The 53,552-nt window shown below is 59.5% G+C and carries 46 protein-coding genes (1 of these 46 only partly in view); 17 read left to right on the forward strand and 29 right to left on the reverse strand.

Annotation, left to right across the window (positions count from 1 at the left end; genetic code table 11):
* From MSNKSG1_RS02110 to MSNKSG1_RS02155, 12 genes are all read right to left on the reverse strand, one after another.
* Positions 1-392, reverse strand: partial view of a hypothetical protein gene (locus tag MSNKSG1_RS02110; RefSeq protein WP_008937585.1) — the 5' portion only. 82 nt of this gene lie to the left of the window's left edge; the window shows 392 of its 474 coding nt (coding positions 1-392); the start codon lies at positions 390-392; its stop codon lies off the left edge, out of view.
* A 38-nt stretch (positions 393-430) separates the two neighbouring features.
* The gene (locus MSNKSG1_RS18820; protein ID WP_083870923.1) at positions 431-730 is read right to left on the reverse strand and encodes a hypothetical protein; all 300 of its coding nucleotides are present in this window, start codon (positions 728-730) and stop codon (positions 431-433) included.
* Positions 723-1,172, reverse strand: coding sequence for a hypothetical protein (locus MSNKSG1_RS02115; protein WP_008937586.1), 450 nt, complete (start codon positions 1,170-1,172; stop codon positions 723-725). The genes MSNKSG1_RS18820 and MSNKSG1_RS02115 overlap by 8 nt, the downstream gene beginning before the upstream one ends.
* The gene (locus tag MSNKSG1_RS18825) at positions 1,118-1,564 is read right to left on the reverse strand and encodes an SEC-C domain-containing protein (RefSeq protein WP_160164262.1); all 447 of its coding nucleotides are present in this window, start codon (positions 1,562-1,564) and stop codon (positions 1,118-1,120) included. Before MSNKSG1_RS18825 ends, MSNKSG1_RS02115 begins: the two co-directional genes overlap by 55 nt.
* A gap of 408 nt (positions 1,565-1,972) precedes the next feature.
* The gene (locus MSNKSG1_RS02120; protein ID WP_008937587.1) at positions 1,973-2,998 is read right to left on the reverse strand and encodes a DUF2235 domain-containing protein; all 1,026 of its coding nucleotides are present in this window, start codon (positions 2,996-2,998) and stop codon (positions 1,973-1,975) included.
* Between the two features lie 31 nt (positions 2,999-3,029).
* Positions 3,030-3,746: an SGNH/GDSL hydrolase family protein gene (locus tag MSNKSG1_RS02125; RefSeq protein ID WP_008937588.1), complete on the reverse strand. Its 717-nt coding sequence runs from the start codon at positions 3,744-3,746 to the stop codon at positions 3,030-3,032.
* A gap of 15 nt (positions 3,747-3,761) precedes the next feature.
* A complete protein-coding gene (locus MSNKSG1_RS02130) occupies positions 3,762-5,054 on the reverse strand; it encodes a hypothetical protein (RefSeq protein WP_008937589.1) in 1,293 nt (430 codons plus the stop codon).
* Between the two features lie 162 nt (positions 5,055-5,216).
* On the reverse strand, positions 5,217-6,842 hold the full coding sequence (locus MSNKSG1_RS02135; RefSeq protein WP_008937590.1) for a phytoene desaturase family protein: 1,626 nt from the start codon (positions 6,840-6,842) through the stop codon (positions 5,217-5,219).
* Positions 6,839-7,459: a TetR/AcrR family transcriptional regulator gene (locus tag MSNKSG1_RS02140; protein ID WP_008937591.1), complete on the reverse strand. Its 621-nt coding sequence runs from the start codon at positions 7,457-7,459 to the stop codon at positions 6,839-6,841. Before MSNKSG1_RS02140 ends, MSNKSG1_RS02135 begins: the two co-directional genes overlap by 4 nt.
* A 135-nt stretch (positions 7,460-7,594) precedes the next feature.
* A complete protein-coding gene (locus MSNKSG1_RS02145) occupies positions 7,595-8,596 on the reverse strand; it encodes an aldo/keto reductase (protein ID WP_008937592.1) in 1,002 nt (333 codons plus the stop codon).
* A 121-nt stretch (positions 8,597-8,717) separates the two neighbouring features.
* A complete protein-coding gene (locus MSNKSG1_RS02150) occupies positions 8,718-9,995 on the reverse strand; it encodes an MFS transporter (RefSeq protein WP_008937593.1) in 1,278 nt (425 codons plus the stop codon).
* A gap of 186 nt (positions 9,996-10,181) precedes the next feature.
* Positions 10,182-10,949, reverse strand: a complete 768-nt coding sequence (locus MSNKSG1_RS02155) for a PEP-CTERM sorting domain-containing protein (protein ID WP_008937594.1) — start codon at positions 10,947-10,949, stop codon at positions 10,182-10,184.
* A 284-nt stretch (positions 10,950-11,233) separates the two neighbouring features.
* On the opposite strand from MSNKSG1_RS02155, the gene MSNKSG1_RS02160 reads away from it, so the two are divergent.
* The gene (locus MSNKSG1_RS02160) at positions 11,234-12,436 is read left to right on the forward strand and encodes an ADP-ribosylglycohydrolase family protein (RefSeq protein ID WP_008937595.1); all 1,203 of its coding nucleotides are present in this window, start codon (positions 11,234-11,236) and stop codon (positions 12,434-12,436) included.
* Between the two features lie 77 nt (positions 12,437-12,513).
* Positions 12,514-12,759 carry a YdcH family protein gene (locus MSNKSG1_RS02165; protein WP_008937596.1) on the forward strand — a complete coding sequence of 82 codons (246 nt, stop codon included), beginning with the start codon at positions 12,514-12,516 and terminating at the stop codon, positions 12,757-12,759.
* A 64-nt stretch (positions 12,760-12,823) separates the two neighbouring features.
* Here the strand turns inward: MSNKSG1_RS02165 and MSNKSG1_RS18630 are convergent, their stop codons facing one another.
* The 10 genes from MSNKSG1_RS18630 to MSNKSG1_RS02215 all read right to left on the reverse strand — a co-directional run bounded on the left by MSNKSG1_RS18630 (position 12,824) and on the right by MSNKSG1_RS02215 (position 25,956).
* Positions 12,824-14,395 (reverse strand): sensor domain-containing diguanylate cyclase, encoded by a 1,572-nt coding sequence (locus tag MSNKSG1_RS18630; RefSeq protein ID WP_152638690.1) that lies wholly within the window; start codon positions 14,393-14,395, stop codon positions 12,824-12,826.
* 239 nt (positions 14,396-14,634) lie between these two features.
* The gene (locus MSNKSG1_RS02175; RefSeq protein WP_008937598.1) at positions 14,635-16,320 is read right to left on the reverse strand and encodes an AMP-binding protein; all 1,686 of its coding nucleotides are present in this window, start codon (positions 16,318-16,320) and stop codon (positions 14,635-14,637) included.
* A 52-nt stretch (positions 16,321-16,372) separates the two neighbouring features.
* Positions 16,373-16,951 carry a peroxidase-related enzyme gene (locus tag MSNKSG1_RS02180; protein WP_008937599.1) on the reverse strand — a complete coding sequence of 193 codons (579 nt, stop codon included), beginning with the start codon at positions 16,949-16,951 and terminating at the stop codon, positions 16,373-16,375.
* Positions 16,948-17,856, reverse strand: a complete 909-nt coding sequence (locus MSNKSG1_RS02185) for a hydroxymethylglutaryl-CoA lyase (protein WP_008937600.1) — start codon at positions 17,854-17,856, stop codon at positions 16,948-16,950. Before MSNKSG1_RS02185 ends, MSNKSG1_RS02180 begins: the two co-directional genes overlap by 4 nt.
* Positions 17,856-19,844 (reverse strand): acetyl/propionyl/methylcrotonyl-CoA carboxylase subunit alpha, encoded by a 1,989-nt coding sequence (locus MSNKSG1_RS02190; protein ID WP_008937601.1) that lies wholly within the window; start codon positions 19,842-19,844, stop codon positions 17,856-17,858. The genes MSNKSG1_RS02185 and MSNKSG1_RS02190 overlap by 1 nt, the downstream gene beginning before the upstream one ends.
* Positions 19,844-20,650, reverse strand: a complete 807-nt coding sequence (locus MSNKSG1_RS02195) for an enoyl-CoA hydratase-related protein (RefSeq protein WP_008937602.1) — start codon at positions 20,648-20,650, stop codon at positions 19,844-19,846. Before MSNKSG1_RS02195 ends, MSNKSG1_RS02190 begins: the two co-directional genes overlap by 1 nt.
* A 15-nt stretch (positions 20,651-20,665) precedes the next feature.
* The gene (locus MSNKSG1_RS02200) at positions 20,666-22,273 is read right to left on the reverse strand and encodes a carboxyl transferase domain-containing protein (protein ID WP_008937603.1); all 1,608 of its coding nucleotides are present in this window, start codon (positions 22,271-22,273) and stop codon (positions 20,666-20,668) included.
* Between the two features lie 190 nt (positions 22,274-22,463).
* On the reverse strand, positions 22,464-23,630 hold the full coding sequence (locus MSNKSG1_RS02205) for an isovaleryl-CoA dehydrogenase (RefSeq protein WP_008937604.1): 1,167 nt from the start codon (positions 23,628-23,630) through the stop codon (positions 22,464-22,466).
* 44 nt (positions 23,631-23,674) lie between these two features.
* Positions 23,675-24,121: a MerR family transcriptional regulator gene (locus MSNKSG1_RS02210; RefSeq protein WP_008937605.1), complete on the reverse strand. Its 447-nt coding sequence runs from the start codon at positions 24,119-24,121 to the stop codon at positions 23,675-23,677.
* A 257-nt stretch (positions 24,122-24,378) separates the two neighbouring features.
* Positions 24,379-25,956: a fatty acyl-CoA synthetase gene (locus tag MSNKSG1_RS02215; protein WP_008937606.1), complete on the reverse strand. Its 1,578-nt coding sequence runs from the start codon at positions 25,954-25,956 to the stop codon at positions 24,379-24,381.
* A gap of 197 nt (positions 25,957-26,153) precedes the next feature.
* Here MSNKSG1_RS02215 and MSNKSG1_RS02220 point away from each other — a divergent pair, with 197 nt between their 5' ends.
* The 3 genes from MSNKSG1_RS02220 to MSNKSG1_RS02230 are packed head-to-tail and all read left to right on the forward strand — an operon-like array spanning position 26,154 to position 29,293.
* A complete protein-coding gene (locus tag MSNKSG1_RS02220) occupies positions 26,154-26,915 on the forward strand; it encodes an SDR family NAD(P)-dependent oxidoreductase (protein WP_008937607.1) in 762 nt (253 codons plus the stop codon).
* Positions 26,916-26,939: 24 nt separating this feature from the next.
* Positions 26,940-28,091: an acyl-CoA dehydrogenase family protein gene (locus MSNKSG1_RS02225; protein ID WP_008937608.1), complete on the forward strand. Its 1,152-nt coding sequence runs from the start codon at positions 26,940-26,942 to the stop codon at positions 28,089-28,091.
* Positions 28,092-28,111: 20 nt separating this feature from the next.
* On the forward strand, positions 28,112-29,293 hold the full coding sequence (locus tag MSNKSG1_RS02230) for a thiolase family protein (protein WP_008937609.1): 1,182 nt from the start codon (positions 28,112-28,114) through the stop codon (positions 29,291-29,293).
* Between the two features lie 341 nt (positions 29,294-29,634).
* On the opposite strand, the gene MSNKSG1_RS02240 is transcribed toward MSNKSG1_RS02230, so the two are convergent.
* Together MSNKSG1_RS02240 and ilvG are read right to left on the reverse strand one after the other, a co-directional pair.
* Complete coding sequence (locus MSNKSG1_RS02240) at positions 29,635-29,910, reverse strand: ACT domain-containing protein (protein ID WP_008937611.1); 276 nt, start codon at positions 29,908-29,910, stop codon at positions 29,635-29,637.
* The gene (ilvG, locus tag MSNKSG1_RS02245) at positions 29,907-31,604 is read right to left on the reverse strand and encodes an acetolactate synthase 2 catalytic subunit (protein ID WP_008937612.1); all 1,698 of its coding nucleotides are present in this window, start codon (positions 31,602-31,604) and stop codon (positions 29,907-29,909) included. Before ilvG ends, MSNKSG1_RS02240 begins: the two co-directional genes overlap by 4 nt.
* 297 nt (positions 31,605-31,901) lie before the next feature.
* Here ilvG and MSNKSG1_RS02255 point away from each other — a divergent pair, with 297 nt between their 5' ends.
* Genes MSNKSG1_RS02255 through MSNKSG1_RS02265 form a run of 3 tightly spaced genes read left to right on the forward strand, consistent with a single transcriptional unit; the run spans position 31,902 to position 36,858 of the window.
* Positions 31,902-32,984 carry an efflux RND transporter periplasmic adaptor subunit gene (locus MSNKSG1_RS02255; protein WP_008937614.1) on the forward strand — a complete coding sequence of 361 codons (1,083 nt, stop codon included), beginning with the start codon at positions 31,902-31,904 and terminating at the stop codon, positions 32,982-32,984.
* A gap of 5 nt (positions 32,985-32,989) precedes the next feature.
* A complete protein-coding gene (locus MSNKSG1_RS02260) occupies positions 32,990-36,085 on the forward strand; it encodes an efflux RND transporter permease subunit (RefSeq protein WP_008937615.1) in 3,096 nt (1,031 codons plus the stop codon).
* Positions 36,086-36,087: 2 nt separating this feature from the next.
* On the forward strand, positions 36,088-36,858 hold the full coding sequence (locus MSNKSG1_RS02265; RefSeq protein WP_051067755.1) for a pseudouridine synthase: 771 nt from the start codon (positions 36,088-36,090) through the stop codon (positions 36,856-36,858).
* On the opposite strand, the gene MSNKSG1_RS02270 is transcribed toward MSNKSG1_RS02265, so the two are convergent.
* Positions 36,818-38,677, reverse strand: a complete 1,860-nt coding sequence (locus MSNKSG1_RS02270) for a putative bifunctional diguanylate cyclase/phosphodiesterase (RefSeq protein WP_008937617.1) — start codon at positions 38,675-38,677, stop codon at positions 36,818-36,820. The genes MSNKSG1_RS02265 and MSNKSG1_RS02270 overlap by 41 nt on opposite strands.
* Positions 38,678-38,696: 19 nt before the next feature.
* On the opposite strand from MSNKSG1_RS02270, the gene MSNKSG1_RS19075 reads away from it, so the two are divergent.
* From MSNKSG1_RS19075 to MSNKSG1_RS02280, 4 genes are all read left to right on the forward strand, one after another.
* The gene (locus tag MSNKSG1_RS19075; protein WP_152638691.1) at positions 38,697-38,903 is read left to right on the forward strand and encodes a hypothetical protein; all 207 of its coding nucleotides are present in this window, start codon (positions 38,697-38,699) and stop codon (positions 38,901-38,903) included.
* Positions 38,904-39,038: 135 nt separating this feature from the next.
* Positions 39,039-40,514 carry a sensor domain-containing diguanylate cyclase gene (locus tag MSNKSG1_RS02275; RefSeq protein WP_264622949.1) on the forward strand — a complete coding sequence of 492 codons (1,476 nt, stop codon included), beginning with the start codon at positions 39,039-39,041 and terminating at the stop codon, positions 40,512-40,514.
* Complete coding sequence (locus MSNKSG1_RS19565) at positions 40,504-40,818, forward strand: GGDEF domain-containing protein (protein WP_264622950.1); 315 nt, start codon at positions 40,504-40,506, stop codon at positions 40,816-40,818. The genes MSNKSG1_RS02275 and MSNKSG1_RS19565 overlap by 11 nt, the downstream gene beginning before the upstream one ends.
* Positions 40,819-40,906: 88 nt before the next feature.
* Entirely contained in the window at positions 40,907-41,515 is a 609-nt protein-coding gene (locus MSNKSG1_RS02280) for a methyltransferase family protein (RefSeq protein WP_008937619.1), read from the forward strand.
* Between the two features lie 2 nt (positions 41,516-41,517).
* Here MSNKSG1_RS02280 and djlA read toward each other — a convergent pair whose 3' ends face one another.
* Both djlA and MSNKSG1_RS02290 read right to left on the reverse strand, forming a co-directional pair.
* Positions 41,518-42,297: a co-chaperone DjlA gene (gene djlA, locus MSNKSG1_RS02285; RefSeq protein ID WP_008937620.1), complete on the reverse strand. Its 780-nt coding sequence runs from the start codon at positions 42,295-42,297 to the stop codon at positions 41,518-41,520.
* 50 nt (positions 42,298-42,347) lie between these two features.
* Complete coding sequence (locus MSNKSG1_RS02290; protein ID WP_008937621.1) at positions 42,348-45,176, reverse strand: HD domain-containing phosphohydrolase; 2,829 nt, start codon at positions 45,174-45,176, stop codon at positions 42,348-42,350.
* Positions 45,177-45,257: 81 nt separating this feature from the next.
* Here MSNKSG1_RS02290 and alkB point away from each other — a divergent pair, with 81 nt between their 5' ends.
* Positions 45,258-45,908, forward strand: coding sequence for a DNA oxidative demethylase AlkB (alkB, locus tag MSNKSG1_RS02295; protein WP_008937622.1), 651 nt, complete (start codon positions 45,258-45,260; stop codon positions 45,906-45,908).
* 3 nt (positions 45,909-45,911) lie between these two features.
* Here the strand turns inward: alkB and MSNKSG1_RS02300 are convergent, their stop codons facing one another.
* Complete coding sequence (locus MSNKSG1_RS02300; protein ID WP_008937623.1) at positions 45,912-47,192, reverse strand: MgtC/SapB family protein; 1,281 nt, start codon at positions 47,190-47,192, stop codon at positions 45,912-45,914.
* 272 nt (positions 47,193-47,464) lie between these two features.
* On the opposite strand from MSNKSG1_RS02300, the gene MSNKSG1_RS02305 reads away from it, so the two are divergent.
* From MSNKSG1_RS02305 to MSNKSG1_RS02320, 4 genes are all read left to right on the forward strand, one after another.
* Positions 47,465-48,952, forward strand: a complete 1,488-nt coding sequence (locus MSNKSG1_RS02305; RefSeq protein ID WP_008937624.1) for a SulP family inorganic anion transporter — start codon at positions 47,465-47,467, stop codon at positions 48,950-48,952.
* A gap of 65 nt (positions 48,953-49,017) precedes the next feature.
* Positions 49,018-49,869: a universal stress protein gene (locus MSNKSG1_RS02310; RefSeq protein ID WP_227497932.1), complete on the forward strand. Its 852-nt coding sequence runs from the start codon at positions 49,018-49,020 to the stop codon at positions 49,867-49,869.
* Between the two features lie 203 nt (positions 49,870-50,072).
* Entirely contained in the window at positions 50,073-51,185 is a 1,113-nt protein-coding gene (gene cfa / locus MSNKSG1_RS02315; protein WP_051067756.1) for a cyclopropane fatty acyl phospholipid synthase, read from the forward strand.
* Positions 51,186-51,545: 360 nt separating this feature from the next.
* Positions 51,546-51,779 (forward strand): hypothetical protein, encoded by a 234-nt coding sequence (locus tag MSNKSG1_RS02320; protein WP_152638692.1) that lies wholly within the window; start codon positions 51,546-51,548, stop codon positions 51,777-51,779.
* A 78-nt stretch (positions 51,780-51,857) separates the two neighbouring features.
* On the opposite strand, the gene MSNKSG1_RS02325 is transcribed toward MSNKSG1_RS02320, so the two are convergent.
* Entirely contained in the window at positions 51,858-53,123 is a 1,266-nt protein-coding gene (locus MSNKSG1_RS02325; RefSeq protein WP_008937628.1) for a hypothetical protein, read from the reverse strand.
* Positions 53,124-53,552: the final 429 nt, after the last annotated feature.

Genomic DNA, 53,552 nt, shown 5'->3' on the forward strand with positions numbered 1-53,552 from the left:
TCTTGATCCAGGTTTTGGAACTTCTCTGAGTCTTCTGCAGGGAAAGCGATTTTTGCCAATGTGATTACTTCGCCTGCCGCCATAACACTTTTCTGCCCCAAATTGGTGATAGAGGAACTATAGCGGATTTCATTCTTGTTAAGGATTTCCTTTAAATATTCCCCAAGAGGCTTGTCTTCGATTGGTTGTAAGTTCAAAAAATATTGAACTTTCTCAAAATAAGCCGGACCGTTTCCCTTGTTTGTTATCGAATAAGAGTACTCAGTTGGACTTTCATTCTCATGGCCAACGATCGTGGGAGACTGCCCAAGTCTGTTATTGCGGCGAGTCTCATAAATGCTATAAGCTGAAGTCACCAAAGCCAGTGCTGAAATAATTAAACTCGTTTCCATAATCACCTATATTTAAATCTGGCAGAAGCGGCGGGGTGTCATAATCGATCCTTGCCTGAATTCGTTGTATTTTTCCCCCTGATGTTGTCGAAGGTTGCCTCTACAATTTGACGCCCACCTTCACCCATACCGCTGTACATGCCATGCAGAAAGTTCAATGTATTTTTCGCAGCTCCAGTAAATATCCACTGCACATTGTTAAAGCTACATTCATTCAACTCTACTGGCCCAGTACCACCAAACTCGAGAGCACAGTTATCAAAGGTGCATGCCGTAAAGCTATTGTTGTCGAGCTGAACCGTGCCGCCACGGTAGCTGTTAGCAATATTCTTAATCACTTTTCACCTCAAAGGAAATGCCGGTTGATTGTGGCTGTTCACCGAGATTCGACGCCATCATAAAATTTGCTTCATCGGCATAGTCACTTGGTGCATACAGCACCTTATGATTGAAATTGAGCGTCAGAAAAAACATGACTATGAGAACAGAGGGGAAGGACACGAGAAATACGATTATCCAAATTTCGTGCCCCTCTGAAACTGCAGCCAACGCGAACGTGCACATAATCTCAGTTATGCCCGCAAATATCGCAATTATGGTTAAAGGGTTTGTGACCTTTCTAAATTTTTCTAGCATCAGCCCTCCAATTAGTCTCATAAAGCTAGGGGCTTGGGTAAACCGCTGGGACGGAACCCAGCGTATTGCCAGTTTGGGCCATCCACTGCCTAAATGCCGCGTCCACAACAACGCTTGTACCGTTCGCCACTTCCACACGGACATGGTGCATTCCTTGTCAGAGTATCTGGCGCTGGGCGATACGGATAGTAGTTCTTGGGATTCATCGACTGCTCGACTGATTGATTCAAAATCAAGTTGACGTCTGGCGCTTCTTTTTCATCCATCTGCATCAAGGTTTGAATGGCTAAAAGTACAAAAGTCAGCCAGGCTACCAACTCGGTTGAGTTCTTGGGGATAAAGCGAGCTATTGCACCTAAACTAGGCGCTTTTGATTGAATTTCTGAGGCTATCTCATCAGCCTCTTTCTCACTTGCAACGGCTGATTGGAGTATTTCAGACAGAACCTTAAGCTGTTCTGTAGTTCTCGAGGGAGCCGACAGGACCTCTATCACACTACCAGTAATGTTAAATACACCATCTAAAACACTTCCCATTCCTCCGCATCGAGGGCATGGTCCCGATTTGTTTCCGTGTAGATGGATGTTGCGACAATTTTCAAAAGAAAATCCAGAGGGGAATGCGGCACCACATGTGTCACAAAAGGCTGGGATATTTACCATGACTTTTCTCGATACATTCAGCAGCAGTTAGTAGCCTGCTGCATAATTACAGATATTTTGTCGTGTCGTTCTCGTGCTTAATGATTCCACCGTCCAGCACGACAAAATGTAGCGTTAACTCGACTATTCAATAACAATGGTTTCTCACTGCCACTGCTTCGTTATTCCACTGCCTGTCATCAAAAAGCACCCACAACGCCTACACATTATTAGCAAGGTATACACTGAATCCCGATTCGTCCAATCCCTGCCTGCAAAATACTGCTTTGGTTCTCACTGTTTTTACCCCTCCCAGATCGGTGGCCACTCCCCATGCGCCTTCCGAAAATTCTCAATCGGCGCACTCGTGTACCCGGTTTCATAACGCTCTTTCACGCTGGTATGCACCCAGGTCTTCTGGGTAGCCGTCGCCGGAATCTCCCGGATCCGCTTGCCCAGCAGCTTGTACTTGCCCTTGTACTCGTTGTGCTGTTTGGCATCCGGGCTGGTGGCTTTCTGGATGAACGGGGCAAACACCAGGCTGTGTTTCTGCGCTTCGTCGGCAAGCCAGAGCAGAGGGATGTCGGCGAGGGTGCAGCCGTTTTTGTCGGGCGGGTAGCCGCCGCCGACGTCGGAGTGGACGCCGGCGAACCAGACCTGCTCCAGGTCCACCTCCGGGCGCTGTTCCCAGAGGGTGGGTTCGAAGTCTTCCCGCTGTTCGTCCAGGGAGAGGGCGTGGCGGGCGACGCCGATGTTGCTGCCGATCTTGCGGTCGTAGAACAGGTCCTGGTCCTTGATCAGGCCGAAGAAGGTGAAGGGCAGGCCGAGGGCGCCGACGGTGTCCCACACGCCCACGAATTTGATGGCGGTGCGTTCGGCCACGGCGTACCGGCGTTTCCAGTCCATGGAGTGGTCGCCGTTGGGTTTGTACTTTTTGGTCTTATAGAGGCGAAAGCCTTCTTCGATGCGGTTGGCGTGTTGTTTTTGCAGGATGCTGCAGTTGTTGATCATGCCGCACAGGCTGCGGGCGGTGTAGGCGCCGCGGCTGAAGCCGAACAGGTAGATTTCGTCGCCGGGGTCGTAGTTGTGGACGAGGAAGCGGTAGCCGTCCATCACGTTCTTTTCCAGGCCGTAGCCGGTGGCGCCGCCGCGGATTTTGTCGTGGTAGGAGCCGATGCCCCAGTCGTAGAACACCACCTGTTCGGTGCCCTGGCCGTCGGTGGGGCGGATGGCCCTGGCAAATTGCAGGACGTTGGTGGGGTAGTCTTCGCCGAGGTTCTGTTCCGGGCGGTTCCAGGTGCCGTCAAAGCAGATGGCGATGCGTTTCATGGGGGTGACCTCCTGTCATGTTCTTTCCCTGTTACTCCGTCAACAGGTCTCCTTTGGCCAGCGCCGCGGCGATGGCACGGTAGCCCTTTTCCCCCGGGTGGTAGCCGTCACTGGCCAGCAGGGTCGGGTCCGTGGGGGCGGGGTAGCTTCGATAAGTAAAGTCTTTCGGCGCCTGTTTCGCCAGTTGGCGGTACACGGCGTCCAGTTGCCGGGCGCGCCAGCCCATTAGTTGTCGCAACGGCGAGGGCAGAGCGGTGAACAGGTGCATGGGTGGCACGCTGAGCAGTTGCAGCGGGGCCGGATAGCGGGGGGCGAGGGCCTGTCGCAGTGCCAGCAGTTGCCGGCGGAATTTGTATCGTGGCGTAAAGCCAGTGGTGTCGTTCACGCCCATGCTCAGCAACACCAGGTCCGCCTCCGGCAGGGGCGTGTCGGCGAGCTTGCGGTTGAGCTGCCCGAGCCGGATGCCGTTCACGCCGAAGGTGTGCCAGGCGATGGTACGGTCGGTCTTCTCATGGAGTTGCAGGGCCAGCTGGCTTGCCAGCCCCTGGTCGTGGGTGGCCACGCCCACCCCGGCGGCGGTGGATTCGCCGATCACCAGCAGCCGGAATGCCGGCGTGCCTTCGCCGTACTGGCCGGAGGGATCGCCGGAGGCTTCCGGGAGGCGGGGCGTGTCCCGTCTGGCCCGTTTGCCCTGGAACATCAGTACCGGGAACAGCAGGGCGGTGGTGAGCCAGAACGGGAGGTGCATGGGCATCGTCTCTGTTTAATGGAGCAACACTTGCTGGATGTCGCCCAGGTTAACCGGGACAACCATGGTGCCGCCGTGCAGGTAGCGTTTCAGTTTCATCGACTGGCCCTGCACGGTCATGATGCGTCCGTCCATCTTGCGGCCGTTGCGCAGGGTGATGCGCACGTCGTCCTGGATGTGCTGGCCCAGGGTGGCTACGGAGACCTGGCGGTACGCCTTGCGGGTTGGGGCCGGCGTGGAACTGGGCGCCGGGAACGGATCGGCAGCTTCCTGTTCGGGGGATGCCGGCGGCTCGTTCCGGGCGGTTTTCGGCGCATCGCTCAGGCTCACCGGGCGTAGGCCGGTGTTTTCGGTGCCCAGTTTCGGGTTCAGGCGCCCGCTCAGGTACACCGGGTCGGGGCTGAGGTAGTTATTGCCCAGCTCCAGCGCCGGGAAAGGCTCCATGGTGAAGGTCAGCGTGCTGCCCGGATGGGTGACGAAATCCTTGTAGACGGCCACCAGGCTGTCGCTGGGCTTTAGCCCCTGGTACTGCCATTCGTCCTGCCAGGCGTTCAGGTGCTGCTCGCGGAAGTCCGCGGTGGTCAGGCCGGTCTCGCCGGTGCAGAAATCCACGATCCGTTCGTTGTTGCCCAGGTCTTCCATCCGGACGGTGGCGCTGGAGAGGGTGGCCCCCTGTGCCAGTGCCGCGGACGGACCGCCGTCGTTCATGGGGCGGGGCAGGTTGATGATCATTTCGGCATCCACGCCCATCTGGCCCCGGGAAACGGTCTTGAGGTTGACGGCCATTTCCTGGCCGCCGGTCATCAGGCGGTAGCCGATGGTCATATCCACGGTGAGCTGGTCGTAGCCCATGGCGGCGAGGTCGGCCTGGTTGAAATAGGTGCGATCGCCGCAGCCGGCGGTGTCGAACCGGGTGAAGACGGTCTCACCCAGGGTGTTCTGGTCCAGCCCGGCCATGAAGCTGGCATCCACGCCCAGCCCTTCGATCACGAAACTCAGCTGTTCCGGAATCTCGTGGTTGCTGATGGTGTCTTCCAGGCTCAGCAGCGCCCAGGGGCTGCCGGTGACCAGGGCCAGTTTGTCCGCGTGGATCGGCTGGTTGTCCATGCGGGGGGTAAAGGCGACATCGGTGATTTCGATGTTGCCATCGAGGGTGGTCGAGACGTCGCCGTAGGTCATGGTGGCGTAGGGCGCCATGCCCCGTTTGGCGGCTTCGAGGCCGTCGGTGACGCCGCTGGTGATCCGGTACTGGGCGGTGATGGCGCCGGCAATGGCGATGGCGGCGATAACAAGCAGGAGGCGTTTCATAAAATCCCTTTCTTACAACAGTTCCAGGGGTTCCAGCGGTGGGCTGAAACGGGCGTGGGTGCCAGAGGCAACGCTGAAATACTACCTTAACAGCCGGTAATGTTTAACCCGGCCGCCCCATACGCTGCCCGCCGTGTGACACCTTTCCCGTTCGTCGTCCCGCTAGCCCACGAACATCCGCTTCGCCAGCGGCAGGCCCTTCAGGCCACTGACCGCCACGGTGGTCAGAAGCCCGCCGATCATCGCGCCCACCACGCCGCAGGTCATCACGTCCTGGCCGGTCAAGTACAGGCCGGGGATGCGGGTTTTCGGTTTCAGCCAGTCCTGTTCGAACCGCTCCGGGGTGTGGTCCAGGCCGTAGATTTCGCCGTGCTCGTAGCGGCAGAAGTAGTCGGTCGAGAGCGGGGTGGAGAGCTCGTAGTAGTCCACCTTGCCACGAAGCTGGGGCAGTTTTTCATAGAGCTTCTCCAGCAGTCGCTGGGCGTAGGCCTCTTTCTTCGCCTCGTAGTCCTCGCCCCGCTTGCCCCAGGGTTTGTCGGCCCAGGTTTCGTACCATTCGTAGGGGCCGGGGGCGACGATCTCGATGGTGGCCCGGCCGGGGTAGCGCTCGGTAAAGCTCGGGTCCTTGGCGCTGGGGAAGGAGATGTAGGTCAGTGGAATGTCGCTGTGTTCCGGATCGTCCAGGAACCGTTGCACCTGGCCTTCGTAATCCGGCCCCGGGTAGATCCAGAGGTTGGTCCTGGGCAGGTCCAGGTTCTCGGCGGTGTCCTGGATGCCAACGTACAGGCACACACTGGCCATGGAGCGCTTCACGTGGTGCAGCTTCTCCCGGTAATAGTCCAGGTCCGGTGCGTTCTCCGGCAGCAGTTTGCCGAAGGTGTTGAACACGCCGGCGTTGCTGATCACCAGCGGCGCCTTTACTTCCTCGCCGTCCTTCATGCGAACGCCCACGGCCTGGCCGTCTTCGATCAGGATCTCGGTAACGTCTGCGTAGGTGAAGACTTCGCCGCCGCCCTGCTGGACCACCGGGATGATGGTTTTGGCCATTTCCGAGGCGCCGCCGATGGGATAGTAGCCGCCGTAAAGGTAGTGGCGGGCGATCAGGGCGTGAATGATGAAGCTGGATTCTGCCGGAGGCAGGCCGTTGTCGCCCCACTGCCCGGCGAGCACGGCAATCAGCTCCTGGTTGTCGGTCAGGCTTTCCAGAACCTCCCGGGTGGTGCGGTTCAGGTAGGCCGGCGCACGGCGTTTGGCCAGTGCCCGGAACGGACCGGAGACGAGGTTGGGCAGGACTTTCCCGAGGACGATGCCGGGCATGGCGCCGGCCACCTGCTTCAGGTATTTCAGGTAGGTGTCGATGGCCTGTTCCTCGCCGGGGAACGCCGCCTTGAGTTCGGCGGCGAAGGCGTCCGGGCCGGCCACCAGGTCGATGTGCCTGTCGCCCAGGAATATGCGGTCGTAATGGGCGTCCATCGGGGCCCACTTGAGTTGGCCGTCGGTGATGTAGTCAAACAGGCGCTTACCCAGGGTGTGGTCGGCGCCCATATCGCCGATGTAGTGCACGCCCACGTCCCATTCGTAGCCGTTGCGGTCGTAGCTGTGGGTGAAGCCGCCGGCGGTGTAGTGCTGTTCGAACACCGCCACCTTCTTGCCCATTTTGCTCAGGCAGGCCGCCGTGGTCAGGCCGCCGATGCCGGAGCCGATCACAATGGCGTCGTAGTGGCCGTCCAGGCGATTGGCGCGGTAACGGCGGCCGACACGGATGGTGCTGGGTTTGGGGCTGCTCATGGCGTGGTTTCCTCTGTGTGGGATTCGGGCTCGTTCCGGGAGCCGTCAAGGAGAAGCGTGAGAACGCTCTCCGCCAGTCGGGGTTCGGCGTCGGCACCGGGCAGGTGGCCGTCGATGATGAGTTCGGACAGGCCGTGCACGAGCGACCAGGCGGTGGCGGTCATCAGCGGCAGGGGCAGGGGTTTGAGATAGCCCTCCTGTTGCCCCCGGGCCACGGTGTCTTCCAGTACCCGGAAGGCCTCCAGCCCGGCTTCGTCCAGCCTCGGATGGGCGCCCTTGGGGAGGATCCGCCCGCCGAACATCAGCCGGTACAGGTGCGGTTCGTCTTGGGCGAAGGATACGTAGGCCAGGCCGATGTGGAGCAGTGCCTTGCGGGGATCATCCTGTTCCACCTGAAGCAGACTGTCCCGCAACCACTGGAAGCCGGTGATGGCCAGCTCGGCCAGCAGGGTTTCCCGGTCGGCAAAGTGGCGATACAGGGCCGGGGCACTGACACCGATCTGCTTGGCAATGGCCCGCAGGCTGATGGCGGTATCGCTCTCGGCCCGCAGGATGTCGAGCGCCTGCTGATGGGCCTGTTGGGGGAGGTCGCCGTGGTGGTAGGCCGGTCTGGACATGATGATGCCGGGTCCTTTCTAATGTTATCGGTGTTAACAAAGTTAACAGAGATAACATCACGGAACCGGTTTCGGTGTCAATCAAAAAAGAAACCCCGGGAGTAGCCCGGGGTTTCTGTCAGGTGCGGTCAGCGGTCAGGCCGCTTTATCTCGAGTGGGCGGCGCCATGAATTCCGGCCCTACCGGATCCTTGATGTGCTCGGTCAGGATGTCATCAATGGCCTTCAGCGCTTCCGGATCCAGGGACCAGCCTTCGATCTCGCCCACCGGGTCCAGCTGCTCGGGCCGACGTGCACCCCACAGCGCGGTGGTCACCCCGGGCCGGTCTATCAGCCAGCGCAGGGCCAGCGCCAGAACGTCCTTCTGGTAGCGATCCCGGGCAAACTCGTCCAGTGCCTGGACCGCATTCAGATACTGCTGGAAACGCTCGCCCTGGAACTTGGGATCGTTGTTGCGCAGGTCGTCACCCTCGAACTGGCTGTCCTTGCTCATCTTGCCGGACAGCAGGCCGCGGCAAAGACCGCCGTAGGTGATGGTGGCAATGCCCTGTTCATCGCAGTAGGGCAGCACCTCCTGCTCGATGTCGCGTTCGAACAGGTTGTAGGGAGGCTGCAGGCTGTGCAGCGGTGCGAACTTCCGGAATTCGTCCATCTGCTCCGGCGTGAAGTTGCTGACGCCAATCGCCCGGATCTTGCCGGCTTTCAGCAGGTTTTCCATCGCCTTTGCAGTTTCTTCCATCGGTGTTTGCGGGTCCGGCCAGTGCACCTGATAGATGTCGATGTGGTCGGTCTGCAGGCGACGCAGGGAATCTTCCACTTCCTTTTCGATCCGCGCGGCGGTGGCTTCGCGCCAGACGTTCTGGTGATCGTCCGACCAGTTCATGGCCACCTTGGTTGCCAGTGCCACTTTATCGCGGCGGCCGCCGGCGAGTGCCTTGCCCACGATTTCTTCAGAGCGGCCAAAGCCGTAGACCGGTGCGGTGTCCACCAGGCCGACGCCCTTGTCGATGGCGGCGTGGATGGTGTCGATGGACTGGGATTCGTCGGTGCCGCCCCACATCCATCCGCCGATGGCCCAGGTACCAAGGCCCACCGGCGTTACCTGAACGTCTGTATTGCCAAAGCGACGGGTATCCATAAAACCTCCTGCTTTCGCTGTATTTGCTTAACAACCTAACAATACGGCGCCAGGGCGGGCAACCGATCACCGGGCTCTGTGAACCTTCGGTAACTCCGTAAAAACCGCGATATCCGGCCGGTTAATTGCCGGGTGATTCCTGCGGCTCCTGCGAGGGCTCGGTGTCTTCGTCGTCGGGATCAGGCAGCTGATAATCGTATGCCGCCTGGAGGCCGGTGTCCTCTTCGCCTTCTTCCTCGTCGGCCTGCTCAAGGTAACGTGGGTAGAAGGGCGACAGCATGGCCACGAGAATGCCGATGGCACAGAAGGTCGAGAAAGCATCGGCGTAGCCCATGTCGTTCACCAGCATACCGACGACCGGCGAGCCAATTGCCTGCCCGAGAGACACTGCCATGAAAGGCAATACCGGGCCGACCGAGAGCCGGCCTGGCAGCAGTCGGATGCCGGTCATCAGGTAGAGGCCGGTCAGGCTCATGTAGGCCAGGCCGAACACCAGCGCGGAAAAGACCGAGAGCGCCAACTGGCCGGGGCTTGCGGCCAGTAACGACAGGCTGGCGGCCAGCATCATCAGCATCAGGGCCTGGGTGATCGGGGGATTGTTGCGATCGGCCAGGTCGGCCACGACGGCTCCGCCGAGGCCAGCGACACCCACCGCCAACCACAGCCAGCCGGTGTTGTCCGGCGACAGGGAACCGAGGGTGACCGCCAGGTCCGGAGCGAAGATCCAGTAGGCCGAGGAGACAAAGCCCATCGCGAAGGCGAACACCGAGAGCCTGCCGAGGCGCCACCATTGCTGGGCGCTGATCCGGGGTGGTGTGGCAATGCTGGCGGGGGTCACCCTGGATACCGAGGGAATGACAAACCAGGTTGCGGCAACGCCAATGGCGGCCAGTACGGCAAAAGATCCGTAGGCAAAGCGCCAGGCGTCAGCCATAAACAGGATCGCCGGTACGGCAACCGCCACTCCAATGCTGGTGCCCGCATTCATGGCTGAACTTACGCGCCCATGCACCGAGCGATTCACCAGCGCCTGCATGGCGGCGGTGAGCGCCGGCATCATCAGCCCGGTGCAGATGCCGCAGGCGAATACGCCAACGCCCAGCGAGACCGCGCCCGAGGCCTGGCTGATCAGCCCCAGACCCACGGCGCCAAACGCGCCGGACAGCATCGCCGCGTTACGGGCGCCCAGCCGAATGGCCGCAAGCGGTGCAACGAGCGTAGCCAGGAGGAAACTGATCAGGGGGAGGGCGCCGATGATACCGATGACGCCCGGTGTCAGCGCCAGGTCATCGCGGATCGGGGGAACGAACAGGCCAAAGGCGAAACGCGCAAGTCCATAACTGATCGCAATCAGTACCGCGCCGAACAACGCAAATTTCGTGCTCGAAATAGACGTCATGCCGCCTCCGCCCGTCCATTGTGGAGGATGTCAGATATTCACAGCCTAGGAGTTCTGCCGGGCGGATTCAATGAGAGGAATGGATGAGACGGGTTAATGGGGTGTCATGAATAAAGAAGGCTACCTGCGGTGAGGTAGCCTTCGTAGGCACTCGGTTCAAGCGACGGGGTTCAGGTCGCGAACCGTTCAGGCTTTCTGTTGGCGACGGGCAAAGCCAAGACCCAGCAGCCCAAGGCCCAGCAGAGATAGCGTGCCAGGCTCCGGAACCGAGTAGGAGAGCGCTTCCACGTAGCTCATGTGTGGTCCCCATCCGGACGCGGAGATCGCGTAATACTGATAGGACTCAGAAAGCGCGGTGGTGATGTATTCCAGATCCGTTGGCCGAACCTGATTGTTGAACACGTTGGTGTAGTCTGTTCCGTCAGAACTGAAGAAGATGTTGAACAGCGCGTTCGCCGGATCGGTCACACTGTTTGTGGTGGAGCCATCGACATGCTCTTTGTGATCGCCGTTAAACCAGACAGTATCCAGTGTTACCGAGTTGTTGAAATCAAAGAACAGAACCTCGTCTTTCCCGGGATCATTGCCGAAGTTGGAGGCGAAGCTATCCGAATCTCCGCCGCAGCTGGCGTTTTCAGAACAGACACCGAGACCGCCATGATTGGGGCTCAGATCCTGATCAACATTGTATGAGGTGATGGAATCGCGACTGAACGTTCCGTTGTTCAGGTTATCACCCGAGGAACGACCGCCGGAAACGGTAAACCCGGTGAATCCGAGTGTGGATCCCCAGCGATCCGGATTTCCGGAATGGGCGGCGGTTGCGGTTTCAACATTGCCGCTTTTGGCGGTTCCACCGTTGTTGCCATCGAAAACGATCATTGTCGCGTTCGCTGACATGGCGCCCATGGCGAGCACGGTGCTTAAAGCGAGAACTATCCTGGTCTGTTTCATTGAGCTCTTCCTTCCAGCTGCATTTTCAGTAAAAACGCTTTCTTATAGGTTGTCTTCGACTTCGGTCATGAGTGCATTTGCAAATGTCACGCCATCGCAAAAAAAATGAAAATGTCATTCTTTAAATCAGTTGGTTACGGATTAATGTTCTGGGGCTGTAATACTGGCTTTTCGATATGCGTAAAAAATATCGACATATTTTCGGGGTTGAAACGCAGCCATGGACGCCAGGCCATCACCGAGTGGTATTGTGAGAGTTGGATCGTCTGAACCGGAGGCTTGTCATGAATCAGGAATCTGCATCCAGCCGACAATCCCGTCTGGTGGCGGCACTGGCTGGCGGCTGGGTTGCGGACGCGGCGGCCCTTGGGTTGCACTGGGTTTATGACGGCCAACGCATTCAGGAGGTTGGCGGTCATTCACCAGAATTCATGCAACCGAGAGAAGAGTATTTCAAAGGGGTATTCGGTTACTTTGCCCACGGAGGAAAGCGCTCCGGCGATATCAGTCACTATGGGGCTGCAACCGGTGTGCTTACCGACAGCCTGCTGGCCAACCGGGGAACCCTGGATATTCGTGACTATCAGCGGCGTTTCCGTACCTTTTTCGGGCCGGGTGGCCAGTGGCACGGTTACATCGATAACCCGACCCGGATCACCCTGGATAATCTGAACAGGAATGAGCAGAACGCCATCGAACAGGCGCTGGCAAGCACAGCTGTAAACCTGACCGACAGGCAGAAACGGATTCTCGTGCAGAAGGTGCTCCCCTACACCCGCTACCTGAGTGGAGATGAGCTGGAGGTACCGGTGCGACAAGCGGTCAACCTCACCTATCAGGACGAGGCGATACAGGACGCGGGTGTCCACATCGCGCAAACGATCGACCGGCAGCTCACTCCGCTAAGTGGTGCCGATGATACGCAATTGCCCGCAATCACCAAGTTGCCGCCTCTGGTCGCCTGCTTCTGCGGCCAGCATGACCTTATGGCGATGACTGAAGCGGCGGTCCGGGTCACCAATCACAGTGACGAAGCCGTCGCCTGGGCTCGCTGTTCGGCCCGTCTGCTCGACCACCTTTTCCGGGGCGAGCCATTGTCGTCGGCGCTTGAGGCCGCCATCGCCGAAGCACCGGATCCCGACGCGCTCACAAAGGCCCGGGCGGCAAGTTCTCTGGATGGCCCTGGCGCCGGGGACAGCCATGGACGCACCTGCTACCTGCACGAGGCCATGCCCGTCATCTTCCACATACTGTCCCATGCCAGAAGCTTCACGGAAGCCGTTCGTGCCAACATCCGGTGCGGCGGAGATTCGTGTGGAAGAGCCTGGATCATCGGGCCGGCCATGGCGGCCGTGTATGGCGTAGGCGGAGCTCAGGGTATTCCTCTGAGCTGGCTGGCCGGGGTTACCGATGGCGATGCCATCTTTTCGGACCTGGAGAAGCTGGTGCCGATGGGGTCGTCGCTCCAAAACGATGTGGATGATTGACGAATGTCGAAAAGGGCGTAGCCTGAGAGGCCAACACCGAGTAGATCAACTCAACTCCAACCCTGGGAAGTACCTGTATGCCTCTGGAAAAGCACGATCTGATTCACGAAATGCCGGAATCCAAAGACGCGATCCATGCCCTGAAAACCGGCAACCATCATTTTGCAAAGCTGTTTGATGAGTACCATGAGGTGGATCACTCCGTTCACCGCATCGAAACGGGTGCAGAGAACGCCGGTGACGAAGACCTGGAAAACCTCAAGAAGCAGCGCCTCCATCTCAAGGATCAGCTGTCTGCCATGATTCGCGAGTACGAGTCTTAAGCACCGGGATCTTCAGCCTGACTGAAATCTCAAGGGACATGGACGAGTATTGAAGCCTGATGACTCAGAGGGCTTTTATCTGGTCTCGTCCGTTTTCTTTAGCCTGCAGAAGCGCCGCGTCGGCTCGCCTCAATGCCTGACGAGGGGATTCATTGTGTCCGACCTCAGCAACTCCCAGGCTAATCGTTATGCGTCCGATGACAGGGTGCGAGAGATCTCGCACCCGCATTCTCAGTTCGTTGGCAAGGCGAAGTGCGCCTTCGAGCGACGTTTGTGGCAGTAACACCACGAACTCCTCTCCGCCCCAACGAGACAGGCGGTCGGATTGTCGCAGACGCAAGGACAACTCTTCGGATATCAATCGCAACGCATCATCGCCTGCGTCATGGCCATGAAGGTCATTGACCTGTTTGAAATGGTCGATATCGACTATCACCAATGAATAGGGCTGGTTGTAACGGATGGCTTCTTCGTGCGTTTCTTGTAGCGTTTGTTCGAAGCGACGACGATTCCATAAACCCGTAAGTGGATCCAGGTGGGCCTCGCTCTCGAGCCTTTTCAGGTTGTTCTTCTGGTCTGTGACATCCCAGTACTGCCAAAGATGGCCGAGATTGGCTTTCCCATAGAAGACAGGCACATAGGTACGCTCAAAGATGCGGCCATCTACCATCTGAAGTTCTGATGTAATGGCTTCTCGCTCTTCAATAGCGCGATCAATCCCCGCGATAAACGCGCCAGGTTCCTGAAACAAATCCTTGCTCTGTTCGGCGGCTTCGGCGCAATCAGCACCTTCAAGTGCCTCAGGTGGAGCATCGATGTTGAATAAGTCGCAAAAGCTCTGGTTGGCAAGGAGCAATCGGCGTTTCTCATCTTCTACCAATATGCCGCCCCGCAGATTTCTGATGAGCGCAGCGAGCCGCTCGCGAGCGTTCCTGGAGTTAAAGTCACTCTCCACGCGGGCAGTGATGTCGGTTTCGCTCACCATGATGACGCGGTCTCCAGTGACCGGATCTATCATGTGCTGTAAATAAATTCGGTGCCAACGTTCGCCAAGCGTTGTACGCACGGGAGCTTCCAGCATGCAGCTCTCGTCTTTGCCGGCTGCCCAGAGGTGTATCTTTTCGATGTCGCTATTACGAATAAAGCGCTCAGCCAAACGGGCACTATTGGAACACTTTGCTCGCGCGGAAGGATTTTGAGTCAGAAGATGGCCTTGCCTATCAAAGATCGAGATGAGTGTTGGCACATGGCGTAATGCTTCCTGGGCACGCAGGGCTGAAGTGTCCTGTTCTTCGACCAGTTGGGCTTCAACCAACATTCCGAGGCTTTCTTCAAGTTGATAACCGGAACATAGGCAACGTACGGTTTTGGGGCGTCCATTCGGGTAAAACGTCCACGTCTCTACGACTGTTTCTCCCTGCTCAAACCGCTTCAAGTATTCATGCAGGCGACTTTGCGCAGATTTCGAAATCTCGGCTCGGAAATCCCTGCTACAAAGTGTGTTGAGATCATCAACACCCCAAAAAGCCATTCCAGCAGAGTTGGCCCAAACCATAGCCAGACGCTCTATGTCGAAAATCCATAGAGGCGTTTGAAGCCGATCGGCGACCAGGGTGTTGGGATCTAGCGACGACACACGCAAAACCTATCTCCAGTGTTCCGATTTCACTCCAGGGCGCATTCTTTCCCGACGGCTTCTCGCAGTTTTGCGCATTCGAATCACCGTCACAACGCTCATTTGTTAAACCTACTTAAAATATGTAACTTTTCAATGCGAAGCGTTGAGCAGCCTGATAGCCAGTTCTCATTACAACGAAAAACCCCCGACCAAAGGCCGGGGGTTGAAGGTGGGAAAAGCCATGAAGCTGTCGCTGGTTACTTCAGCCCCATTTCCTCGATCGAGATCTCCCGCATCTTGAACTTCTGGATCTTCCCGGTGACGGTCATCGGGAATTCGTCCACGAACTTGTAGTTGCGGGGGATCTTGAAGTGGGCAATCTGGCCCTTGCAGAATTCCTGCAGGTCGTCGCCGGTGACCGGCTCTGCGTCCGGGCGGAGTTTTACCCAGGCGATCAGCTCTTCACCGTATTTCTCGTCCGGAATACCGGTGACCTGCACCTCTTCGATGGACGGATGGGTGTAGAGGAACTCTTCGATCTCTTTCGGGTAGATGTTCTCGCCGCCGCGAATCACCATGTCCTTGATGCGGCCGACAATCTGGACGTAGCCCTCGTCGTCCATGGTGGCCAGGTCGCCGGTGTGCATCCAGCCGGCGCTGTCGATGGCCTCGCGGGTTTTCTCCTCGTTGTTCCAGTACTTCAGCATCACGCTGTAGCCACGGGTGCACAGCTCGCCGATCTCGCCACGGGGGACGACATTGCCGGTGCCCGGATCGACGATCTTGGTCTCCAGGTGCGGCTGGGTGCGGCCCACGGTGGTGACTTGCTTCTCGAACGGGTCGAGGGAGCTGGTCTGGGTGGAGACCGGGCTGGTTTCGGTCATGCCGTAGGCGATCTGAACCTCTTTCATGTTCATCTTGCCATTGACCTTCTTCATCACCTCCGCCGGGCAGATGGAGCCGGCCATGATGCCGGTGCGCAGGGTGGAGAGGTCGTAGCTTTCGAACTCGGGATCGGCCAGTTCGGCGATGAACATGGTCGGCACACCATACAGGGCGGTGGCTTTCTCCTGATGGACCGCCTTCAGGACGGACTTGGGTTCGAAGCCTTCGTCGGCGTAGATCATGGTGGAACCGTGGGTGATACAGCCCAGGTTACCCATCACCATGCCGAAGCAGTGGTACAGAGGTACCGGGATCACCAGGCGGTCTTTCTCGGTCAGGCGCTGGCTTTCGCCCACGAAATACCCGTTATTCAGGATATTGTGGTGGGTAAGGGTGGCACCTTTCGGGTTGCCGGTGGTGCCGGAGGTGAACTGGATGTTGATCGGGTCGTCGAACTGCAGTTCGTCCTGGCGCTTGATCAGGTCCTGTTCGGAGACATCGCCCGAGAAGCCGACGAATTCGTCCCAGGTCCACATGCCGTCGTGGCGGTTTTTGTCCACGTTGATCACGGCCCGAAGCTCCGGTACCCGGTGGGCCTTGAGTTGGCCCGGGGCGCTGCGGTTAAGTTCCGGGGCCAGCTCGTACAGCATCTCCCGGTAGTTGGAGGCCTTGAAGCTGTCGGCGGTGACAATCACGCTGATGCCAGCGAGGTTCATGGCGTATTCCAGCTCATGCACGCCGTAGGCCGGGTTGATGTTCACCAGGATGGCGCCGACCTTGGCGGTGGCAAACTGGGTGACGGTCCACTCGTAACGGTTGGGTGACCAGATGCCGACCCGGTCGCCGCGTTTGACGCCAATGGCCAGGAACGCGCGGGCGGCCTCGTCGACCTTTTCCACGAATTCTTTGTAGGTCCAGCGGATGTCCTGGTGCAGGCAGACCAGGGCTTCGGTGTCGGGGAACTGCTCGGCCGTGCGGTCCAGCATTTCACCGATGGTCATGCCCAGCAGGGGTACCTCGGCGGTTCCGCTGGTATAGCTTGGGAGAGTCTTGCTCATTGTCTCTGCCTCCGTTGTTGTTGTAGTCGAGGGCTGGCAAGTCTGCGGCTTGCTAGCGACTCTGGCTGTGATACTCGGGGTTGGGTTGCATATCGCTGGCGATGGCCACGCGATTGGACATGTTGTAGAAACCGACCAGGTTGCTCACGTCCCAGATGGCGCGATCGCTCAGGCCTGCATCGCGGAGGGCCTGAATGTCCTGTTCGGTGACGGTCGCCGGTGAACGGGTGAGGTGGGATGCGAAATCCAGCATCGCCCGCTGGCGTTTGTCCAGGTTGGCGGTGCGGTAGTTCATCACCATGTGCTCGCCCAGCGCCGGGTCGCCGCTCAGTACCCGCACGGCGGCGCCGTGGGCCACCAGGCAGTAGAAGCACTTGTTCTCGGAGGAGACCACCACGGCGATCATTTCCCTCTCCAGCTTGGAGAGTTCACCTTCGCCGAGCATGAGCTCGTTGTAGAGGCGGGTGAAGCCGTCAAGCTGTTTGAGGTTCTGGCTGTAGGCAGTCAGTACGTTCGGGATCATGCCGAGTTTTTCCTGGCAGATTTCGAAGTACTTGCGGGTGTCTTCCGGAAGATCGCTGATCTCGGGGATCGGCAGGTCCAGGGCGACGACGTTTTTGTTATGGTTCATTGGCATTGGCCTCCAAGAGCCTGGCCCACTTTGGAGCCGTTGTGGCGGTTCAGTTGTCCGCAAATCCAGTCACCGGTTGCGACGAGCTTGTCGAGGTCGACACCGGTCTCGATACCCAGGCCATTAAGCAGGTATAGCACGTCCTCTGTGGCAACGTTGCCGGAGGCGCCTTTCGCGTAGGGGCAACCGCCCAGTCCGGCGACGGAGGCGTCGATCACGGCCACGCCTTCTTCCACCACAGCGTAAAGATTCGCCAGGGCCTGGCCGTAGGTGTCGTGGAAGTGGGCGGCCAGACGTTCCATGGGAATGTGTTTGGCGACCGCTTCCAGCATCCGCTTGGCTTTCAGCGGGGTGCCGACGCCGATGGTGTCACCCAGGGAGATTTCGTAGCAGCCCATGTCGTACAGGGCTTTGGCCACGGTGGCGACCTGTTCGGGATCGATGTCGCCTTCGTAGGGGCAGCCCAGTACCGTGGAGACGTAGCCGCGCACGGGGATGTTGTGCTTGCGGGCTTCTTCCACCACCGGGGCGAAGCGCTCCAGGCTCTCTGCAATGGTGCAGTTGATGTTCTTCTTGGTGAACGACTCGGACGCCGCACCGAACACCGCCACTTCGTCCACCTTCGCCGCGAGGGCGTTTTCAAAGCCCTTGAGGTTGGGGGTGAGGGCGGAGTAGCGAACACCGGCCTTGCGGGTGATGCCGGCCATTACGTCGGCGGCATCGCCCATCTGCGGGACCCACTTGGGCGAGACGAAGCTGGCGGCTTCGATGTGGTTCAGACCAGCGTTGGCAAGCCGGTCAATGAGACCGGTCTTGATGGCGGTGGCGATGACCGGGCCGGGCTCGTTCTGGAGTCCGTCCCGGGGGCTCATTTCCACCAGGCGTACCTGTTTCGGAAAGGCCATTACTCTGACTCCTCGGTGTCGATGGCGATGAGCTCGGCGCCTTCGGAGACCTGGTCACCTTCGGCGAAGAAGATCTCGCTGACCACGCCGTCGGCCGGGGCCTTGATGGCGTGCTCCATCTTCATCGCTTCCATGATCACCAGGGTCTGGCCGGCGGTGACCTTGTCGCCCACCTTGGCCTGCACCGCCACAATCGCACCATTCATCGGGGCTTCGAGGCTGCCTTCGCCGGCCAGTTCCTCGAAACCGTAGGTTTCGCGATAGACGATGCACTTGAAGGTGTCGCCCTCGTAGAACAGGACCAGTTCTTCGCCGTGCAGGTTCCCGTGCACGCTGATGCGGTGGCCATTGATGACCGCCTGCAGGTAGTCCTCATTGAGTTTGGCGTTGAGGTAGTAGACGCTGCCGCCCACGAATACCTGGTACCGGTCGTCCCGCTCCAGGATCTTCAGTTCGTGGATGTCTTCGCCCACCTGCAGCTTCAGCGGCTGGGCGTATTCGGAATTCATACGCCAGCTGTTCTTGCGGCCGAACGGCGACCAGGGATCGGCGGTGACCGGTTCGACGGACTTGCGCTGCTCCAGTACGAAGCCGGCGGCCAGTACCAGGGCCTTGTCGATGTCGAGCCGGGATTTCGGGAACAGCAACTCCTCGTGAGTGGCGATGAAGTTGGTGGTCAGTTCCGCTTCCCGGAACGGCTGGCTGTCAACCGCCGCGTGCAGGAACCGGATGTTGGTCTTCAGGCCGGCAATGCGATAGTGCTCCAGGGCCTGGACCATGCGGTTGACGGCCTGGTCGCGGGTTTCGTCCCACACGATCAGTTTGGCGATCATGGGGTCGTAGTGGATGCTGATGTCGTCGCCTTCGGTGACGCCAGTGTCCACCCGCACGTGGGCGGATTCGTCCGGGGTGCTCAGGTAGCGCAGGTTACCGGTGGCCGGCAGGAAGTCCTGATCCGGGTCCTCGGCGTAGATGCGCGCCTCGACGGCGTGACCGCGGGTTTTCACCTGCTCCTGGGTCAGCGGCAGGGGCTCGCCCCAGGCCACTTTCAGCTGCCACTCCACCAGATCCTGGCCGGTGACCATTTCCGTGACCGGATGTTCCACCTGCAGGCGGGTGTTCATCTCCATGAAAAAGAAGGAGCCGTCCACGTCATACAGGAACTCGACGGTGCCGGCGCCCACGTAGTTGATGGCCTGGGCGGCACGCACGGCGGCTTCACCCATGGCTTTGCGGGTGTCCTCGGACAGACCCGGCGCGGGGGCTTCTTCCAGCACTTTCTGGTGACGGCGCTGCACGGAGCAATCCCGCTCTGCCAGGTAGATGCCATTGCCGTCCTTGTCGCAGAAGACCTGGATTTCCACGTGGCGCGGCTGGGTCAGGTAACGCTCGATGAGCATGTCCGGGTTGCCGAACGCGTTCTTCGCTTCCCGCTGGGCGGCCGCGAGGGCGTCGTCAAATTCGTCCATGTTCTCGACCACCCGCATGCCCTTGCCGCCTCCGCCGGCGACGGCTTTCAGCAGCAGCGGGAAGCCGCATTTCTCGGCTTCGGCCCGCAGCAGATCCGGGGACTGGTCCTTGCCGTGGTAACCCGGCACCAGCGGCACACCGGCTTCTTCCATGATCGCCTTGGCGGCGGACTTGGAGCCCATGGCCGCGATGGCGGAGGAGGGCGGGCCAATGAAGGCGATGTCGTTGGCTTCGCAGGCTTCGGCGAAGTCGGTGTTCTCGGAGAGGAAACCGTAGCCCGGGTGGACCGCCTGGGCGCCGCTCTTCTTGGCGATTTCGATGATCTTTTCGCCCCGCAGGTAACTCTCGGAGCTGGGTGCCGGCCCGATGTGGAAGGCCTCGTCGGCCATGGCCACGTGCCGGGCGTTGGCGTCGGCGTCGGAATAGACCGCGACGCAGCGGATGCCCATGCGATGGGCCGTCTGGATAACCCGGCAGGCGATTTCGCCCCGGTTGGCAATCAGGATTTTACTGAACATTAGTCTTCCTCCGGTACCCAGTTGGCCTTGCGCTTGTTGAGGAAGGCGCTGAGCCCTTCCTGGCCTTCGTCGCCCACCCGGATGGCTGCGATGCGCTGGGCGGTGTCTTCAATTACGTCGTCACTGATGGCCTTGTGGCTGACCGCGAACACGAGATCCTTGGCGGCCTGCATGGCTTCGGGGCCGTTGTTGGCCAGCTGGCGCAGCATGTCGTTGCACCGCTGTTCCATGGCTTCGAGGTCGTCGCAGACGATGTGGACCAGGCCATACTCCTGTGCTTCCCGGGCGCTGAAAATCTCGGCCGAGAGGAAGTACCGGCGGGCCTGGCGCTCACCGATGGCCCGCACCACGTACGGGCCGATGACCGCGGGAATGAGGCCCAGCTTGACTTCGCTGAGGCAGAAACTGGATTTCTCGGTGGCCAGTACGATGTCACAACAGGCCGCCAGGCCCACGGCGCCACCGAAGGCGGCTCCCTGCAGCAGGCCGATGACCGGCTTGGACAGGTGGTTGAGCACATTCATCAGCCGCGCCAGTTCCCGGGAGTCGTCCAGGTTTTCCTGGTGGGTGTTGTCGGCCATGCGACGCATCCAGCCCAGGTCGGCACCGGCGGAGAAGTGTTTGCCTTCGGAACGCAGGATCACCACTCGGGTGTCGTTGTCTGTGTCCACTTCCGTCAGCGCATCGATCAGCTGCTGGATGATCACATCGTCAAAGGCGTTGCGTTTGTCGGGGCGGTTCAGCACAACCTCGGTCACGCCGCCATCGCGGCGCCGGAGCAGAACCGCAGATTCCTGTTCTGACATGGTCTTGATCCTCGGTTACATGCGGAACACGCCGAAGCGCGTGGGCTTCGCCGGCCGGTTCAATGTGGCTGACAGGCTCAGGGCGACCACTTCCCGGGTCTGGGCCGGGTCGATCACGCCGTCGTCCCAGAGGCGGGCGCTGGCGTAGTAGGGATGGCCCTGGTGCTCGTACTTGTCGGCGATCGGCTTCTTGAACGCCGCTTCGTCCTCCTCGCTCCAGGTTTCGCCCTTGCGCTCCAGGCCTTCACGACGCACCTGCGCCATTACGCCGGCGGCCTGTTCGCCGCCCATGACGGAGATGCGGGCGTTGGGCCACATCCACAGGAAGTCGGGGCTGTAGGCGCGGCCGCACATGCCGTAGTTGCCGGCGCCGTAGCTGCCGCCGATGAGCACGGTGATCTTGGGCACTTCGGCACAGGCGACGGCCATGACCATCTTGGCGCCGTGCTTGGCGATGCCCTCGGATTCGTACTTCTGGCCCACCATGAAGCCGGTGATGTTCTGCAGGAACAGCAGCGGTATGTTCCGCTGGCAGCACAGTTCGATGAAGTGCGCGCCTTTCTGGGCGGACTCGCTGAACAGGATGCCGTTGTTGGCGATGATGCCCACCGGGTACCCATGGATGTGAGCAAAGCCGGTGACCAGGGTCTGGCCGTAGTAGCGTTTGAATTCGTCGAATTCGGAGCCGTCGACGATGCGGGCGATCACGTCGCGCACGTCGAACTGTTTGCGCAGGTCGGTGCCGACGATGCCGTAGATTTCTTCCGGATCGTACAGGGGCGCTTTTGGCTTCTGGACTTCCACCGGAACCGGCTTACGGCGGTTCAGGTTGGAGACGCAGCGGCGGGCAATTTCCAGGGCGTGGGCGTCGTTCTCGGCATAGTGGTCGGCGACACCGGAGATCTTGCAGTGCACGTCGGCACCGCCGAGGTCTTCGGCGCTGACCACTTCACCGGTGGCCGCTTTTACCAGCGGCGGCCCGGCCAGGAAGATGGTGCCCTGGTTGCGTACGATGATGGATTCGTCCGCCATGGCGGGTACGTAGGCGCCACCGGCGGTACACAGGCCCATGACCACGGCGATCTGGGGAATGTCGTCGGCGGACATGCGGGCCTGGTTGTAGAAGATGCGGCCGAAGTGGTCACGATCCGGGAAAACTTCGTCCTGGCGGGGCAGGTTGGCGCCGCCGGAGTCCACCAGGTAGATGCAGGGCAGGCGGTTTTCCAGGGCGATTTCCTGGGCCCGCAGGTGTTTTTTGACGGTCAGCGGGTAGTAGCTGCCGCCTTTCACCGTGGCATCGTTGGCGATGATCATGCACTCGGTGCCGGAGACGCGGCCCACGCCGGCCACGACGCCCGCAGCGGGGACTTCTTCATCGTAGACGTTGTAGGCGGCGAACTGGCCGATTTCGAGGAAGGGGGAGCCGTCGTCCAGGAGGCGGTTGATGCGCTCTCTCGGCAGGAGTTTGCCGCGGGCGATGTGGCGTTCCTGGTAGGAGGGGCCGCCGCCTTGCTGGATCTTGGTGACTTTTTCTCGGAGGTCCGCGACGGCTGCCGCCATGGCCTCTTTGTTGACCTGGAACTCGTCAGATCGCGGGTTGATTTTGCTTTGGAGTATGGTCATAAGTCTGACTTCCATGCATTCGGGGGCATCGGGCCTGGCGGCGGGGCGGTCCGGGAACCGCTACGAGCACATCCATGTGCGCTTGTTTCAGGCCGTCCTTGGCCTTCCACATTCCCGGACCGCCCCGCCACCAGACCCTCGTCATACATTGGGTGCTGGCATCCGCTCAGGAGCGGTGTTCTTCAGCAAATTACTTGTTTAGGAACAGCTCGCGACCGATCAGCATGCGGCGGATTTCGGACGTGCCGGCACCGATTTCGTACAGCTTGGCATCCCGCAGCAGGCGGCCTGTCGGGTATTCGTTGATGTAGCCGTTACCGCCGAGCAGCTGGATGGCGTCCAGGGCCAGTTTGGTGGCCATTTCGGCAGAGTAGAGGATGGCGCCGGCAGCGTCCTTGCGGGTGGTTTCGCCGCGGTCGGCGGACTGGGCCACCATGTAGACGTAGGACTTCGCGGTGTTCATCCAGGTGTACATGTCAGCGACTTTGCCCTGGACCAGTTCGAACTCGCCGATGGCCTGGCCGAACTGTTTACGCTCGCGGATGTAGGGGACGACGACGTCCATTGCGGCCTGCATGATGCCCAGCGGGCCGCCGGAAAGGACGAGGCGTTCGTAATCGAGGCCGCTCATCAGGACGCGGGCACCGCCGCCCAGCTCACCCAGGATGTTTTCCTTGGGCACTTTGCAGTCCTGGAAGACCAGTTCACAGGTGTTGGAGCCGCGCATGCCCAGTTTGTCCAGCTTCTGGTGACGGCTGAAGCCCGGGTAGTCGCGCTCGACGATGAAGGCGGTGACGCCTTTGGAGCCGCCCTTGGGGTCGGTCTTGGCGTAGATCACGTAGGTGTGCGCGTCCGGTCCGTTGGTGATCCACATCTTGTTGCCGTTTAGAACGTAGTGGTCGCCTTCGTCGCGGGCGTGCAGTTTCATGGAGATGACGTCGGAACCGGCGTTGGGCTCGGACATGGCGAGGGCACCGATGTGTTCGCCGCTGACCAGCTTGGGCAGGTATTTCTGCTTCTGTTCTTCGGTGCCGTTGCGGTGAATCTGGTTCACACACAGGTTGGAGTGGGCACCGTAGGAGAGGCCGACGGAGGCGGAGGCGCGGCTGATTTCTTCCATCGCGATGACGTGGGCAACGTAACCCATGTCAGACCCGCCGTATTCTTCCTTCACGGTAATACCCAGCAGGCCCATGTCGCCCATTTTCCGCCACAGGTCCATGGGGAATTCGTTGTTGCGGTCGATTTCCTCGGCACGGGGCGCGATTTCAGACGCGGCAAATCCGTTCACCTGCTCGCGCAGCATGTCGAGGGTTTCGCCGAGACCGAAATTGAGCTCTGAGTATTGTGATTTCATGGTTGCCTACCTTAGTCGTTTGCAAGCGTGGTATTGGGTCACCGTCACCGCGAGGTAACGGCTTCTTCTCTGTCCGGGTTGGCGACGGCCTGCGCTTCTTTTTTCTCCTGCAGGTCGGCCAGTGCTTCGCGGCATCGGGCTTCGGCGGTGTCCATTTCCATTTCCGCCTGGGCGATGTCGTTCTTCTGTTGTTCCAGTTGTTCCCGTCGGGCTTCGAGTATTTCCAGCATCTTCAGAAGCTGCTTTTCGTTGCCGGTCAGGGTTTCGTCCCAGAGATCGAACAGTTCTTTGGTTTCCGCCAGGGAGAAGCCCATGCGCTTGCCCCGGAGGATCAGCTTGAGACGAACCCGGTCCTTGGTACTGAAGATGCGGGTCTGGCCGCGCCGTGTCGGCTTGAGCAGGCCCTGGTCCTCGTAGAACCGGATGCTTCGGGTTGTCACATCGAACTCCTGTGAGAGTTCGCTGATGCTGAACGATCGTTTCTCGGACATGGCGGTTTTCCTTTTTCGACTAAGGTTAGATAAAGTTTACGTAAACGTAAAGTAGTTTTCCGGGACGAATCGATGATTTTCGACAACCGGAAAGCGGCTCGCCGATGAAATTCAAAAATGGTGCGGGGATTGTACCAGTGAGGGGCGGGGCCTGTGTGAGGGCTGGTTTTCAGGTTGGGCCTTTCGACGTGGTGTGCCTGCAGACAGATTTCGTCGACGGATCTGCAGGCATCACCGGATGATCTGGATCATCTATATCACGAGAAGGTTTCCCTCAGTTTTCGCTTGAGAAGTTTGCCGGCGGTGTTCTTCGGCAGCTCATCGACAAACCGGACCTGTTTGGGAATCTTGAAGCTGGCCAGGTTGGCGCGGGCGTGGGCCAGCAGGCTGTCGGCGTCTTGCGGTTGCCCCTCGCGAACCACAACCACGGCACAGATGGCTTCGATCCATTTGTCGTCCGGCACGCCGATGACGGCCACTTCGGCCACGGATTCGTGCTGGTACAGCACTTCCTCGACGTCGCGACTGGCGACCAGCACGCCGCCGGTGTTCACCACGTCCTTGATGCGGTCCACGATGTAGAAGTAGCCCTCGGCATCGCGGTAACCCAGATCCCCCGAGTGGAACCAGCCATTTTTGAAGGCTTCGGCAGTGGCTTCGGGCTTGTCCCAGTAACCCACCATCAGTTGCGGCGACCGGTGGACCAGTTCGCCATGTTCGCCGGGGCCACAGTCGTTGCCGGTTACCGGGTCCACCACACGGGTCATCACGGTCTGGATCGGGCGACCGGCGGAGGCGGGTCGGTCAGCGTGTTCTTCCGGGCGAAGCACGGTGGCGAGCGGGGCGATTTCGCTCTGTCCGTAGCAGTTGTAAAGGCCGGCGCCGGGCAGCCGTTCCCCCAGTTCCTTTGCCACCTGTGTGGGCATGATGGAGGCGCCGTAGTAGAGCTTTTCCATGTGCTGGAGCTGACCGCTGTCGAAGGTATGGTGCCGGAGCAGGCCAATCCAGACGGTGGGTGGCGCAAAGAAGGCGTTGAGCTGTTCCCGGGCAAGCAGGTCGAGGATGGTGTCCGGGGTTGGCGTATCAATGAGCCGGCTGTAGCCCCCGGTCAGAAGCATGGGCATGGTAAACACGTGCATCTGCGCCGAGTGATAGAGCGGCAGTGCTGCCAGGGAGCGGTCGGTGGGGCGGATGTCCAGGTGGTACTGGCAGGCACCGTACTCGGCGAGCAGGGATCGGTGGGTATGCATCGCACCCTTGGGGTCGGAAGTGGTGCCGGAGGTATAGAGGATCTGGACGACATCCGTATCCCGAAGTTCCAGTTCCGGTGCGGTGTCTTCACCGTCACCGCTTGCCATGTTCAGGATGTCGTTCCCCTCATCGCTGCCGTGAAGCCGGCCCGTGATATCGGGGGTGGCCCGGTCCCTGACCGCTTGGGCCTGGGCTTCGAGGTCCGGATCGCAGAACAGGGCCCGGGCGCCGGACTGGTTGAGAATGTAGGCGAGTTCGTTCTCCACCAGTGCGTAGTTGACCGGCACGTGGATCAGGCCGGCCTTGGTGCAGGCCAGCCAGAGCAGCAGGTAGGCGTCGGAGTTCTTGCCGTAGGCGGCTACCCGATCGCCCGGTTGCAGGCCGAGATCGAGCAGGCGATGGGCCAGGCGGTTGCTGGCGGTGTTCATGTCAGAGAAGGTCCACTGGCGATCCCTGAACGTTAATGCGATCCGGTCCTGGTGATCGGCGGCAGACCGGGCCAGGGCGTCGCCGATGGTGTTGCGGAGGGCCCGCTGGATGTCCGTTGTGGTTTCTGTGGCATTGGCAATACTGGCGTCTTGCATGAGCGACCTCGGTTGATTGTTGTTATCAGGGGGCAGCGTTCCGGGTTGCACGGTGCCCTGATGTCTATCTGAATGTAGACGAGTGAGGCGGACAATGCCGTTTCCTTTTTGTCTCCTAATTCGATAAAGTTGACGTTAACGTAAAGGTGGGCCTGCATGCGAATCGGGCCCTGCGCCGTTCCTTATGGGAGAAAACGATGGATTTCAATAACGTACCAGCGATTGTCACAGGTGGAGCATCCGGACTGGGTGAGGGCGCCGCAAGAGCGCTGGCTGCCGCTGGCTGCAAGGTCGCCATCCTGGATGTCCAGAAAGAGCAGGGTGAAAAGGTGGCAGCCGATATAGGCGGGATCTTCCTGTACTGCGATGTCAGCTCACCGGACAGCGCCGAAGCCGCCGTCACCGCCGCCCGCGAAGCGCACGGTCCCTGTGGCATTGCGGTGAGCTGCGCAGGTATTGCGCCGGCGTCCAAGATCCTCGGCCGTGAGGGCGTGATGCCGCTGGAAAAGTTCAGCAAGGTCATCGAGGTGAACCTGATTGGTACCTTCAACATCCTTCGCCTGGCGGCGGCGGACATGGCAACACGTGAGCCAAACGCCGACGGCGAACGGGGCGTGATCATCAATACCGCGTCCGTAGCTGCGTACGAGGGCCAGATCGGACAGGCTGCCTACAGCGCTTCCAAAGGCGGTGTGGTGTCCCTGACGTTGCAGTCGGCCCGTGAACTGGCCCGCGAAGGCATCCGGGTAAATACCATCGCGCCGGGCATCTTCATGACGCCCATGATGGCGGGTATGCCCCAGGAAGTTCAGGACAGCCTGGCGGCCACGCTGCCGTTCCCGAAACGCCTCGGCAAGCCGGAGGAGTTCGGCATGATGGTGGATCAGATGGTGCGCAATCCGATCCTCAACGGTGAGGTGATCCGCCTCGACTGCGCCCTGCGTATGGCGCCGAAATAACGCATTCAACAGCAGGTGAGCATAATGACCAACCCTGTCGATCAAGAAGAACTGGGCCTGTTCCGGGACTCTGTCATCAAGGCCCTGGAAACCGAAGTGGCGCCAAGCTACGAAGCCTGGGAGAAATCCGGCATCGTGCCCCGTGAGCTCTGGAACACGCTGGGTAACGCGGGCATGTTGTGTGTGGACGTGCCGGAAGATTTCGGCGGTTGTGGCGCTCCGTTCCAGTATTCGGTCGTCGTCGGCGAAGAGCTGGCCCGCCTGGGATTCGGCGCGCTTTCCACCAACGTGATGGTGCACTCGGACATTGTGGCGCCGTACCTGAGCCACATCGGCAACGACGAGCAGAAACAGCAGTGGCTGCCGAAGATGGTTTCCGGCGAGGCCGTCGGTGCCATCGCCATGACCGAACCGGGTGCCGGCAGTGATCTGCAGGCCATCCGCACCAGTGCGGTGAAAGATGGCGACGAGTACATCCTGAACGGATCAAAAACCTTCATCACCAATGGCCAGCACGCCGACATGGTGATCGTGGCCGCGAAAACCGATCCGAGCGCCGGGGCCAGGGGCATCAGCCTGTTCCTGGTGGATACCTCACTGCCCGGATTCAGCCGGGGTCGGAACCTGGACAAGATCGGACAGCATTCGGGGGACACCTCCGAGCTGTTCTTCTCGGACATGCGCATTCCGGCTTCTGCATTGCTCGGTGAGGAAGGTCAGGGTTTCGTGTACCTGATGCGCGAACTGCCCCGGGAACGCCTGGTGATCGGCGCGCTGGGTGTGGCCGCCGCGCGGGGCTCCCTGGACATGACCGTCACCTACACGCAGGAACGGGAACTGTTCGGCCAGAAGCTGTCACAGCTCCAGAATACCCGTTTCGAAATCGCCCGCATGGAAACCGATTACCGGGTAAACAAGGCCTTTGTCGATCAGTGCATCCGGGAATACGAAGAAGGCAAGCTCGATGCGCCGACCGCGTCCATGGCCAAGTACAGCGCCACGGAAATGCAGTGCCGGGTTGCGGATGGCTGTCTTCAGCTGTTCGGTGGTTATGGTTACACCACCGAGTACCCGATCTCCCGGAACTTTATCGACGCCCGTGTTCAGCGCATCTATGGCGGCACGTCCGAAGTCATGAAAGAAATCATTGCCCGCTCGGTCCTGGGCCGGGCGTAACGAATTGAACGAGGTTGGTTATGAGTAACAACGACGTAGTGATTGCGGGTTCGGCCCGTACCCCGATGGGCGGCATGATGGGTGCACTCAGCAGTGTTCGCTCTCCGGAACTGGGCGCTGTCTCCATCAAGGCTGCGATTGAGCGTTCCGGACTGCAGCCTGCCGACATCCAGGAAGTGATCATGGGCTGCGTACTGCCCGCCGGCCTGGGCCAGGCGCCCGCGCGGCAGGCTTCCCGGGCCTCGGGTATTCCAGACAGCTCGGGTTGTACCACCGTCAACAAGATGTGTGGCTCCGGCATGCAGGCGGTGATCATGGCCCACGACCAGATCAAGGCCGGTACCAACAGCATCATGATTGCCGGCGGCATGGAAAACATGAGCCAGGCGCCGTACCTTCTGCCGAAGGCTCGCGCCGGCATGCGCATGGGCCACGGCCAGGTGCTGGACAGCATGTTCCTGGATGGTCTGGAAGATGCCTACGAAGGCGGCCTGATGGGCGTGTTCGCCCAGCGCACCGCCGACAAGGAAAGCATCACCCGCGAACAGATGGACGATTTCGCCATCCGTTCGCTGGAGCGTGCCAACGAGGCGATTTCAAAAGGCTGGTTCGAGGCTGAAATCGCGCCGGTGACCGTCGCCGGTCGTGGCGGCGATACCGTGGTGGATACGGACGAACAACCCGGCAAAGCCCGGCCCGAGAAAATCCCCCAGCTGAAGCCCGCCTTCGCGAAGGACGGTTCGGTGACCGCCGCCAACGCCAGTTCCATCAGCGACGGTGGTTCAGCCCTGGTACTGACAACCGCCGGCGAGGCAGAGGCCCGTGGCCTGAAACCCGAGGCGCGTATCCTGGCCCACGCCACTCACGCACGCTTGCCGTCCGAGTTCACCCTGGCGCCCATCGGTGCCATCGAGAAGGTGCTGAAGAAGGCCAACTGGTCGGTGGATGACGTCGATCTGTTCGAGATCAACGAAGCATTCGCGGTGGTCACCCTCGCGGCGATGAACGCCCTGAACCTGCCGGCAGACAAGGTCAACGTCTACGGCGGCGCCTGCGCCCTCGGTCACCCGATCGGCTCCTCCGGCTCCCGCATCATCGTGACCCTGATCAATGCCCTGAAGCAACGCGGCCTGAAGCGTGGTGTTGCATCGCTGTGCATCGGTGGTGGCGAAGGAACCGCGGTGGCTATCGAGCTGCTTTGACCGTGGTCTCAGAGTTCTGACCTAGCCTGCCGGTTTGGGGGCGGGTCAGGGGGTGGGGGTACCTTTTCTTCTGGAAAAGAACTCGCTGCGCTCAGGCATCTTTTCCTTGCCAGAAAAGGTACCCCCACCCCCTGACCGACAGAACAGGTTCAGATAGGCCAGGAAAAGAATCTGGTCATTCCGGAGATATAACTGCCAGATGATGACGGGCACGGGGCAGTAGGGCATTGTTCGCCAGAAAAAGATGTCTGAGCGAAGCGAGTTCTTTTTCCAAGAAGAATGCCCTACTGCCCCGGGACCAGCCCCCAATCCCCGCAGGCTAGGAGCCAAGCCAGAAACGATTACGCACTTCGCGACTGAAGCACCCCGCCGTCAAGAACAACCTCCGCCACGGTATGCAGTTTCTCCAACTGTGACTGCAACATCCCGATGGGGCGGGCGCCTTCCAGGGTGAGGGCGATGTCCAGCTCTCCATCGACGCTTTCCATGCTCATCCGGGCGATCCGGAAGCCGCGAATGCGCACCACCTGGCACAGCCGCTCCAGTGCTGCGGCCTCGTGGGCCATGCGGCAGTTCAGGGTATAGCTTGGCATTGATGAGGGGGATTGAGGCTTCATGCAACTTGCTCCTTCTTGGCGGTGGTGCGTCTCGGTTCGTCGATCATGTCGCGGTTGCTGGCGCCGGGTTTGACGATGGGCCAGACGTTTTCTTCACGGGCGATGGCGACGTGCAGCAACATCGGGCCATTGTAGGCGAGGATGGTTTCGATGCCCCGGCGGATCTGGTCGGTGCGTTCGATGCGCAGGGCCGGGATGTCGAAGGCCCGGGCCATGGCGACGAAGTCGGGGTTGTCGTCCAGGTTGATCTGGCTTTCCCGGTTGTCGTAGAACAGCTCCTGCTGCTGGCGGACCATGCCCAGGCACTGGTTGTCCAGGACGATCAGTTTGATCGGCAGGTTGTAGCGGCGGATGGTGGCCAGTTCCTGGGCATTCATCATGAACGAGCCGTCGCCGGTGACGTTGATGACGGTGGCGCTGCGGTCGGTGAACTGGGCGCCGATGGCGGCGGGCAGGCCGAAGCCCATGGTGCCGAGGCCGCCGCTGGTGAGGTGGTGACGGGGGCTGTCGAACCGGTAGTACTGGGCGACCCACATCTGGTGCTGGCCGACGTCGCAGGCAATGACGGTGTCGTCCGGTGCAATGCCGGATAACTGGCGGATGAAGGCCGGGCCGGTGATCGGTGACAGCGGCTCTTCGTTATCGGCGGCGTGGAAGCCGCTGGTGGTATGCCAGGTCCGGCACTGGGTCTGCCAGTTACTGATGTCCAGTGGGGCGTCCGCCAGTTCGGCGGTGAACGCGGCCAGGATCGAGTTCAGGTCACCCCGCAGGGCGATGTCGGCAGGGCGGAGTTTGTTGATTTCGGCGGCGTCGGCGTCCACGTGGATCATCCGGGCGTTGGGCGCGAAACCGTCCAGTCTTCCTGTGGCCCGATCGTCGAGGCGGGCGCCGATCACCAGCAGCAGGTCGCATTCATCCACTGCCCGGTTGGCGGCCCGTGAGCCATGCATGCCGAGCATGCCCATGTCGGTGGGGTTGTGTTTGCCGGCATTGCCAAGCCCCTTCAGGGTGGCGACGGCAGGCAGGCCGGAGGTCCGTGCAAACTCGCGGAAGGCGTCTTCGGCATGGGCGAGGGAAACGCCACCGCCACTGTACAGCAGCGGTTTTCGCGCCGACCGGAGCATGTCCATTGCCTCGCTGATGTCGACCGCCCCGGGCGTCTGATGTCCGGGCGACGGGGGCGTGTCCGCTTTGACGTCGGTCAGCAGGATGTCCTTTGGAATGTCGATCCACACCGGTCCGGGTCGGCCACTCTGGGCCAGTTCGATGGCTTCCTCGAGGATGGCCGGAATCTCGTCGGCGTTGTCGATCAGGTAACTGTGTTTGACGATGCCGAGGCTCATGCCCAGGACATCGGTTTCCTGGAAGGCATCGGTTCCGATCAGTCCGGCCGGGACCTGGCCGGTGATGACCAGCATGGGGATGGAGTCCCGGTGGGCGTTGGCGACGCCGGTAATCAGGTTGGTGGCGCCGGGGCCGGAGGTGGCAATGCAGACGCCCAGCTTGCCACTGGCACGGGCGTAGCCGTCGGCGGCCAGGGCGCAGGCCTGTTCGTGGCGGCACAGCACGTGTTCCACACCCACATCGTCCACGAGCGCGTCGTATAGCGGCATGATGCAGCCGCCGGGATACCCGAATACGGTGTTGATGGAGTGGCGGTGGAACGCTTCAAGAATGTGCTGTGCGCCGTTCATGGTCGTTTTTCCCTTTTTCTTTGCCGCAAAAAAAAGCCCCCGGGACCTTTCGGTGCCGGGGGCTTCTGGTGTCTTGTCAGGTTTGTCGCTATCTCACCCGCTTGTCCACGCAAAAGCCCCCGGATGGCACCACGACCACCAGGACAAGCTTCACAAGGACGACGACTGCGTTGAGATTCATGGTATCGACAATCTGCTCTGAATCTGTAAAAGGATTGTGTGTAGAATCTACCCCACGTTTTTAACCGGTTGCAACCGTTAATTTGCGCTTTTTTGAACACGGACAGTGAGCATTCAATGACGAAAGCAAGATGGGGATCCCTGGGGCTGGCATTGCTGGTGGTGGTTCTGCTGGTGGTCTGGATGGTAACCGGTCAGGTGAAAACCGCTTCGGACAAGGCGCCGGAGCCGAGAGCAAGCGACGGTCAGTCACTGACCAGTGTGCAGGTGGAGACCCTGACCGCCCGGATGCACCAGCCGAGCATTCTGTTGCAGGGGCAGCTGGAGCCCTGGCATTCCGTGGCACTCAGCGCCCAGGTGTCCGGAACCATTGAATCGCTGAACGTGGGATTGGGCGAGCAGGTCACCCGGGGGGAGGTGCTGGCCCGGATTTCCGATGACGGCCGCTCGGCGCTGGTAGACCGTTGGCAGGCTCGTGCCCGTAAGCTTGAGGCGGATCTGTCGGCGGCCCGAAAGCTTCGGTCCAACAATTTCACCGCGGAAACCGATCTTCTGGCGTTGGAGAGTGACCTGGCGGCGGCGAAGGCCGAACTCACATCCGCCCGGCTGGCGGTGGATCACCTCACCCCGAAAGCCCCGTTCGATGGCATCATCAACGCCAGGAGCGTGGAGCCCGGCTCGCTGGTTCAGACCGGTGCGCCTCTGTTTGAACTGGTCCAGATTGATCGACTGAAAGCGACGGGGCAGATTCCGCAGCAATCCGTCGACCAGGTTGCTATCGGCCAGCCGGTTCGGATTGATCTTCTCGACGGCGGTCAACTGCAGGGAGTGGTGACGTTTGTCGCCAGCGCCGCCGATCCGAAAACCCGGAGTTTTGCCGTGGAGGTGGCCGTCGAGAACCCCGATCTCAGGCGGGTGGCCGGAGGCAGTGCCAGCCTGCGGATTGCGCTTCCTGCGGTGAAGGCGCTGTTCATTTCGCCGGCGTATCTCAGTCTGGGAGACGACGGTCGCCCCGGTGTGAAATATGTGGACCAGGATGATCGCGTGGTGTTCGCCCGGGTCCGTCTGCTCAGTGTGTCCACCGATGGCGCCTGGGTGACGGGACTGCCGGATGAGACCCGCCTGATCACCCGGGGTGGCGGCTTTGTCGCCGAGGGTGAGAAGGTGATTCCGGTGGATCGCTCCGATAACAAGGGCTGAAGCGTATGCGGGCTTTGATTTTCGCGGCGATGGACCGCAACCGGACCACTCTGCTGGCGCTTCTGTTCCTGATCCTGGGCGGTATTGCCGCGTTCAAAACCATTCCCAAGGAAGCCAATCCGGACGTGACCATCCCCATGATCTACGTCTCGATGACGCTGGAAGGGATCAGCCCGGAAGACGCGGAACGCCTGCTGGTGCGACCGATGGAGCAGGAATTGCGCTCGCTGGAGTCCATCAAGGAGATGCGGGCGACGGCCTCGGAAGGCCATGCGTCGGTAATTCTGGAATTCGATGCTGGCTTCGATGCCGACAAGGCGCTCCAGGATGTCCGGGAGAAGGTGGATACGGCCCGCAACAAACTGCCCGGCGAGGCCGACGAACCGACCGTCAACGAAATCAACGTCTCGCTGTTTCCGGTGTTGTCGGTGGGGCTTTCGGGGCCGCTGTCGGAGCGTGAGCTGATTACCGTCGCCCGTCGTCTTCAGGACGCCATCGAATCGATCCCCGAGGTGCTGGAGGTGGAGATCGGCGGCGATCGGGAGGACCAGCTGGAAGTGGTGGTGGATCCCCAGGTGCTGGAAAGCTACGGCATCGATTTTGACCAGCTGGCCAGCCTGGTGACCCGCAATAACCAGCTGGTGGCGGCCGGCTCCCTGGATACCGGAAACGGCCGCATGGCCCTGAAGGTACCCGGGGTGATCGAGAACATCGAAGACGTCATGTCCATGCCGGTGAAGGTGGACGGCGATACCGTGGTGACCTTCGGCGACGTCGCCATGCTCCAGCGGACCTTCAAGGATCCCACCGGTTTCGCCCGCATCAACGGGGAACCGGCACTGGTTCTGGAAGTGTCCAAGCGTTCCGGCGCCAACATCATCGAAACCATCCAGCAGATTCGCACCCTCATTGATCAGGCCCGGCCCAGCCTTCCCGATACCCTGGACATCCGGTACATCATGGACCAGTCCAACGAAGTCCGGGACGTGCTGTCCGATCTGCTCAACAACGTACTGACGGCCATCGTACTGGTGATCATCGTGATACTGGCCACCATGGGGCCGCGTTCGGCGCTGTTGGTGGGCCTGACCATTCCGGGCGCCTTCCTGACGGGCATTCTGGTGATCTGGGGCATGGGTCTGACCCTGAACATTGTGGTGCTGTTCAGCCTGATACTGGTGGCCGGGATGCTGGTGGATGGGGCCATTGTGGTCTCTGAGCTGGCGGACCGGAACCTGTCCGATGGCCAGTCGGTGAAAACCGCCTGGGCAGAAGCTGCCAGCCGGATGGCCTGGCCCATCATTGCTTCCACGGCCACCACGCTGGCGGTTTTCGTCCCGTTGCTGTTCTGGCCCGGCGTGGTGGGTGAGTTCATGAAGTTCCTGCCGATCACCGTGATCATCTGTCTCACCGCTTCCCTGGCCATGGCACTGGTTTTCCTGCCGGTCCTTGGCGGTGTCAGCGGTGGCCGACGTGCACGCCGGAGTGCGGGGCAGGGCCGCTTCATGCGGCTTTACCGGAGCGTGTTGTCACGGCTGCTTCGGTTCCCGGGATTTACCCTGCTCGGGGTGCTGGCAGTGATTGTCCTGATCTATGCCGCTTATGCACGGTTTAACCATGGCGTGGAGTTTTTCCCGAGCGTCGAGCCGGACTCGGCGCAGGTTCAGGTGCGGGCCCGCGGGGACCTGTCGGTGCGGGAGCGGGATGCCATCGTCCGCCAGGTGGAACAGCGACTGCAGGGGATGCCTGAAGTCGAGGCCCTGTATGCCCGCTCCATGATCAACACCAGTACCCAGCTGGCACCGGATGTCATCGGGGTACTGCAGTTTCAGTTCACCGACTGGTACACCCGTCGTCCTGCCAGCGCCATCCTCGCGGATTTCCGGGAACGGACCCGGGACATACCGGGAATCGAACTGGAATTCCGCAAGCAGGAGGGTGGACCCGCCGGTGGAAAACCCATCGAAATCCAGATCGGCAGTCGTGACAGCGGCGCGCTCAACGGGTATGTGGACGCGGTGGAAGCGAAAATGCGTGAGCTGGACGGGTTTGTCGAAATCGAGGACGACCGCAGTCTGCCTGGCATCGAATGGCGCCTGAAAGTGGATCGCGAGGCAGCCGCCCGTTTCGGCACGGATGTGCTCAGCATTGGCAGCGCGGTGCGACTGGTGACCAATGGACTGACACTGGCCACCTACCGCCCGGAGGATGTCCGGGACGAGGTCGATATTGCGGTCCGCGTGCCGAATAACTGGCGCGAACTGGACCAGCTGGAACGGCAGACCATCAATACGCCCCGTGGCCAGGTGCCGCTGTCGCAGTTTGTCTCCCTGGAGCCGGGTGACAAGACCGGCAGCATCATGCGGGTGGACGGCCAGCGTACGGTCACGGTGAAATCCGACCTGGCTCCTGGCGCTCAGGTGGATGCCATGCTCCGGTCACTGCAGAAGGTCATGCCCGAAGCTCCCGAAGGCGTCACGGTGAAATTCGCCGGTGAGAATGAGGACCAGCAGCAGGCCGCCACGTTCCTCGCCACCGCCTTCCTGGTGGCCATTGGCCTGATGTTGCTGATTCTGGTAACCCAGTTCAACTCGCTGTATCAGACCTTCCTGATCCTGTCGGCCATTGCGCTGTCTACCGCGGGCGTCCTGCTGGGGCTGTTGCTGAATAGCCAGCCCTTCGGGATCGTGATGGTGGGGATGGGCATCATTGCCCTGGCGGGGATCGTGGTGAACAACAACATCATCCTGATCGACACCTACAATCAGATTCGCCGTGACGGTGCCGAGCCCTTTGACGCTGCACTCGAAACCGGTTGTCTGCGTTTGCGCCCCGTGCTACTGACGGCCATCACCACGGTGCTGGGCCTGATGCCCATGGTGCTGGGCATCAACGTCGACCTGCTTACGCCGTCGCTCGGCATCGGGGCGCCGTCCACCCAATGGTGGACGCAGCTGTCCAGCGCCATTGCCGGCGGTCTGGGCTTCGCCACGATACTCACTCTGCTGCTGACGCCGGCGCTGCTGGTGCTGGGTGAGCGAGCTGGCCGGAGAATCCGAAGCCTGGTACAGCGGAAACCTCGGAACCTGGACCAGACCTGATGATGGCCAATCCGCTCACTGAGCTGTTTCGTGATGAGCAGTTGCTTGTGGTCCACAAGCCCGCGGGCCTGCTGGTCCACCGCAGTCCGATCGACCGCCATGAAACGGAATTTGCCCTTCAGTACGCCCGAGCGCTGAACGGGGGCGAGTATGTGTATCCGGTGCATCGCCTTGATCGGCCAACGTCCGGTGTGCTGATGTTCGCACGCAATCCGGAAGCGGCCCAGACGCTGGGCAAGGCGATGATGGCCGGCGAGGTTCACAAGACCTATCTGGCGATGGTCCGCGGTTGGCCTCCTGAAGCCGGCCTGATTGATCATCCTTTGCGGGAGGAAGCGGTGGATCGGCGGTTGAAGGATCAGGCGCAACCTGTGAAGGAGGCCAGGACCCGTTTCCGGACACTGGCCACCACGGAGATTCCGGTGGCGATCGAACGCTATCCCACCAGCCGCTATGCCCTTGTGGAGCTGTTTCCCGAGACCGGGCGCAAACATCAGCTGAGACGGCACCTCAAGCACATCAACCATCCGATCATCGGCGACGCCAATCACGGTCGCGGACGGCACAATCGCTACTTTGCCGAGCGGTTTGGCGAAGGACGGCTGATGCTGGCGGCTACCCGCATTGTCTTCCCACACCCGGTGTCGCGAGAGCCGTTGGATGTGCAGGCTCCCCTGGAAGCATCGTTCCTGAAGGTATTGTCGGTCTTTCCGGGATTCCGATACGAGGCGGCTAAACCCGGTCTTCAGTCCGGGTCAGAAATCGCTGGATAAACTCGTCCGAGGGCAGTGGACGGCTATAGCGATAGCCCTGGAGGTAGTCGCAAGACTCCTTGTGCAGCCATTGTTCGTGTTCTTCCGATTCCACACCCTCGGCAACGACCGACAGACCGAGTCCTTTGGCCAGCCCCAGTATGGAGAGCGTGATGGCACAGTCGTCTTCGTCCTCTGGCAGGTCCCGGATAAACGAACGATCAATTTTTATCCGTGAGAAGGGCAGACTCTTGAGCCGGGACAGTGACGAGTGGCCGGTTCCAAAATCGTCAATGGCCAGTTCTGCACCGGCTTCTACCAGGCCCTCAAGTACTCTGCGGATGGTGTGAAGTTCGCCCTGGATGGCATCTTCGGTTACCTCGAACTGGAGCGCTGATACCGGCATACCATGCTCTGCGCAAAGATCCCTGACGAGATCGGGCAGCTCCGGAACCAGAACCTGCTCCGCCGCCAGGTTGACCGATATGATCGGTAACCGGATGCCCGAATCGTTGCAGGAACACCAGAACGCACAGACTCGCTTGAGAACATTGGTGCCCAGTTTGTACATGAGGCCGGCGTTGCGTGCGATATCGAGAAATTCGATGGGGGACATCCATCCGCGTTTCGGGTGATTCCAGCGGACCAGGGCCTCCATGCTCTCCAGGTGGGTACCGGTACGATCCATGATTGGCTGGTAAAAGACATCCAGCGCTTCCTCGTCCAGTGTCGCCCGCAGGTCCCGTTCCAGGACGAAGCGTGAGCGGGCGGTCATCTGGATTTCCGAATCGAACCGGATGGAGCGGGCCCGCCCCTCCCGCTTGGCGTGGTACATCGCGGCCTCGGCACCCCGGAGTAGTTCTTCGGCGTTGGTTCCATCAACCGGGTAGTGGCAGATGCCGAGACTGACGCTGACCATCAATTCATGGTCGTCAAGCCGGACCGGTTCGGCCATCCTCTCATGTATTTCACGGGGCGCCGACTCGATCAGAGCGTCCGGATCCTGTGGCCGGAAAAGGACCGCAAACTCGTCGCCTCCAATCCTGGCCAGCAGGTCTGCGTCCTCGATTTTCATGCTCTTCAGACGCTGTCCCAGTTCAGCAATGACCTGGTCGCCGGCCTGTGGGCCGAGGCCATCGTTGATGGATTTGAGGCGATCGATATCCACCCAGATAAGCGTAAGGTTCGTGTCTCGATAGGATGAAGTCTCACGGATCAGCTGTTCGATCCGGTCCTTGAGTGAGTTGAGATTGGCGAGGCCCGTCATCGAATCGTAGCGGGTCATGTAGTCGATGGTTCGTTTAGAGCGGGCCCAGGCCTCGTGGGTGTTAATCAGGCTGATGGTGTCGGCAATGGCGACCACCAGTGAGATTTCCGGGAGCGTCCAGGCATGGGGCGCCCGGGTTTCCAGGCAGATAACGCCGCTCATTCGCTCGCCGTCGAAAATGGGAGCGTCCAGCATGGCGTGTATGCCTTCCGGTATCAGGTAGGTTGGGTCGAACGACCGGGTGCGGTCATCCTGTCGGGCGTCATCGACTGCGATGACACGCTCCATGATGAGTGCGTCGAAATAGGCGGGATGATTGTCCCGGAACAGTTCGAGGGGCGGTTCCGGCTGCTCCTGGAAAGCCAGCGAGAGGTCGTGCAGCCACTCGCAGATGATTCGGTCCCGGTCGGGCGAGAGCAGCCACACACTGACTCGTTCGATGTTTAGGAGTTCGGCACACAAGCGGGTCAGTTCCGCGAGTTTCTGGTGCCGGGGTTGGTGGATAAAACCCCGCCGATGGCTGAGTTCCATCAGTGTCTTGTGATAACTGACGAGCGCTTCACTCTCTTGCATGGACGACCCTGAGCCGAAAATGTCCAGACGAAAAAGCCGGGACCCCGGAAGCAGGTCCGCTGTCTGTGGTTTTGATATCGATTTTAATCTGCCGGACTGCTTAAAAATATGGCACCTCGCCAGAATTATGTCCAACGCGCTGCCGGGGCTCGTGGTCGGGGTGTTGCGTTTTGTAGCCTTTCTTATCGATTTGCGTGATTTGGTTCACGGCGCGGGCAAAAACTGAAAAGCTGATTCATAATTTGGCTGGGAATACCTATAACAATACCAATGTCCGGGAATGGCCGTGTCAAAAACTCTTCAGTATCTTGTTTCCGTGCTTTTGTGCGTTCTGTCCGCTTCGGTGTCGGCGGAGCCGGCCATGTGGGATTCGCACAGCAAGCAGCTGGAGCTGTCCCGGTTTGTAGATATCTGGCAGGAGCCGGCCACGCCCGCCACGATTGCCGACGTTCGGGCACTGCCTGACAGTGCCTGGACGAGAAACGGTAGTGACAGCGTCAGTCTCGGATACGGTGACGAGGTGTACTGGTTTCGGGTGAAAATCCGGAATCGAACCGGCGAGGTGAAGAATCCCTACCTGGAGATCGGGTATCCGGTGCTCGACCACATCGAGGTCTACGCGGATTCTTCGGCCATTGACCGTGAACCCCTGGTGTTGGGCGATAAGCAGCCCTTCTATGATCGGCCGATTCCCCACCGTAATTTCATCGTACCCATCGACCTGGCGCCGGGGCAGGAATCGGCGGTGTATCTTCGTGTTGATACCACCAGTTCCATGCAGGTCCCGCTCACCCTGTGGGATCCCAGTGCGTTTTACTCGGCTGAAGAATCAAGGGGGCTGTTCGAGGGGCTCTACTACGGCATTGTCCTGGTGATGATCCTGTACAACCTGTTTGTCTTCATGGCGGTCGGTGAGCGAAGCTTCCTGCACTACGTGGGCTACATCACGGCCATGCCCCTGTTCCTTGCCTCCCTGCACGGCATGGCATTCCAGTATTTCTGGCCCAATGCTACCTGGTGGAATGATCAGTCGATCATTGTGTTTCTCAACCTGGCAATCCTGTTCGGGGGAACGTTCAGCATACGGTTTATCAATGTGTCCCGGGCGAATCATCCCTACCTGAACCGATGGACAGTGGCCCTGGTCATGGTGGCGGGCCTGCTTGCTGGCTCAGCCCTGTTCGTGCCTTACCGGGATCTGATCCTGCCAACCATTCTGGTGGGTGCCGTTGGTTGCAGCACGATGCTGGTATTGAGCGTCGTACGGTGGATGCGCAAGGATCCGGCGGCCCGGTATTACACCATGGCTTGGGTATTCATGTTGTTTGGCGGAATTGTGCTGGCGCTCAGCAAGTTCACGGTGTTACCCCGGAATATGTTTACCGAAAACGCGACCCAGGTGGGGTCGGCGCTGGGGGTCATTCTGCTGTCCCTCGCCCTGGCAGACCGTCTGAACCGGGAGAAAAAACGGGTTCTCGAATCCCAGCAACGACTATTGCGGGAAGAGCGAAAGACCCGCATGGCCCAGACCAAATCCCTGCGGGTCCAGCAGGAAGCCAACGTGATGCTGGAACAGCGCGTCCAGGAGCGTACCCGGGATCTGGAGGTGCTGAAGGAGAGACTGATGGAGCTGAACGCGACCGATGCCCTGACCGGCCTGAAAAACCGGGGGCATTTCGACGCGGAATTCCAGTCTGCCGTGGTCAGGGCCTACCGGTACGAACAGCCCGTTTCGCTGCTGATTCTGGATATCGATCACTTCAAGAATTTCAACGATGCCTATGGGCATCTGGTGGGAGACGACTGTCTCAAGATGGTGGCCCAGTGTGTCCGGTGACATTGCGGCCCGCTACGGTGGTGAGGAATTTGTGGTCGTTTTACCGGAAACCCCGGAAGAGGGGGCTGCACGGGTGGCTGAACGTATTCGTCAGGAGGTCGAAAAGACCGCGTTCCGGGTGTCCGGTGAGGTGCTCCATGTGACGGTCAGTATCGGCGTCTGTACAGCGTTGCCCACAAGACCTGATGCCACCAAAGAGATCTTCCACTGTGCCGACGAAGCGCTGTATGAAGCAAAAGGCCGGGGCCGGAATCAGGTGGTGCAGGGCCAACAGAACGTGGCTATTCGCTCGGAAACCTCCTGACAGCCAGACTTCCGGTGGTGCCGGGCACTTTTCAATCCTTGCTCCAGGGATTAAGCTCGTTGGCTAAACTTAGCTGTAAGTGTGCCCGATGCTTTTGATTGAACCCCTCGTGCGGCATTTCCTGGGTATTTTCTTTCTGATGATCGGCCTGCAATTTGCCGGCCGGACTCTTGGATTGTATGCCCGACTCCAGTTTTCCCACATCAACTATGGTGTGCGGGGCAGTGCGCCCTGGTGGCATCGCCACACCTTCAACGTGTTCCGCGCCGCGATCCTTGGCGTCTGCATGGCGCGTATCTTCGTCGATATCGATTCCTGGCTGGGCGTGTTCAACAGTCTTTACCAGGGCTGGATTCTTCTGGTGGGTATGGTGCTGTTACTGGCCTCCTACAGTGCTGTTAACTACCTGCAAGCTTACATGCATGAGGAGTGGCGTTCCGGGATAGATTCACACGGGGACCGGCAGAAGCTGCTGACGAGTGGGCCCTTTGCCCGGAGCCGGAATCCGCTGTTCCTGGCGGTAATGACGGGGCAGTTGGGCTTTTTCCTGGCTCTGCCGAGCGTGTTTTCGCTCGTCTGCCTGGTGGTGGGCGTGGCCGTTATCATGCGCCAGGCGAGGGAAGAGGAAAAGGCGCTGGCCCGACAGTTTGGCAAAGCCTATGACGACTATCGGGCCCGGGTGCGGCGCTGGTTCTGACGCTACGCCGCCTTTTTGCGGGCTTCCTTGATCACATCGTACGCATGGCTGATTTCCCGGGTGCGTTCCTCGGCCATCTCGCGCATGCTCTCTGGTAAACCCTTGCCTGCCAGTTTGTCCGGATGGTTCTCGCTCATCAGTTTGCGGTAGGCGCGTTTCACTTCTGCGTCGCTGGCCGAGGCGGAAACTCCGAGGACCTTGTAGGCATCGTCGATCTGTTGGTCGCTGGACCGCTGACCGCCTCCGGCCTGACCGGCATGCGCTCCGCGGAGCATGGCCTCAAGCTGGTCGACCTGGCTGTCTGGCAGCCCCAGGCGCCGGGCAATCCGCACCAGCATCTGGTGCTCTTCCGGGTGAATCACCCCGTCAGCCGCGATCGCAGACACCTGTACCTGGAGAAACATCTGCAGCAGTGCCGGCTGGCGCCCGCTGATGCGGAGAAAGTGATCGAGTTCGCTGTCCAGATCAAAATCCGGCGATTTGCCCCGGTTAAAGGCTTTTTTTGCAGCGGCCCTCTGCTGTTCATTCATCCGGAAACGGACGAACATGGTCTCGGCCATCTCGATCTCGTCCTGGGTGACGACCCCATCGGCCTTGCAAAGTGCCCCCATGACGGCGAAGACGGATTCGACAAAGCCGCTCTGGATATTCTGGAGTTTGCCAATCAGGCGGGTTTTGGCGCGATTGAACAGGAACGCACCGATGGCGGCACCGATGATGAAACCGGGAAACCGGCCAAAGGCGTAGCCAATCAGGCCGCCAACAATCATTGCAAACAGCATTAAGTTGTCCTTGGTTCAGCGAAAACACGACCTCAGAATATACGGGTTTTTCAATCACGATTCATGAAAAGGCTTTCATTCACCTGATCCCGCTGCTCTGGCCGCAGGTGTTGTTCAGCGTAGTGACGATAGACTCCCGAGGTGAGGAACAGCTCGAATACGTCCCGGTCGATGTGCCCGTCGTCCACCATACGAGCCATGATGGTCAGCGATTCCGTCAGCGTCTTGCCATCCTTGTAAGGCCGGTCAACCGCGGTCAGTGCCTCGAACACGTCGGCGACCGCCATGATTCTCTCGGGTATGCCCATCTCCTCGCCCTTCAGCCGACAGGGGTAGCCTTCGCCATCCATGCGTTCATGGTGGGTGCCCGCGAGTCTGGGGACATTGGCCAGGCGGTCTGGCAGGGGCAGGGCATCGAGCATGCAGATGGTCTGAACAATGTGTTCGTTGATCTTGAAGCGCTCTTCATCGGTAAGTGTGCCCTTCGCGACGGTCAGGTTATGGATTTCTCCAAGGTTGTAGGCGTAGTCGGGCAGTTGCATGTCAAAGCCCCAGCGGTTCCGGGGGTCGTCCCGTTCCACCGGTGGGCGATGTTCACCCCAGGGGTGGATGTGTTCCGGTCTGTCTGCCAACAGCGGCTCCGCGGCCGGCAGGTCAGGTTCAGGAACCTCCTTCAGGCGCTGGTATTCATCCGACGAGAGGCCGAGCCGGTCGCTGAAATGGCGCGTCCAGGTTTGCCGGCCGATAGACTCGACCCGCTCCCGGTCGGCATCGCTCATGAACTCACCGCCCTTGTTGGCGTATGCCAGGAAAGTGAAATCGGCCATGAGCTGATCCCGCCGCCGGTCCCGTCGTTGTCGGGCCGCCGGCTCATCCTCACCTGCGGCCACGGCCTGGAGATACTCGATCTCGGCATCCCGGTAAAGCACCTCGAACCGCGTCCGGATTTCGTGAATGCGGTTGTACAGGGTTTCCAGTTTGACCGCCTTGTCCACCACATACTCGGGGCTGGTGATTTTGCCACAGTCATGCAGCCAGGCCGCCAGGTGGAACTCGTAACGTTCTTCGTCGGTCATGCTGAAACTGGCGAAGGGTCCATGGGTGATGGCCTCTGCCTGGTCGAGGATCATCTGGGCGAGCTTGGGGACACGTTCACAATGCCCACCGGTGTACGGGGATTTGGCATCGATGGCATTGGCCACCAGCCGAATGATGCCCTCGAGCAGTGCCTGTTGGCTTTCGATCAATTCCCGGGTTTCGATGGCCACCGCTGCAGATCCTGCGATCTCGTCCACGAAGACGATCAGGTCGTCACTGAGATGGGTGTGCTCGCCGTGCTCCATTTCGATGACCAGCACCCCGATCAGTTTTTTCTGGCGATTCCTGAGGATTGCGAAGACCGGGTGCCCGCCGATGTGGTGCCGGAGGTGGTGGATCAGATCATTGTCGTCAAGCCCGGGATCCAGATCGTCGAGGCCGCGGGGAAGGGCCGAGTGGGTATCGACCGCCAGATTCAGTCGCCTTTCCTGCCGGTCGAACAGGTAGATGCCGCCGCGCTTCTGTCCCAGGATCTGGACGATCTGCTCCAGTATGTCGTGCAGCAGGCGGTTCAGATCCTGGCCCCGATTCAGAACCGATGCGATGTTCTGGAAGCTGTGAATGGTGGTGGCCATATCGTCCAGCGCAACACTGAGTTGGCGGGCTTCCCGGATGTGGGAATCCGACCGGACAGCGGTATCGAAGCGAAAGCGGGACAGCTGGCTGACCTGGTCGGTCAGTTTTTCCAGGGGACGGCCGACCCGGCGACCCAGGAACCAGCCAATAACCAGCAGGAGCAGCGCAACGCCGCCTGCGATCACCGTTTGCCGGGCCAGGGCATCCCATACGTCGGCCAGCAGCTCGTCCGCGGGAATCGCCACCGCAATTCTCAGGTTCTCCTTCGACAATGCCTTCAGCGGTTCGCTGAAGCCATACCATTCCCGTTCCTGGGCATTGAAGTGGGTGACGGCCGTGTCACCGACGGTCTCCCCACGGCCGTCAAGCGCGGTGGCGATTGGAGCATCCAGCTTCTTGGCGACTTCGGAATGCGCCAGCAGTGTGCCCTCATCATTCACGATTGCGATGCGGGTGCCCGGTGTCTGGCGCAATTTTGACAGCTGCTGGCTCAGATCGCTGACCGTGACATCGATGCCGAACACGGCGGTTGGCGCCCCCGGCCCCCCCGCTGCGCTGCGGTGAGAGAGGGTGAGGCCGGTTTCGTGGGTGGTGAAGAACACATAGGGGTCAGACAATTCCGTCTTGTTGGACGGGGTTGCGGCGATGAACCAGGGTCTTTGCCTCGGGTCGAACTGGTAGTCCGGTTTCTGCAGACGGGATATCGGATTCAGTTGTTCGTCGTAGAACGTCCACTCGCCATCAATCCCGGCCTGGCTGCGGGTGACCGATTGCAGCAGATAGCGGGCGGGCGACGGCGCGTCCGGAAACTGCAGGGTGCCGGAACTGCGAATCTTGCGGAGCAGAAAAAAATCGCCGTTACCCCAGCCAACGTAGACGGCACTGACAATGTCACTGGAGCGGAGTATGTCAGCGAGCATGCCCAGACGCTGGAGCCTCTGTTGATAGGTCCTGGACAACGCGAGAGGGTCGTGGCTGAGAACCGCCAGTGCCGTTGATGGCGGCGCGGTGATGGCGTGAATACGATCGTCAACGCTGATGGCCAGTTGCTTTGCCGTGGCACTGGCCGCGCTCACCTTGGCGGTTTCCATGCCGCGGAAGCTCTGGCCAATCAGGATCAGTGCAAGCACCAGCATGCCGACGGTGATGGTGAATGCGATCAGCAGTGCCAGGGAAATCTGCGTCGACTGGCGGTTACCGTACATTGTTGATCCTTCGTGAAAACCTACTCAAAGGGTAGACTGCCCGAAGGGGTTTTTCCGCTTTGCAATGGGAGACCGAATTCTATGACTCTGGATCTGTTCGACAACGCCCAGCCCGAATACTCGCAGGAGGTCCTGGAGGAGGGAGCCATTCTGCTAAGGGGATTCGCACGTGCGTCGGCGCAGACGCTGGTCGCGGCGATCGAGTCTGTTTCCGGTCAGGCGGCCTTTCGCTATATGGAAACCCCCGGTGGCCACACCATGTCCGCGGCAATGACCTGTTGCGGCGAGCTGGGATGGGTGACCGACCGGCGGGGCTATCGTTATACGCAGAATGACCCAGAGACCGGCGCGCCCTGGCCGGAGATGCCGCGGGTTTTCCGGGAGCTTGCCGTGATGGCAGCAGAGGCGGCGGGTTTTCCGGGATTCGCCCCGGATGCGTGTCTGATCAACCGGTACCGTCCGGGCGCGAAAATGGGATTGCATCAGGATCGCGACGAACGGGATTTCAGCCAACCGATCGTGTCAGTCTCCCTTGGTCTTCCCTTGGTGTTTCAGTTCGGTGGACCCCGGCGCAGCGACCGGCCCCTGCGGGTACCGCTGTCGCACGGGGATGTGATCGTCTGGGGCGGACCGGTGCGGCGTCATTACCACGGTGTGCTGACGCTCAGGCGCGGTGCGCATCCGTTGACCGGTGACTGCCGGTATAACCTGACCTTCCGGAAAGCCGGTTAGGGGTTACTGGAACCAGGCCACGGCCAGGCCAGCCGCAAGGGAAATCACCATCGGTACAGCCACCAGCATGCCGGTGCGCCGGTTACCAATGCCCCAGGCCATGCCGGATTTCACCAGGTTGTTGACCGAGGCGGCGATGACGATGCCAATGACGGCAGTTTCCATACTCAGCGAGTTATTGGATAACCGGGTCAGCGACAAGGTGATGGCGTCGATGTCCGCGACACCGGAACTGGCCGCCAGCATGTAGATACCTGCGTCCCCGAGCCAGCTCTGCAGGAATTCGCCCAACAGCAGGATAGCTGTGAGCAAGCCGCCAAAGAGCAACGCAGATGTGAGGTCCAGTGGGTTCTGGTTGAGGGTCGGCTGGGAAACCTGTAACGCGCCGGCGTTGGTTCGCCAGATATACAGCGCAGGCCCGTAGAGCAGGAGTGTCATGGTGGCAACCGGCCATATCAGCATGGGCAGGAGATCCCGGTTGATCACAAAACAATAGACGAGGATCCGGGGAAACATGGTGCCACAGGCGATCAGGATGCCTGTGGCGAACTGGGGACTGAGCTCGGGTGTGCGTGCGGATTGCCTGGCAAAATGGAGCGTCAGGGCGGTGGAGGAACTCAAACCGGCAAACAGGCTGGTGAACAGGATGCCTTTTCGGGTACCGGCGACCCGGATGGCGAAGTAGCCGACGAAAGAGATCGAGGCAATCATCACCACCATCCACCAGATCTCATAGGGATTGAGTACGCCCCCGGGGCCCATCTTTGCGTTTGGCAGCAGAGGCAGCATGACCACGGTGATCAGCAGAAGCTTGAGCGCCGCATCCAGCTCGTGGGCCTTGAGCCGGTAAACCCAGCCGTGGATCTCCTGCTTGTTGTCGAGGATGATAGCGGTCACGACGGCGCCGGCGGTTGCCATTACCGGATCGGCGGCCACTGCGATGGCGCCAAAGCAGAAGGTCAGTACCAGGCCAATGAGGCCGGTGATGCTGAAATTGCGGATGTGTTCGAGGCGTTCGTTGAAGGCGACGATGCCGATGGCCACCACGCACACCAGCAACACCGGAAAGGCCCACTCGGTGATATCCCTCGCCAGGACGGCGGAAATGCCCCCCAGAAGCCCCACCAGTGCGAAGGTCCGGATCCCGGCAATGCGCTGTCCTGACTTTTGTTCCCGGGCGTCCCAGCCACGTTCAATACCGATAATGGCGCCCAGCAGGAGGGCAACCGCCAGGTCGATGGTGGTCTGATTTGAAGCGATGAACTGGCTGGCAACGTCATCCATGGATGGCGGGGTACTCCTGTCGCGGCTGGGTTTACTGGAAGTTTTAACGGAAAACCAAAGGTTTGCAAACCTAATGGGCGTTGTATCCCCGGTGGTCGTGGTGATCCGGGTAAGCACGATCCTTACTTTCCGGGCCCGGTTCTGGTAAGCTTCGCGGCCTTTTTTTGCGACCGTGTGCGGTCTCCCGAGCAGATACGACCCTCCGCCGTTCCCGTCACGGGTCTGGCATCCATGCTGTTGCTGCAATCAATTTAACTGGACTCGCATTTTTTATGGTGAACGCCCTTAAAGCCAACTGGTTTTCCAATATCCGAGGCGACGTGCTCGCCGGAATCGTTGTGGCCCTGGCGCTTATTCCCGAGGCCATCGCTTTTTCCATCATTGCCGGTGTGGACCCCAAGGTGGGGTTGTACGCCTCATTCTGTATCGCGGTGGTGATTGCCTTCGTTGGCGGTCGCCCAGGCATGATCTCGGCCGCGACCGGTGCCATGGCGCTGCTGATGGTCACCCTGGTCAAGGAGCATGGCCTGCAGTATTTGCTCGCAGCCACGCTGCTGACCGGTGTGTTCCAGATCCTTGCGGGGATGCTGAAACTCGGTGGGCTGATGCGGTTTGTCTCCCGATCGGTGGTGACCGGCTTCGTCAACGCCCTGGCGATCCTGATTTTCATGGCCCAGCTTCCGGAACTGACCAATGTGACCTGGCACGTGTACGCGATGACCGCGGCGGGCCTGTGCATTATCTACCTGTTCCCGCTGGTCCCGGTGGTGGGGCGGCTGATTCCGTCGCCTCTGGTTTGTATCGTCTCGCTGACCGCTGTCAGCGCCTTCCTGGGTCTGGATATCCGGACCGTCGGTGACATGGGGGAACTCCCGGATGCGCTGCCGATCTTCCTGTGGCCTGAGGTCCCGCTGAACCTTGATACCCTGATGATTATCCTGCCTTATTCGCTGGGTCTGGCGGTCGTGGGTCTGCTCGAGTCGATGATGACGTCCACCATCGTGGATGACCTGACGGACACCACCAGCGACCGGAACCGGGAGTGCCGGGGGCAGGGCATTGCCAACATTGGTGCCGGTCTCCTTGGCGGCATGGCCGGCTGCGCCATGATTGGCCAGTCCATCATCAACGTGAAGTCCGGGGGCCGGACGCGCCTGTCCACGCTGACCGCCGGCGTATTCCTGTTGATCATGGTCGTGGTGCTCGACAACCTGCTGGTCCAGATTCCCATGGCGGCATTGGTGGCGGTGATGATCATGGTCTCCATCGGTACCTTCTCCTGGGAATCCATCCTTAACCTCAAGGAGCACCCGCCGTCCACCAACATTGTGATGGTGGTGACCGTGATTGTCGTCGTGGCGACCCACAACCTTGCTTTTGGTGTTCTGACCGGCGTACTGCTGGCGTCGCTGTTCTTCGCCAATAAGGTGGGGCAATACATGATGGTGACGTCAGAACTGGATGACCGGGGCGAAACCCGCACCTATCGGGTGGTCGGCCAGGTGTTCTTCAGTTCCTCGGAAAAATTCATTGATTCCTTTGACTTCAAGGAAGCGGTGGATAAGGTGGTTATTGATCTGAACCGCGCTCATTTCTGGGACATCACAGCGGTGGGTGCGCTGGACAAGGCGGTCATCAAGTTCCGGCGTGAAGGATCGGACGTTGAAGTGATCGGCCTGAACGAGGCCAGTGCGACCATTGTTGACCGGTTTGGCGTGCACGACAAACCGGATGCCGTTGACCAGCTGATGGGGCACTGACCATGGCCGAAGAGACGAACAGCGCCGTTGAACGCCATAATAACAACCACCGAGGCGAGGAAAAGATGTTGCGAGTAGTTGCCTGTATCGATGGGTCCCGTGCCGCTCCGGCCGTGTGCGATTACGCATCCTGGGCGAGCCGGCAGATGGCGACGCCTCTGCTGTTGCTGCATGTTCTTGACGAAGAGCGGTATCCGGCGGAACCGGATCTGGCGGGCAGCATTGGTCTGGGTAGCCGCGAGCAGTTGCTGGACGAGCTGGCCGAACTGGATCGCCGACGCGCCAAGCTGGCCCTGGAACACGGTCATCATATGCTGGACGACGCGGAGCGCCGCGTAAAAGAGGCGGGTGTGGACGATGTCATCCAGCGTCAGCGCCATGACACCCTGACCGAATCGCTGCTGGCGCTGGAAAACCAGACACGCTTGCTGGTGATGGGGCTTCACGGAGAAAGCAGTTCCGACCGCGATGTCCACATTGGCAGCCAGCTGGAGACGGTTATCCGGAGTGTGCATCGGCCAATTCTGCTGGTGCCCGATGAATACACTGCGCCGAAAAGCGCCATGTTGGCGTTCGACGGCAGCCCCACTGCCTTCCGGGGTGTGGAACTCCTGGCGGGGAGTCCCGTCCTGAAGGGCATGCCACTACATCTTGTTATGGTCGGGCCAGATACCAACGATCGTTGGGAACAGCTGAATCGGGCGAAGAAAATGCTGTCAGAGCTGGATTCCGAAATCACCCCGGCCATCCGGGCCGGTGATGTCGAGCCGGCGCTGCACGAATATCAGGAAGAGAATGACATCGATATCCTGGTGATGGGGGCCTATGGCCATTCCCGCATCCGCCAGTTTCTGGTGGGCAGCACCACGACTACGATGCTCAAAACCGCCCACAAGCCGCTGGTCATCCTCCGCTAACGTTCCCCGACAGTCGGGGCATAATGCCCCGACTATTGAATCGATTGACAGTTTCAACCCCGCCTGCCGTGACAATCGTCTATGTTTACAGTGAAGGCCGTCTGTTTTGACGCCTGTTTCGCTTTCCTTGAATTCGAAGGGGAGGGGCCGATTTGACTGACATCGCTTCCAATCACCGAACCGCCCGCAGCGGCGACGCCCGCATGCCGGCGTCTGAACGGTACATGGCAGAATTGCTCACAGAAGCCGGTATCCGTCTGGGCGGGCACCGCCCTTGGGACATCCGGCTCAACAAGCCGGGCGTGGCCGAACGCGTTTTTGCCCGGGGCAATCTGGGCCTTGGCGAGACCTACATGGAAGGCGCCTGGGACTGCGACCGCCTTGACGAATTCTTCCACCGTCTTCTTCGGGCGGGGCTGCAACACAAGGTCCGCCCCGCTCGGCTGATTCTCCATATGCTCAAAGCTCGCCTGTTCAATCGCCAGACCGATCGACGTGCCTGGCAGGTGGGAGAACAGCATTATGACCTGGGCAATGAATTCTATGGCGCCATGCTGGATCCTCGCATGACCTACACCTGCGGGTACTGGCGCGAGGCCGATAACCTGGCGGAAGCGCAGGAGGCCAAGCTGGACCTGATCTGCCGCAAGCTCCGGCTCGAGCCCGGAATGCGCGTGCTTGATATCGGGTGCGGCTGGGGCAGTTTCATGAGTTATGCGGCGGAACACTACGGCGTTGAGTGCGTGGGCGTCACCATTTCAGAAGAGCAGACCGCCTGGGCCCGCGAGCGTTATCCGGGTCTTCCGCTGGAGTTCCGCCTTCAGGATTACCGGGAAGTGGATGAGCCGTTCGACCGTGTGGTCAGTTTGGGCATGTTCGAGCATGTCGGGCACAAGAACTACCGGACATTCATGGATGTGGCGCACCGCTGCCTGAAAGACGATGGCCTGTTCCTGTTGCACACCATTGGCAGCAACGAACGCTCTCCGGGATCGGATCCATGGATCGACAAGTACATCTTCCCGAATGGCGAGATTCCTGCCTTGCATCAGGTCAGTGAGGCGGTGGATGGCCGCTTCGTGGTGGAGGACCTGCACAACTGCGGCGCGGATTACGACCGGACACTCATGGCGTGGTACGAGAACTTCAATCACGCCTGGCCCCGTTTCCGGGAGCAGCTTGGCGACCGATTCTACCGGATGTGGCGTTACTATCTGTTGTCCTGTGCCGGTGCCTTCCGGGCCCGGGATCTCCAGCTCTGGCAGTGGGTATTGTCGCGGAAGGGCCTTGAAGGCGGGTATCGCCGGGTGAGCTGAGTCGGGGGAGCCGTTGACTTGACCCCGAGTAATTCTTTTTTAGACAAAGTGCGGCTCTACGCCGCACCGTTGTCGACTTAAAAATTCCAATAAATCGTAATTCGAAATTGGACATTTCAAAAATAATTGTTATAAATCAATAAAAATATTCAAATCAATAAGTTACAAGTCTCACCAGCTGGCGCTTGTAGAGCGCTCCAGCCTCACAGCAGCTTGTTGTTAACAGCTGTCCGTCCTTTTGGTTTCGTTACTTATTTCATGGTTAATTAAGTTCATGAAAAATAAGAAAAAATTGACGATTTGATCGTCGAGTGATAGTTTTTATGTTGAACTGGATTTGGCTAATTATGGGGGAGGATGATGAATCATAGACTATCGATCACTTGGAGTAAGAGCCATCGAGAACGCTTCGAGAAAGTCCTCTCCACCGCTTTGGAAAATGGGCAACTGAAGATAACTGACAATGGGAATTTCAGTTTTGCAGATGAATTTTATGAAGTCGCGGAAGCTAAGTTTCTTTTAGAAAAAATGCCAGGAGACATGTTCGAAGAAAAGGTCAGTGCTTGGGTCAAGAAAGCACAACGTTTTGATTGAGAAACGGCCGCGTGCTATAAGCCTATGATACGGCGGCTTGTAAGAAATTCTGCACTGGCGCTGACGCCCTCGCTTTTTTCATTTGTATATCAAACCCTGCTGGAGTTTGATCCACCGCACAGCTTTCTCAATCGAAGAATTCAGGTCCAGCTCTTTGAGTGGTGAATATGTTTCAAGGTCGGATTCGATCATGACAGATACTTGGTCTATCAATTCTTTAGGAACCGCGAAGTCCAGTGATGCCTGATTCTTTGTGGGGTCTATAGAATCTGCTTTGCTTTCGAGCCAGATCAGCCAATTTTCCCGCTTGTTGGAGTGTTGTTCGGGACAATCCATTCCTCTCATGGCTTCAACTAAACGTCTAATCCGAAGGGCCTCTTCATAATAAGCAACGCAGCGATTTAGCCCCTCCTCACACTGACGGTTGTAATCAAGAGCTTTACGGACCAGGCCTGACAGGCGACTCTCTAACCTCTCAATGCGTTCGCTATTTTTTCTTTCAATTTCAACCCGCTTTACTCGTGCTACCTCCTCCAAAATACCTTTGATGATCTCAGGAATTCGTTCTTCCAATTTCTTTCGTTTGTTGTCTTTGATTTCATGCATCCACGACCATGTGCCGAACTGGAATCGCAAAGTACCTGTGCTGTGGTACCGATATTCCCAAGTCGTCCATCTACTCTCCGATTTCACTCTCTCTTGCCGACGATGCTCCGTAATCGTGAATAGGATCTCTACCTCATCAATAAATACTGAATTCTTATTTCGATCTTTGTCTGATGGGATTTGTGTCTTCCATTGGTTCTTTTGGAACTCCCTAAGAATGGTGTCCATGAGCAGAAGTGCTCGTTCTACCATTTCCGGCATGACTGCTATTCGGATCACCGCAGCCGAGCCTGGTAACACATGTTGGTATTTGTAATCCCTCGCTGCTTTTGGAGAGGAATAGGTCTTATATGCCTTCCGGATAGTCGGCAGGGTCTCTGAAATAGACTTGGCTGGACGTTGATCCGTTTGGGTAGACTCACTCCTGGAGGCAGCTATCGGCTCAGACGTCTGAGCCTTCTCCGTCTGTGCTTTCGGATTGTCCGAAGCTGATTTCTTCCTTGGCTTTCTGGGCTTTTCCTCGAGAGTAACTATTTCGTCAGGGGCTCCAGTCAGTGCCGGTTGGCTGGGTGATTTTCCCATTGAAACTAATGTCCAATGTCCCGGCTTCGGCAGAGGAATGTTCTGCTCCTTGCTGGCATGAGTAATTGTGTTTGGATCGATTGCCCATACTGAGGCAAGCTCCTTCCGGGGAGTCGACCAGAGAGCCTCATAGAGCGCCTGCCGGGTGATTTTCATGGGGGGCATCCTCGTTTAATCTTGGATCGTGCAAAGTGTCGGTCCTGAGCTGATTCAAGAATGAGCGGAAAACCTATTACAATGAAGGAAGTATAGTTAAAACAAGCGCTTTATTTTGCCTAGATCAGAATGTGAAAGAGACCAAATTTGACGAAACTGAGGATTTGGCAGTTTAGGTAGGCTTGCCGATAAGGGGCACACATGCCCCCTGACGTTCTAGCCCTGATCCCAAATTAGGCTTGCCCAGAATTGGAAAAACCGCCCTCTGAAATTAAAAGAAAAGCCATCCCTTCGATTTTTATTCCTCTTCGTGACTTGCAAGCTGCTAAAGGCCCTTCCACCTATTCATCGTGTTTCCTTCTCCTCGCCGACTTAATTTAGGTGTAATTAAGTATTTGAAAATAAAGAATAAAATGTTTGACGGCGGAG

Source organism: Marinobacter santoriniensis NKSG1, assembly GCF_000347775.1.
GTDB lineage: Bacteria > Pseudomonadota > Gammaproteobacteria > Pseudomonadales > Oleiphilaceae > Marinobacter > Marinobacter santoriniensis.

Excerpts from the sequence above, each read along its gene's own strand:
- MSNKSG1_RS18825 (WP_160164262.1), bottom strand. The coding sequence starts at position 1,564 with ATGGGAAGTGTTTTAGATGGTGTATTTAACATTACTGGTAGTGTGATA.
- MSNKSG1_RS02300 (WP_008937623.1), bottom strand. The coding sequence starts at position 47,192 with ATGGATGACGTTGCCAGCCAGTTCATCGCTTCAAATCAGACCACCATC.
- MSNKSG1_RS02290 (WP_008937621.1), bottom strand. The coding sequence starts at position 45,176 with ATGTACGGTAACCGCCAGTCGACGCAGATTTCCCTGGCACTGCTGATC.
- MSNKSG1_RS02165 (WP_008937596.1), top strand. The coding sequence starts at position 12,514 with ATGCCTCTGGAAAAGCACGATCTGATTCACGAAATGCCGGAATCCAAA.
- MSNKSG1_RS02215 (WP_008937606.1), bottom strand. The coding sequence starts at position 25,956 with ATGCAAGACGCCAGTATTGCCAATGCCACAGAAACCACAACGGACATC.
- MSNKSG1_RS02280 (WP_008937619.1), top strand. The coding sequence starts at position 40,907 with ATGCTTTTGATTGAACCCCTCGTGCGGCATTTCCTGGGTATTTTCTTT.
- djlA (WP_008937620.1), bottom strand. The coding sequence starts at position 42,297 with ATGCTGTTTGCAATGATTGTTGGCGGCCTGATTGGCTACGCCTTTGGC.
- MSNKSG1_RS02230 (WP_008937609.1), top strand. The coding sequence starts at position 28,112 with ATGAGTAACAACGACGTAGTGATTGCGGGTTCGGCCCGTACCCCGATG.
- MSNKSG1_RS02240 (WP_008937611.1), bottom strand. The coding sequence starts at position 29,910 with ATGAAGCCTCAATCCCCCTCATCAATGCCAAGCTATACCCTGAACTGC.
- MSNKSG1_RS02305 (WP_008937624.1), top strand. The coding sequence starts at position 47,465 with ATGGTGAACGCCCTTAAAGCCAACTGGTTTTCCAATATCCGAGGCGAC.
- MSNKSG1_RS02125 (WP_008937588.1), bottom strand. The coding sequence starts at position 3,746 with ATGCACCTCCCGTTCTGGCTCACCACCGCCCTGCTGTTCCCGGTACTG.
- MSNKSG1_RS02325 (WP_008937628.1), bottom strand. The coding sequence starts at position 53,123 with ATGAAAATCACCCGGCAGGCGCTCTATGAGGCTCTCTGGTCGACTCCC.
- alkB (WP_008937622.1), top strand. The coding sequence starts at position 45,258 with ATGACTCTGGATCTGTTCGACAACGCCCAGCCCGAATACTCGCAGGAG.
- MSNKSG1_RS02225 (WP_008937608.1), top strand. The coding sequence starts at position 26,940 with ATGACCAACCCTGTCGATCAAGAAGAACTGGGCCTGTTCCGGGACTCT.
- MSNKSG1_RS02205 (WP_008937604.1), bottom strand. The coding sequence starts at position 23,630 with ATGAAATCACAATACTCAGAGCTCAATTTCGGTCTCGGCGAAACCCTC.
- MSNKSG1_RS02185 (WP_008937600.1), bottom strand. The coding sequence starts at position 17,856 with ATGGCCTTTCCGAAACAGGTACGCCTGGTGGAAATGAGCCCCCGGGAC.
- MSNKSG1_RS02135 (WP_008937590.1), bottom strand. The coding sequence starts at position 6,842 with ATGAGCAGCCCCAAACCCAGCACCATCCGTGTCGGCCGCCGTTACCGC.
- MSNKSG1_RS02270 (WP_008937617.1), bottom strand. The coding sequence starts at position 38,677 with ATGCAAGAGAGTGAAGCGCTCGTCAGTTATCACAAGACACTGATGGAA.
- MSNKSG1_RS02210 (WP_008937605.1), bottom strand. The coding sequence starts at position 24,121 with ATGTCCGAGAAACGATCGTTCAGCATCAGCGAACTCTCACAGGAGTTC.
- MSNKSG1_RS02175 (WP_008937598.1), bottom strand. The coding sequence starts at position 16,320 with ATGAGCAAGACTCTCCCAAGCTATACCAGCGGAACCGCCGAGGTACCC.
- MSNKSG1_RS02115 (WP_008937586.1), bottom strand. The coding sequence starts at position 1,172 with ATGTCCGTGTGGAAGTGGCGAACGGTACAAGCGTTGTTGTGGACGCGG.
- MSNKSG1_RS02150 (WP_008937593.1), bottom strand. The coding sequence starts at position 9,995 with ATGACGTCTATTTCGAGCACGAAATTTGCGTTGTTCGGCGCGGTACTG.
- MSNKSG1_RS02260 (WP_008937615.1), top strand. The coding sequence starts at position 32,990 with ATGCGGGCTTTGATTTTCGCGGCGATGGACCGCAACCGGACCACTCTG.
- MSNKSG1_RS02320 (WP_152638692.1), top strand. The coding sequence starts at position 51,546 with ATGAATCATAGACTATCGATCACTTGGAGTAAGAGCCATCGAGAACGC.
- cfa (WP_051067756.1), top strand. The coding sequence starts at position 50,073 with ATGCCGGCGTCTGAACGGTACATGGCAGAATTGCTCACAGAAGCCGGT.
- MSNKSG1_RS02180 (WP_008937599.1), bottom strand. The coding sequence starts at position 16,951 with ATGAACCATAACAAAAACGTCGTCGCCCTGGACCTGCCGATCCCCGAG.
- MSNKSG1_RS02310 (WP_227497932.1), top strand. The coding sequence starts at position 49,018 with ATGTTGCGAGTAGTTGCCTGTATCGATGGGTCCCGTGCCGCTCCGGCC.
- MSNKSG1_RS02190 (WP_008937601.1), bottom strand. The coding sequence starts at position 19,844 with ATGTTCAGTAAAATCCTGATTGCCAACCGGGGCGAAATCGCCTGCCGG.
- MSNKSG1_RS02130 (WP_008937589.1), bottom strand. The coding sequence starts at position 5,054 with ATGAAACGCCTCCTGCTTGTTATCGCCGCCATCGCCATTGCCGGCGCC.
- MSNKSG1_RS19075 (WP_152638691.1), top strand. The coding sequence starts at position 38,697 with ATGTCCAGACGAAAAAGCCGGGACCCCGGAAGCAGGTCCGCTGTCTGT.
- MSNKSG1_RS02265 (WP_051067755.1), top strand. The coding sequence starts at position 36,088 with ATGGCCAATCCGCTCACTGAGCTGTTTCGTGATGAGCAGTTGCTTGTG.
- MSNKSG1_RS02160 (WP_008937595.1), top strand. The coding sequence starts at position 11,234 with ATGAATCAGGAATCTGCATCCAGCCGACAATCCCGTCTGGTGGCGGCA.
- MSNKSG1_RS02200 (WP_008937603.1), bottom strand. The coding sequence starts at position 22,273 with ATGACCATACTCCAAAGCAAAATCAACCCGCGATCTGACGAGTTCCAG.
- MSNKSG1_RS02220 (WP_008937607.1), top strand. The coding sequence starts at position 26,154 with ATGGATTTCAATAACGTACCAGCGATTGTCACAGGTGGAGCATCCGGA.
- MSNKSG1_RS02140 (WP_008937591.1), bottom strand. The coding sequence starts at position 7,459 with ATGTCCAGACCGGCCTACCACCACGGCGACCTCCCCCAACAGGCCCAT.
- ilvG (WP_008937612.1), bottom strand. The coding sequence starts at position 31,604 with ATGAACGGCGCACAGCACATTCTTGAAGCGTTCCACCGCCACTCCATC.
- MSNKSG1_RS02255 (WP_008937614.1), top strand. The coding sequence starts at position 31,902 with ATGACGAAAGCAAGATGGGGATCCCTGGGGCTGGCATTGCTGGTGGTG.
- MSNKSG1_RS02195 (WP_008937602.1), bottom strand. The coding sequence starts at position 20,650 with ATGTCAGAACAGGAATCTGCGGTTCTGCTCCGGCGCCGCGATGGCGGC.
- MSNKSG1_RS02155 (WP_008937594.1), bottom strand. The coding sequence starts at position 10,949 with ATGAAACAGACCAGGATAGTTCTCGCTTTAAGCACCGTGCTCGCCATG.
- MSNKSG1_RS02145 (WP_008937592.1), bottom strand. The coding sequence starts at position 8,596 with ATGGATACCCGTCGCTTTGGCAATACAGACGTTCAGGTAACGCCGGTG.
- MSNKSG1_RS02275 (WP_264622949.1), top strand. The coding sequence starts at position 39,039 with ATGTGGGATTCGCACAGCAAGCAGCTGGAGCTGTCCCGGTTTGTAGAT.
- MSNKSG1_RS02120 (WP_008937587.1), bottom strand. The coding sequence starts at position 2,998 with ATGAAACGCATCGCCATCTGCTTTGACGGCACCTGGAACCGCCCGGAA.